57 protein-coding genes and 1 pseudogene (1 of these 58 cut by a window edge) are annotated in these 55,873 nt (G+C 59.3%); 27 read left to right on the top strand and 31 right to left on the bottom strand.

Features of this window, described 5'->3' with window-relative positions:
• The 9 genes from HFK74_RS10025 to HFK74_RS09985 form a co-directional block, all read right to left on the bottom strand.
• Nucleotides 1–1,471, bottom strand: partial view of an aldehyde dehydrogenase gene (locus tag HFK74_RS10025; RefSeq protein WP_180203373.1) — the 5' portion only. Its footprint begins 35 nt before the window's first position; only the first 1,471 of its 1,506 coding nucleotides appear in the window; it begins with the start codon at nucleotides 1,469–1,471; its stop codon lies beyond the left edge, outside the window.
• A 76-nt stretch (nucleotides 1,472–1,547) separates the two neighbouring features.
• Nucleotides 1,548–2,351 (bottom strand): ABC transporter permease, encoded by an 804-nt coding sequence (locus HFK74_RS10020; RefSeq protein WP_180203372.1) that lies wholly within the window; start codon nucleotides 2,349–2,351, stop codon nucleotides 1,548–1,550.
• Nucleotides 2,348–3,529, bottom strand: a complete 1,182-nt coding sequence (locus HFK74_RS10015; protein WP_180203371.1) for an ABC transporter permease — start codon at nucleotides 3,527–3,529, stop codon at nucleotides 2,348–2,350. The genes HFK74_RS10020 and HFK74_RS10015 overlap by 4 nt, the downstream gene beginning before the upstream one ends.
• Nucleotides 3,526–4,590, bottom strand: coding sequence for an ABC transporter ATP-binding protein (locus HFK74_RS10010; protein WP_180203370.1), 1,065 nt, complete (start codon nucleotides 4,588–4,590; stop codon nucleotides 3,526–3,528). The genes HFK74_RS10015 and HFK74_RS10010 overlap by 4 nt, the downstream gene beginning before the upstream one ends.
• 117 nt (nucleotides 4,591–4,707) lie before the next feature.
• Nucleotides 4,708–5,763, bottom strand: a complete 1,056-nt coding sequence (locus HFK74_RS10005) for an ABC transporter substrate-binding protein (protein WP_180203369.1) — start codon at nucleotides 5,761–5,763, stop codon at nucleotides 4,708–4,710.
• A gap of 101 nt (nucleotides 5,764–5,864) precedes the next feature.
• Nucleotides 5,865–7,157 (bottom strand): FAD-binding oxidoreductase, encoded by a 1,293-nt coding sequence (locus HFK74_RS10000; RefSeq protein WP_180203368.1) that lies wholly within the window; start codon nucleotides 7,155–7,157, stop codon nucleotides 5,865–5,867.
• 36 nt (nucleotides 7,158–7,193) lie between these two features.
• Nucleotides 7,194–7,589: a RidA family protein gene (locus HFK74_RS09995; protein WP_180203367.1), complete on the bottom strand. Its 396-nt coding sequence runs from the start codon at nucleotides 7,587–7,589 to the stop codon at nucleotides 7,194–7,196.
• 41 nt (nucleotides 7,590–7,630) lie between these two features.
• Nucleotides 7,631–8,329 (bottom strand): haloacid dehalogenase type II, encoded by a 699-nt coding sequence (locus HFK74_RS09990; protein WP_180203366.1) that lies wholly within the window; start codon nucleotides 8,327–8,329, stop codon nucleotides 7,631–7,633.
• 41 nt (nucleotides 8,330–8,370) lie between these two features.
• Nucleotides 8,371–9,741, bottom strand: a complete 1,371-nt coding sequence (locus HFK74_RS09985) for a glycerate kinase (protein WP_180203365.1) — start codon at nucleotides 9,739–9,741, stop codon at nucleotides 8,371–8,373.
• 412 nt (nucleotides 9,742–10,153) lie between these two features.
• On the opposite strand from HFK74_RS09985, the gene HFK74_RS09980 reads away from it, so the two are divergent.
• From HFK74_RS09980 to HFK74_RS09970, 3 genes are all read left to right on the top strand, one after another.
• A complete protein-coding gene (locus tag HFK74_RS09980) occupies nucleotides 10,154–11,677 on the top strand; it encodes a CoA-acylating methylmalonate-semialdehyde dehydrogenase (protein WP_180203364.1) in 1,524 nt (507 codons plus the stop codon).
• Between the two features lie 113 nt (nucleotides 11,678–11,790).
• On the top strand, nucleotides 11,791–13,146 hold the full coding sequence (locus HFK74_RS09975) for an aspartate aminotransferase family protein (protein WP_180203363.1): 1,356 nt from the start codon (nucleotides 11,791–11,793) through the stop codon (nucleotides 13,144–13,146).
• A 58-nt stretch (nucleotides 13,147–13,204) separates the two neighbouring features.
• Nucleotides 13,205–14,251, top strand: a complete 1,047-nt coding sequence (locus tag HFK74_RS09970) for a D-alanine--D-alanine ligase (RefSeq protein ID WP_180203362.1) — start codon at nucleotides 13,205–13,207, stop codon at nucleotides 14,249–14,251.
• Here the strand turns inward: HFK74_RS09970 and HFK74_RS09965 are convergent.
• Nucleotides 14,248–14,988: a GntR family transcriptional regulator gene (locus HFK74_RS09965; RefSeq protein ID WP_180203361.1), complete on the bottom strand. Its 741-nt coding sequence runs from the start codon at nucleotides 14,986–14,988 to the stop codon at nucleotides 14,248–14,250. The two genes, HFK74_RS09970 and HFK74_RS09965, sit on opposite strands and share 4 nt — an antisense overlap.
• Nucleotides 14,989–15,104: 116 nt before the next feature.
• Between HFK74_RS09965 and HFK74_RS09960 the strand changes: the two genes are divergently transcribed.
• From HFK74_RS09960 to HFK74_RS09950, 3 genes are all read left to right on the top strand, one after another.
• Complete coding sequence (locus HFK74_RS09960) at nucleotides 15,105–16,460, top strand: adenylosuccinate lyase family protein (protein ID WP_180203360.1); 1,356 nt, start codon at nucleotides 15,105–15,107, stop codon at nucleotides 16,458–16,460.
• A 72-nt stretch (nucleotides 16,461–16,532) separates the two neighbouring features.
• Nucleotides 16,533–17,834 (top strand): C4-dicarboxylate transporter DctA, encoded by a 1,302-nt coding sequence (dctA, locus tag HFK74_RS09955; protein WP_180203359.1) that lies wholly within the window; start codon nucleotides 16,533–16,535, stop codon nucleotides 17,832–17,834.
• A gap of 166 nt (nucleotides 17,835–18,000) precedes the next feature.
• On the top strand, nucleotides 18,001–18,555 hold the full coding sequence (locus HFK74_RS09950) for a YdeI/OmpD-associated family protein (RefSeq protein WP_180203358.1): 555 nt from the start codon (nucleotides 18,001–18,003) through the stop codon (nucleotides 18,553–18,555).
• A gap of 107 nt (nucleotides 18,556–18,662) precedes the next feature.
• Here the strand turns inward: HFK74_RS09950 and HFK74_RS09945 are convergent, their stop codons facing one another.
• Nucleotides 18,663–20,309: a phosphoethanolamine transferase gene (locus tag HFK74_RS09945; protein WP_180203357.1), complete on the bottom strand. Its 1,647-nt coding sequence runs from the start codon at nucleotides 20,307–20,309 to the stop codon at nucleotides 18,663–18,665.
• A gap of 283 nt (nucleotides 20,310–20,592) precedes the next feature.
• Here HFK74_RS09945 and HFK74_RS33135 point away from each other — a divergent pair.
• A pseudogene (locus HFK74_RS33135) lies at nucleotides 20,593–20,815 on the top strand (phenylacetate--CoA ligase); the annotation flags it as partial.
• A 274-nt stretch (nucleotides 20,816–21,089) separates the two neighbouring features.
• Here HFK74_RS33135 and dapF read toward each other — a convergent pair.
• Both dapF and HFK74_RS09930 read right to left on the bottom strand, forming a co-directional pair.
• The gene (dapF, locus tag HFK74_RS09935) at nucleotides 21,090–21,905 is read right to left on the bottom strand and encodes a diaminopimelate epimerase (RefSeq protein WP_180203356.1); all 816 of its coding nucleotides are present in this window, start codon (nucleotides 21,903–21,905) and stop codon (nucleotides 21,090–21,092) included.
• Nucleotides 21,906–22,203: 298 nt separating this feature from the next.
• Nucleotides 22,204–22,662: a metallophosphoesterase family protein gene (locus tag HFK74_RS09930; protein WP_180203355.1), complete on the bottom strand. Its 459-nt coding sequence runs from the start codon at nucleotides 22,660–22,662 to the stop codon at nucleotides 22,204–22,206.
• A 206-nt stretch (nucleotides 22,663–22,868) separates the two neighbouring features.
• On the opposite strand from HFK74_RS09930, the gene gltS reads away from it, so the two are divergent.
• On the top strand, nucleotides 22,869–24,083 hold the full coding sequence (gltS, locus tag HFK74_RS09925; RefSeq protein ID WP_180203354.1) for a sodium/glutamate symporter: 1,215 nt from the start codon (nucleotides 22,869–22,871) through the stop codon (nucleotides 24,081–24,083).
• Between the two features lie 20 nt (nucleotides 24,084–24,103).
• Here the strand turns inward: gltS and HFK74_RS09920 are convergent, their stop codons facing one another.
• A complete protein-coding gene (locus HFK74_RS09920; protein WP_180203353.1) occupies nucleotides 24,104–24,787 on the bottom strand; it encodes a helix-turn-helix domain-containing protein in 684 nt (227 codons plus the stop codon).
• A 105-nt stretch (nucleotides 24,788–24,892) separates the two neighbouring features.
• Between HFK74_RS09920 and HFK74_RS09915 the strand changes: the two genes are divergently transcribed.
• From HFK74_RS09915 to HFK74_RS09895, 5 genes are all read left to right on the top strand, one after another.
• Entirely contained in the window at nucleotides 24,893–25,834 is a 942-nt protein-coding gene (locus tag HFK74_RS09915; RefSeq protein ID WP_180203352.1) for a carbon-nitrogen hydrolase family protein, read from the top strand.
• Nucleotides 25,835–25,889: 55 nt separating this feature from the next.
• Nucleotides 25,890–26,324 (top strand): GFA family protein, encoded by a 435-nt coding sequence (locus HFK74_RS09910; RefSeq protein WP_180203351.1) that lies wholly within the window; start codon nucleotides 25,890–25,892, stop codon nucleotides 26,322–26,324.
• 268 nt (nucleotides 26,325–26,592) lie between these two features.
• Nucleotides 26,593–27,786, top strand: coding sequence for a Fic family protein (locus HFK74_RS09905; protein ID WP_180203350.1), 1,194 nt, complete (start codon nucleotides 26,593–26,595; stop codon nucleotides 27,784–27,786).
• Between the two features lie 193 nt (nucleotides 27,787–27,979).
• Entirely contained in the window at nucleotides 27,980–28,300 is a 321-nt protein-coding gene (locus HFK74_RS09900) for an isochorismate lyase (RefSeq protein ID WP_180203349.1), read from the top strand.
• A 264-nt stretch (nucleotides 28,301–28,564) separates the two neighbouring features.
• Nucleotides 28,565–28,927: a hypothetical protein gene (locus HFK74_RS09895; protein ID WP_151141247.1), complete on the top strand. Its 363-nt coding sequence runs from the start codon at nucleotides 28,565–28,567 to the stop codon at nucleotides 28,925–28,927.
• A 97-nt stretch (nucleotides 28,928–29,024) separates the two neighbouring features.
• Here HFK74_RS09895 and HFK74_RS09890 read toward each other — a convergent pair whose 3' ends face one another.
• Nucleotides 29,025–29,657, bottom strand: coding sequence for a DUF502 domain-containing protein (locus HFK74_RS09890; RefSeq protein WP_180203348.1), 633 nt, complete (start codon nucleotides 29,655–29,657; stop codon nucleotides 29,025–29,027).
• Nucleotides 29,658–29,986: 329 nt separating this feature from the next.
• Here HFK74_RS09890 and HFK74_RS09885 point away from each other — a divergent pair, with 329 nt between their 5' ends.
• The gene (locus HFK74_RS09885) at nucleotides 29,987–31,501 is read left to right on the top strand and encodes a DUF3300 domain-containing protein (RefSeq protein WP_180203347.1); all 1,515 of its coding nucleotides are present in this window, start codon (nucleotides 29,987–29,989) and stop codon (nucleotides 31,499–31,501) included.
• 80 nt (nucleotides 31,502–31,581) lie between these two features.
• Complete coding sequence (locus HFK74_RS09880; protein WP_180203377.1) at nucleotides 31,582–32,424, top strand: DUF2950 domain-containing protein; 843 nt, start codon at nucleotides 31,582–31,584, stop codon at nucleotides 32,422–32,424.
• Nucleotides 32,425–32,592: 168 nt separating this feature from the next.
• Here the strand turns inward: HFK74_RS09880 and HFK74_RS09875 are convergent, their stop codons facing one another.
• Nucleotides 32,593–33,255, bottom strand: coding sequence for a TetR/AcrR family transcriptional regulator (locus HFK74_RS09875; RefSeq protein ID WP_180203346.1), 663 nt, complete (start codon nucleotides 33,253–33,255; stop codon nucleotides 32,593–32,595).
• A gap of 158 nt (nucleotides 33,256–33,413) precedes the next feature.
• Here HFK74_RS09875 and HFK74_RS09870 point away from each other — a divergent pair, with 158 nt between their 5' ends.
• Nucleotides 33,414–33,839, top strand: coding sequence for a hypothetical protein (locus HFK74_RS09870; RefSeq protein WP_180203345.1), 426 nt, complete (start codon nucleotides 33,414–33,416; stop codon nucleotides 33,837–33,839).
• A 62-nt stretch (nucleotides 33,840–33,901) separates the two neighbouring features.
• Here the strand turns inward: HFK74_RS09870 and HFK74_RS09865 are convergent, their stop codons facing one another.
• The 6 genes from HFK74_RS09865 to HFK74_RS09840 form a co-directional block, all read right to left on the bottom strand.
• Nucleotides 33,902–35,224, bottom strand: coding sequence for a cytosine permease (locus tag HFK74_RS09865; RefSeq protein ID WP_180203344.1), 1,323 nt, complete (start codon nucleotides 35,222–35,224; stop codon nucleotides 33,902–33,904).
• Between the two features lie 111 nt (nucleotides 35,225–35,335).
• The gene (locus HFK74_RS09860) at nucleotides 35,336–36,310 is read right to left on the bottom strand and encodes a biotin-dependent carboxyltransferase family protein (RefSeq protein WP_180203343.1); all 975 of its coding nucleotides are present in this window, start codon (nucleotides 36,308–36,310) and stop codon (nucleotides 35,336–35,338) included.
• Nucleotides 36,307–37,179 (bottom strand): allophanate hydrolase subunit 1, encoded by an 873-nt coding sequence (locus tag HFK74_RS09855; protein WP_180203342.1) that lies wholly within the window; start codon nucleotides 37,177–37,179, stop codon nucleotides 36,307–36,309. The genes HFK74_RS09860 and HFK74_RS09855 overlap by 4 nt, the downstream gene beginning before the upstream one ends.
• A complete protein-coding gene (locus HFK74_RS09850) occupies nucleotides 37,176–38,549 on the bottom strand; it encodes an acetyl-CoA carboxylase biotin carboxylase subunit (protein ID WP_180203341.1) in 1,374 nt (457 codons plus the stop codon). Before HFK74_RS09850 ends, HFK74_RS09855 begins: the two co-directional genes overlap by 4 nt.
• Before the next feature lie 10 nt (nucleotides 38,550–38,559).
• Nucleotides 38,560–38,805, bottom strand: a complete 246-nt coding sequence (locus HFK74_RS09845) for an acetyl-CoA carboxylase (protein WP_008059700.1) — start codon at nucleotides 38,803–38,805, stop codon at nucleotides 38,560–38,562.
• Nucleotides 38,806–38,907: 102 nt separating this feature from the next.
• Nucleotides 38,908–39,666, bottom strand: a complete 759-nt coding sequence (locus HFK74_RS09840; protein ID WP_180203340.1) for a 5-oxoprolinase subunit PxpA — start codon at nucleotides 39,664–39,666, stop codon at nucleotides 38,908–38,910.
• 142 nt (nucleotides 39,667–39,808) lie between these two features.
• Here HFK74_RS09840 and HFK74_RS09835 point away from each other — a divergent pair, with 142 nt between their 5' ends.
• A complete protein-coding gene (locus HFK74_RS09835; RefSeq protein ID WP_008059697.1) occupies nucleotides 39,809–40,726 on the top strand; it encodes a LysR family transcriptional regulator in 918 nt (305 codons plus the stop codon).
• 1 nt (nucleotide 40,727) lies between these two features.
• Here the strand turns inward: HFK74_RS09835 and HFK74_RS09830 are convergent, their stop codons facing one another.
• Complete coding sequence (locus HFK74_RS09830; protein WP_180203339.1) at nucleotides 40,728–41,591, bottom strand: sensor domain-containing diguanylate cyclase; 864 nt, start codon at nucleotides 41,589–41,591, stop codon at nucleotides 40,728–40,730.
• Between the two features lie 70 nt (nucleotides 41,592–41,661).
• Nucleotides 41,662–42,618, bottom strand: coding sequence for an AraC family transcriptional regulator (locus tag HFK74_RS09825; protein WP_180203338.1), 957 nt, complete (start codon nucleotides 42,616–42,618; stop codon nucleotides 41,662–41,664).
• Nucleotides 42,619–42,801: 183 nt separating this feature from the next.
• Here HFK74_RS09825 and HFK74_RS09820 point away from each other — a divergent pair, with 183 nt between their 5' ends.
• Together HFK74_RS09820 and HFK74_RS09815 are read left to right on the top strand one after the other, a co-directional pair.
• Complete coding sequence (locus tag HFK74_RS09820; protein WP_180203337.1) at nucleotides 42,802–43,755, top strand: diiron oxygenase; 954 nt, start codon at nucleotides 42,802–42,804, stop codon at nucleotides 43,753–43,755.
• 15 nt (nucleotides 43,756–43,770) lie between these two features.
• Nucleotides 43,771–44,193 (top strand): MAPEG family protein, encoded by a 423-nt coding sequence (locus HFK74_RS09815; RefSeq protein WP_180203336.1) that lies wholly within the window; start codon nucleotides 43,771–43,773, stop codon nucleotides 44,191–44,193.
• A 76-nt stretch (nucleotides 44,194–44,269) separates the two neighbouring features.
• Here HFK74_RS09815 and HFK74_RS09810 read toward each other — a convergent pair whose 3' ends face one another.
• On the bottom strand, nucleotides 44,270–44,713 hold the full coding sequence (locus tag HFK74_RS09810) for a hypothetical protein (RefSeq protein WP_180203335.1): 444 nt from the start codon (nucleotides 44,711–44,713) through the stop codon (nucleotides 44,270–44,272).
• A gap of 283 nt (nucleotides 44,714–44,996) precedes the next feature.
• Between HFK74_RS09810 and HFK74_RS33130 the strand changes: the two genes are divergently transcribed.
• Nucleotides 44,997–45,119, top strand: coding sequence for a hypothetical protein (locus HFK74_RS33130; protein ID WP_257230288.1), 123 nt, complete (start codon nucleotides 44,997–44,999; stop codon nucleotides 45,117–45,119).
• A gap of 6 nt (nucleotides 45,120–45,125) precedes the next feature.
• On the opposite strand, the gene HFK74_RS09805 is transcribed toward HFK74_RS33130, so the two are convergent.
• Nucleotides 45,126–45,539, bottom strand: a complete 414-nt coding sequence (locus HFK74_RS09805) for an arsenate reductase ArsC (RefSeq protein ID WP_180203334.1) — start codon at nucleotides 45,537–45,539, stop codon at nucleotides 45,126–45,128.
• A gap of 40 nt (nucleotides 45,540–45,579) precedes the next feature.
• Nucleotides 45,580–46,515, bottom strand: coding sequence for a Ppx/GppA family phosphatase (locus HFK74_RS09800; RefSeq protein WP_180203333.1), 936 nt, complete (start codon nucleotides 46,513–46,515; stop codon nucleotides 45,580–45,582).
• 191 nt (nucleotides 46,516–46,706) lie between these two features.
• Here HFK74_RS09800 and ppk2 point away from each other — a divergent pair, with 191 nt between their 5' ends.
• Nucleotides 46,707–47,624, top strand: coding sequence for a polyphosphate kinase 2 (ppk2, locus tag HFK74_RS09795; protein WP_180203332.1), 918 nt, complete (start codon nucleotides 46,707–46,709; stop codon nucleotides 47,622–47,624).
• 61 nt (nucleotides 47,625–47,685) lie between these two features.
• On the opposite strand, the gene HFK74_RS09790 is transcribed toward ppk2, so the two are convergent.
• Nucleotides 47,686–49,359 carry a tetratricopeptide repeat protein gene (locus HFK74_RS09790; RefSeq protein ID WP_180203331.1) on the bottom strand — a complete coding sequence of 558 codons (1,674 nt, stop codon included), beginning with the start codon at nucleotides 49,357–49,359 and terminating at the stop codon, nucleotides 47,686–47,688.
• A 236-nt stretch (nucleotides 49,360–49,595) separates the two neighbouring features.
• On the opposite strand from HFK74_RS09790, the gene HFK74_RS09785 reads away from it, so the two are divergent.
• From HFK74_RS09785 to HFK74_RS09760, 6 genes are all read left to right on the top strand, one after another.
• Nucleotides 49,596–50,036, top strand: a complete 441-nt coding sequence (locus HFK74_RS09785) for a hypothetical protein (RefSeq protein ID WP_180203330.1) — start codon at nucleotides 49,596–49,598, stop codon at nucleotides 50,034–50,036.
• Nucleotides 50,037–50,173: 137 nt separating this feature from the next.
• Nucleotides 50,174–50,473 carry a hypothetical protein gene (locus tag HFK74_RS09780; protein ID WP_180203329.1) on the top strand — a complete coding sequence of 100 codons (300 nt, stop codon included), beginning with the start codon at nucleotides 50,174–50,176 and terminating at the stop codon, nucleotides 50,471–50,473.
• A 69-nt stretch (nucleotides 50,474–50,542) separates the two neighbouring features.
• A complete protein-coding gene (locus tag HFK74_RS09775; RefSeq protein ID WP_180203328.1) occupies nucleotides 50,543–51,112 on the top strand; it encodes a chorismate mutase in 570 nt (189 codons plus the stop codon).
• A gap of 176 nt (nucleotides 51,113–51,288) precedes the next feature.
• Complete coding sequence (locus HFK74_RS09770; protein WP_180203327.1) at nucleotides 51,289–51,663, top strand: hypothetical protein; 375 nt, start codon at nucleotides 51,289–51,291, stop codon at nucleotides 51,661–51,663.
• A complete protein-coding gene (locus HFK74_RS09765; protein ID WP_180203326.1) occupies nucleotides 51,660–51,860 on the top strand; it encodes a helix-turn-helix transcriptional regulator in 201 nt (66 codons plus the stop codon). The genes HFK74_RS09770 and HFK74_RS09765 overlap by 4 nt, the downstream gene beginning before the upstream one ends.
• Nucleotides 51,861–51,914: 54 nt before the next feature.
• Nucleotides 51,915–52,343, top strand: a complete 429-nt coding sequence (locus HFK74_RS09760) for a nuclear transport factor 2 family protein (RefSeq protein ID WP_180203325.1) — start codon at nucleotides 51,915–51,917, stop codon at nucleotides 52,341–52,343.
• A 67-nt stretch (nucleotides 52,344–52,410) separates the two neighbouring features.
• Here the strand turns inward: HFK74_RS09760 and gabP are convergent, their stop codons facing one another.
• The 3 genes from gabP to HFK74_RS09745 form a co-directional block, all read right to left on the bottom strand.
• Nucleotides 52,411–53,820: a GABA permease gene (gabP, locus tag HFK74_RS09755; protein WP_180203324.1), complete on the bottom strand. Its 1,410-nt coding sequence runs from the start codon at nucleotides 53,818–53,820 to the stop codon at nucleotides 52,411–52,413.
• A gap of 370 nt (nucleotides 53,821–54,190) precedes the next feature.
• Nucleotides 54,191–55,069 carry a DMT family transporter gene (locus HFK74_RS09750; RefSeq protein ID WP_180203323.1) on the bottom strand — a complete coding sequence of 293 codons (879 nt, stop codon included), beginning with the start codon at nucleotides 55,067–55,069 and terminating at the stop codon, nucleotides 54,191–54,193.
• A 333-nt stretch (nucleotides 55,070–55,402) separates the two neighbouring features.
• Nucleotides 55,403–55,873 (bottom strand): aldehyde dehydrogenase family protein (locus HFK74_RS09745; protein ID WP_180203322.1); only part of this gene is annotated, 471 nt, incomplete at its 5' end.

Here is a 55,873-nt window from a genome sequence, read left to right as displayed (position 1 = left end):
TCTTGGTCTGCACGTATTGCTGCATGGCTTCGACACCCTTGTCCCGGGAGAGCGACCCCGAACGTCGATAACCACCGAAAGGCGTTTTTACATCACCCTCGGTAAACCCGTTGATGCCGACAACGCCACAGGGGAGTTGGCGAGCGAAGTGCAGTGCGCGATCGATATCCCGGGTAAAGACCGTGGCATGCAAACCGTATTCGGTATCGCGCGCAAGCTGCAGTGCCTCGTCATCGTCTTGCACCCCGATGACGCCCAGGACGGGGCCGAAGATTTCTTCGCGGGCGATGACCATATCGGCCTTCACGTTATCGAACACCACAGGGTCCAGGTAAAAGCCTTGCCGGTCGAGGTTGCGATTGCCGGTGACCAGGCGCGCACCCTCCTCCATGCCCTTGTCGATGAAACCTTGCACCCGATCTCGCTGCTTCCACGAAACCAGCGGCCCGATCTCGGTTTCAGGGTCCAGGGGATCTCCGGTTTTCAGCGCAGCCACTTTCGCCTCGACCTTATGCAAAAACTCTTCCTTGCGGCTGGCATGGACGATTTGCCGCATATTGGCCGTGCAATTTTGTCCGGCGTTCCAGAAGGCCGCATTGACCGCATTGGCGATCAAGTCGTCGGTCAATGGCGCGTCTTCAAGAACAATGAACGGACTCTTTCCACCCAGTTCCAGGCCGACCGGTTTCAGGTTGCTTTGCGCCGCATAGCCCAGTATCTGGGCGCCGACAACGCCGGACCCGGTGAAGGTCATGGCGTCGATCCCCTGGTGTCGGCCCATGGCCTGGCCAATATCGTGACCGTAGCCGGGAAGCACGTTGAACACCCCGTCAGGGACACCGGCCAACGAAGCCAATTCGGCCAGGCGCAGCGCCGTCAGGGAGGTCAACTCCGCCGGCTTGAGGATCACGCTGCACCCGGCGGCCAATGCCGGGGCCACTTTCCATGCGGTCATCAACAACGGGAAGTTCCATGGAACGATCGCCCCGACCACGCCAATGGCTTCCTGAACGACAAACGCTGTCACGTCGTCACCGGTGGGGGCGACTTTGCCGAAGGTCTTGTCGATGAGTTCTGCGTACCATTGGAAAAAGTTCGGCACCTCGGTTCCGATCTCGTGCAGGCAGTCCTTGATCGGCTTGCCACTGTCCAGTGACTCCATCACTGCCAGCTCAGTGGCGTTCTCGCGAATCAAGCGAGCAAGCGTCAGCAGGACATCCTTGCGATGCTCCGGCCGGGATCGGGACCAGACGCCGGAATCAAACACAGCGCGTGCCGCGTCGACCGCCTGGTCCACATGCCTGGCACTGCAGAACGAGATCGTCGAGAAGGTTCGGCCTGTCGCCGGATTTACATTCTCGTAGACCACATCGCATCCCTCGACAAACCGTCCGTTGATGTACGGCCGATCAGGCAGCACCAAGGACGTTGCGATTTGATGGTAATACGAGGTGTCAAAGTGTCTATCCATTTCAAGAGTCCAGAAAGTTGAGGATTAACCTGCCAGCCGCCGCCCGTGTCATCCATGGGCAACCGCCAGGCCGCCTTTACGCCAGCTTCACAACCCGCCCCCGCACGGCGTAAAGCCGCTTGCGGGCAACGATCAAAACCACGCCAATGGACAGGGTGCCCATGATGAAGAGGAACGCCGCCGCGGCAATTTCGGGGCTGATGTTTTCGCGGATGCTGGAAAACATCTGCAAGGCCAGCGTGCGCTGGCCAGGCCCGGCGACAAACAGCGTCAGCACCACCTCATCGAGCGACGTGGCAAATGCCAGGACCGCCCCCGTGAGGATGCCGGGCAACGCCAGCGGCAGCGTCGTCGTACCCAGGACCCTGAAGGGATTGGCGCCTAGGCTGGCAGCAGCCAATTCAATCCTCGGATCGATGCCGGCCAGTGCGCCGGACACGCTGATGACCACGAACGGCACGGCGAGCACGGTGTGCGCGACAATCACCCCGATGTAGCTGTTCGTCAGGCCCAGGCGCTCCAGGAACATCTGCATCCCGACCCCCAGCACCACCGCCGGTACCACCATCGGCAGCATGAACAGGGAGTTGGCCAAGCCACGCAGGGGCGTGGTCTTTCTGCGCAGCCCCAGGGCAGCCAGCGTCCCCAGGCAAGTGGCCAATGCCGTGGACCCCACCGCCATGATCAGGCTGTTGACGATCGACATCTGCCAGGCTTGAGCCGTAAACAATCGCTCGAACCAACGCAGCGACATCGACGGTATCGGGTACACCAGGAAGGAGCTGGACGTGAACGCCAGAGGCAGTACGGCGAGTAGAGGCGCGAGCAAAAACACCACCATGCACGCGCCGAAAATAATCAGAAGAGGATTGGCTTTCATTGGGTCGCCCCCTGCTCACGGGTGGAAAGTCGCTGATAGACCGCGTACAGCACAATGGTGATGACCAGCAGCACGAGGCCCAGGGCACTGGCCATGCCCCAGTTGGCGGCACCCGTCGCATAGAAGGCGATGACCGAGCTGATCATCTGGTCCTTCGGGCCGCCGATCAACGCCGGCGTGATGTAGTAGCCCACGGCCGACATGAACACCAGGAGGACGCCCGAGGTAACGCCGCGCATGCTCAACGGCAATAGCACTTCGAAAAAGGCTCGCAGCGGACGAGCACCCAACGACCCTGCTGCGGGCATCAGGTTGCGTGGTATTCCCAGGATCACGCTGTAGATCGGCAAGACCATCAGAGGCAGCAGCACATGGGTCATGGCGATGATGACCCCCGTCCTGTTGAAGATCAGCGCAACGGGCGTGTCGGTCAGGTGCAGCATCATCAGCAAGCGGTTTACCAGGCCGTTGTCCTGCAGGACGATGAACCACGCGGTGGTTCGCACCAGCAACGATGTCCAGAGCGGCAGCAGCACCGCGCCGAGCAGTATGTTGCGCCACAGGCCACTGGCACTCGCCATCAACACCGCATACGGATAACCGATCAGCAGACAGATCACGGTAATCGTCGCCGTCATGGAAAACGTGCGAAGCATGATGACGCGGTTGGCCGACGCATCACTCGACATCTCGCCAATGGCGCCCTGCCCGTCGCGCTGCAGATCCACGGAAGCCAGCAGGAAACGATCCGTCACCGGGGACAGCGCACCCTTGATGGTTTGCCAGTAACGGACATCCGCCCAGCGGGCATCCACGGCCTGGAGGTCGACCGGGCCATCGCTGGCCTGCACGGCCGCCTGGGTCCGGCTGATCAGCGTACGAAAGCCTGGGTAGGCGCTGTTGAGGCGACGCACCATTTCCCCAATGGCTTGCTGGTCGGACACATTGCGAATGTCATCCACCAACGCCTGTTCCACCTCCCTTCCGGGAAGCGATTGCCCATCCCAGTCCGCCGCCGCCTGCCGGGTCAGTGGCAGGACATTGAGCACTGAATTGTCCGAAACCGCCTGCTGCATCACCGTTCCCAGTGGCCACAGGAAAAACACCAGCATGAACAGGAACAACGGGACTACCAGCAGCGCCGCAGACCGACGGTTTGCGCTTGAAAGAGTTTTCATGATGCGATCATCCAGCAATCCCGGGGATCGAAATAAGCCACTACCTGGGTCCCCGTGGAACGCTCGGGAGCGGACCGGCACAGGCGCGCCGTCAGCGTCAGGTTTTCCCCCGCCAGCTCAGCCCGCAGGTGATCGCCCTGGTACACCGCATCCACCATTCTTACCGGCAGGGAATTGACCTTGTTCACGCTGTCGATGAGCGTGAGCCTTTCGGGTCTGACCGAGACCAGCACGTTCTGCCCCACACTCAGCCCCGAGGACGACACACTGATCTTGACGCCGCCCTCCAGCACCACATCCGCCCGCTCTCCATCGATGCTCACCAGTCGCCCTTCGAGCAGGTTGGTCTCGCCGATGAACTCCGCGACAAAGCGGGTCTGGGGGCGGTCATAGATCTCTCTTGGAGAACCGATCTGCTCGATCTTGCCTTTGTTGAACACGGCAATCCGATCAGACATCGTCAGCGCTTCAGACTGGTCGTGCGTGACGAAGACAATGGTCAGCCCCAGGCGATTGTGCAGCGCACGGATGTCCAGTTGCATTTGTTCGCGCAACTGCTTGTCCAGCGCCCCCAGCGGTTCGTCCATCAGCACCACACGCGGTTCGAACACCAGCGCCCGCGCCAGGGCGACCCGCTGCTGCTGCCCACCTGACAGTTGGGTCGGGCGGCGATCGCATTGCGCGGAGAGCTGCACCATGTCCAGTGCCCGCGCCACTCGCTTCTTGATCTCTGTTCGATTGATACCGCGCATGCGCAGCGGGAAACCGACGTTCTCGCCCACGGTCATGTGGGGGAACAACGCATAGTTCTGGAAGACGACGCCCATGTCGCGCTTGTGGGGAGGCAGGTCGTTGACGATGACACCATTGACGATGATGTCGCCGCCGGTGACTGTTTCGAATCCAGCGAGCATCATGAGCAGCGTCGTCTTGCCGGAACCCGACGGCCCAAGAAGACTGACAAACTCACCCTCCTTGATATCCAGGGAAAGATTGTCGATCACACTGATCGATCCATAGTCCTTTGTGACGCCTGCGAAACGTATTCTGAAGTCATTCACGATGGGCACCCTCTGAGCCTATTGTTGTTATCGTGCGGCAGCCGTAGCAGCTGCCGGCGCCTCGGTGTCGGGATGGGCTGCAGCGATCGCCGGCAGCCTCATCCCAATGGCATGCCCTTACTTCGCCAACCAGGCGTTGTAGCGTGCCGTCAGGTCTTCCAGATGGTCGTTCCAGAACGTGGTGTTCAGCGCGATCGCGTTCTTCATGTTCTGCGGGTTGGTTGGCAGATCGACAAAATCGGCTTTTGCAATCAACGGCGCGGCATCACGGTTGGGTACGCCGTAAGACACGATGCTCGGCAACTTCGCCTGATTTTCAGCACGGCTGGCGAAGGCGATGAAGTCCTGGGCCTGGGCCTTGTTCTCGGCGCCCTTGAGGATCACCCAGCTGTCGAGCGCGTAGATGCTGCCATCCCAGACCAGCTTGTAGTTCTTGTGCTCGGTCTTGCTGATGTTGGTCAGCCGGCCGTTGTACACCGCCGCCATCACCACCTCGCCGGAAGCCAGGTATTGCAATGGCTGCCCGCCCGCTTCCCACCAGACGATGTTCGGACGCAGCTCGTCGAGCTTGTGGAATGCGCGGTCTACGCCCTCGGGTGTAGCGAGCACTGCGTAGAGGTCCTTGGGTGCGACCCCGTCGGCGAGCAACGCAAATTCCAGGTTGTATTTGGCACCCTTGCGCAGCGAGCGTTTGCCGGGAAATTTCTTTACGTCCCAGAAATCCGCCCAACCGGTGGGCCCCGCCGCAAGCTTGTCGGCGTCATAGCCGATCGCAACCGACCAGTAATACACGCCGGCACCGCAGGGGCTGATGGCATCGGGCAGGAACTTGTCCTTGGCAATGATCCTGCTCCAGTCGAGCTTTTCGAAGATGCCGTCGGCGCAACCGAGATCAAGTACATCCGACTCGACCTGAACAACATCCCAGTTCGGTTTTCCCGCCTTGACCTTGGCCTGCAGAACACCGTAGCCACCATTCCATGAGTCTTCGATGACGGGCTTGCCGACCGATTTGGCGAAGGGCTCAAAATAGATCTGCCGATGCGCATCCTGGGTTACGCCCCCCCACGCGACAACGGTGAGATCCCTGGCCCATGCCTGACCTGCGGTGACTGCGCAGGTCAAGACTGCGACGGTGCCGATACAACGAGCGAACCTGAATTTGTGCAACATGATATTCCCCTGATCGTTATTTCATGCGAAGCCCTGCGCCACGGAGCGTGGGCAGGGACCTGATAACTACCACCGGACAACAATCACAAAAATCCCCGCCATCAGTTCACGTCCATCATCCGGAAGTAACTCGACGCCACGGATGCATAGAGCTGGTTCAAACCATGGAACGGAATACGCTTGAGCCGGGTCACCGGCAGGCCCAGTTGCGAAGTGCGATCAAGCAGATGAGCCGCGATGGACTGCCCCATCGCCGTCATCATGGCGATCCCTCGCCCCTGGCAGCCAAGCACCGCACTGATGCCCGGCGCGGGCTCATGCACGTGCGGCAGGTAATCCGGTGTGACGGCCAGGCGACCCGACCAGGCGTACTCGATCGGCACACCCTGAAGCTGTGGGTATGTCGCCAGCATCGAGCGGTACAAATGCGAAAAATCCTCGGGCGTCCTGGGACCGCCGGACTTGCCCTCGCCGCCGAGGAAAAACCGTCCCGCCGGATCCTTTCGGAAATACTGAATAAGGTGGCGTGTATCGGCCGCATGGTGCCCTTCGGGCAGGATCGATGCGGCCAGGGATGCATCCAGAGGAACCGTTGCGATCTGGAATGAATGAATCGGAATGATCGTCTGTTTGAGGCCAGGCCAAAGACCGTCGGTGTACCCATTGGTGGCCAGAATGACCTGGGGCGCGCGAACCTTCCCCCAAGGGGTCGTCAGGACCCAGTTGCCATTTTCCCTTCGCAGGTCCTGGACCGGAGTATTGTCAAACAGCTGGGCACCCTCACTGAGCGCTGCCCGCGCCAGGCCACGCACGTAACTCAATGGCTGCAGGTTCCCGCCCCGAGGGTCGATGATCGCCCCGGTGTAGGCTCGGCTACCGGTGATCCGGCAGGTTTGGGCACGATCGAGGGTGCGCACCTTGACGCCTCGACGTATCCAGCCTTCGGCGCGACGCGCCAGGTCTGCCTCGGCACTTTCGCGATGCGCCGGCATCAGCCAGCCGGTGCGCTTGATATGGCACTGGATGTCATACCGGGCGACGATATCGAATACCTTGTCCGGAGCCTTGCCGGCGAAATCCAGCGCATGCTCGGCAATGTCGCCGTGTTTGGCGAGAACGACATGTGGATCAAGCTTGAGTCCAGGGTTGATTTGTCCGCCGTTGCGACCCGATGCACCGCCGCCGACCAGGCCGGCCTCCAGTACCGCGACCGTCACGCCACTGGATGCCAGCTCGATCGCAGCGGACAAACCCGTGAACCCCGCGCCGACAATGGCGACATCCACTGTGAGATCTTCGCGCAACGACTGCAGCTGCGGCGCACTCTCCGCCGTTGCTGTCCAGGCCGTCACGTCCAGTGGTTGAAGTACCGTATGGAGCTTTTTCTTGTTCATTTTTCTACACCATGTCTGCGCGAGGGATGGCCCTTGTCATGCGTGATCGGGAACCGCCACGATCAGTTCCACTTCGACCTTGTAGCCCGGGTCCGCGAGCGCTGGCACGATGACCAGGGTGGAACAGGCACGCACGTCGGGGATGTATTTGTTGCGAATCGTGCGATAGAGACCGATGTCATCGGTACTGGTCAGGTAGGTGGTCGCCTTGACGATATGCTCAGTTGAAGTGCCCGCTTCCTTGAGCAATTGCAGGATGTTCTGCCAGGTGATTTCGATCTGTTCCTGCGCGGTTTCGGCAAGACGGCCGTCAGGACCGACACCGATCTGACCCGAGGTGATCAGCAGCCGGGTGCCACGGTCGACCAGGGCCGCTTCGGAAAACTGCGTAGCCGGCGCCGGACGATCGGAATAGTTCAAGCGAGTAAACATGTTGCCTCCAGTAGGGTTTTCATCGAGCGTTTGTAATGTCTTTACCAGCCCAGCGACTTGAACAACCGGGGTACCTGCGAAAGGTCGGGAAGTACCGCGTTAGGCGTGTAGTCGTGTGGCGCCTTGCGCCCGGTCCCGCGGTCGATCCAGACACAGCGAAAGCCCATATCCCGGGCAGCCGTGAGGTCGAGCAACGGCGAGGCGCAGATGTGCACCACATCACTCTTGTCGATGCCCAGTTCGCGGTATGCATGATTGAAAAGCTGTGGATTGGGCTTGTACGCCTGGGCCTGTTCGGCGGTGATCACCCGGTCGATCGCGCCACCCAGCTGCGCAACGTTGCCGGCGATCACGGCGTCTTCCGTGTTGGAGACAATGCACAGCTTGAAGCCCATCGACTTGAGTTCCGTCAAGGCCGCCACGACCTCGGGAAACGGCGGCATGGCCGAAATTCTCGATAGCAGGAGCTCGAAGTCGGACGAGTCGGTCGTCACACCAAAATGTGCCATCGCCTCGATAAAACTCATGGAGACTATCTGGCGAAACTTCATGAATGGCACTGATTGCTCGAGCTCATGTTCGCGGCCGTCGTGCCAGGCAATGATGTCCTTGATGGCGATGTCGGTACGACCGCGCTTTTCAAGAATTTCCGTGAGTGCTGCGCGAACACCTTCGTCCCACTGGATCAGGGTTCCGTAGCAATCAAACGTCAGCCAGGTTGGCTTTTCACCATTAAGCATTTCTTCTTCTCCTCAAAAAATACCGCACTGTTTTCGCTGTCTCAGACCGGATTCATCACCAACACGAGTTTCAGATCGTTGACGTTGGTGCCTGTCGCGCCCGTTTTAACCACATGAAATATGCGCTCCAACGCCGGCGTTACATCGTGATGGGTCAAGGCCTGGTGCAGGTCGACGCCCAGTTCAATGGCAAGGCCTGCTGTAGAGCCATCGGCAACGCCGCCGGCATATTGCGTCGGTCCGTCCGTGCCATCGGTGTCCAGTCCTACCACCGCGATGCCAGTGGTGCCGGCCAGTTCCAGCGCCGCGCTAACGGCGAACTCCTGGTTCGGCCCGCCCGTGCCACGCTTCTCACTGGTGGTCACGGTGGTTTCACCGCCGCCGATCAAAATGCAGGGGGGCGAGAGCGGACGTCCGTCAAGGGCAATCTGCTTGGCGATGGCCACCAGGTTGCGTCCCAGGGCACTGCTTTCACCCTCGAAGAAAGTCGAGAGAAGCAACGGGGTGATACCGGCCCGACGCGCCTCATCGGCCGCGCCAATGCATGCCGCATCGGCGCTGACGAGAATCACGTCGTGCCGCGACAGATGCTCCAGCTCCTGCTCCCGGACAGTTTCATGCTCAGGCGGCGCCATGCGCAGAAACGAGGCAATGGCGACCGGCATGCGATCCCACAGGCGGTACTTGTCGAGTACGGCCTGTGCATCGGCGAAGGTGGATTGATCAGGAAAGGAGGGATCGGTGATGTAATCCAGCGCATCGCCGATCACGTCCGATACCGTCAGGTTGATGACCGTTACACCTGGCGCAAGATCGCGAATCAGGCGAGCGCCCTTGACGGTGGAGAGGTGTTTGCGGACATCGTTGATTTCGATGATGTTGGCGCCGCAAGTGAGCAGGATGTCATTGGCAATAGCCTTGTCCTGCAGCGTGATGCCCGGTACCAGCGAGACAAACAGCGATGAAGAGCCACCGGTGAAACAGCACAACACAATGTCACCGCTGCGAACTTCACGCAGCAGCTCAACCGTTGCCGCCGCGGCTTCAAGTGAAGCCTGATCCGGAATGGGGTGGCTGGCCAGGCGCAACTCAATGTGATCGAGGGTGCCCTCCTGCCCGTACTTGCAGGTGACGATGCCCTTGTGGATACGCTCGCCGAGTAATTCATCGAGCGCCTTGGCAATCGGAAAACTTGCCTTGCCGGCGCCGACCACAAAGATCCTGCTGCCCGCTTCTCCCCCGTACAAGCGCCCTTCGATGAGCAGGGCATCGCCCTCCATCGAGATTTGTCGGCGCAATGCGTTACCGGGATCGGCATAGGCAATGCCTGCTTCGGCAATGTCGAGTGCAAGGCGACGCAATGCCGTCTCGCCTCTGGCCAGCAATTGCTCTCTGTTCTTTATGTAACCCATCGCCTCGCACCCATTCTTGTTGTTGTCATTGCTGGTTGTTTATCGCGGCCGGCGTACCGCATCCGTTTTCGCGACCTGGTCCAGCCTGGCCTTGAGCACCGTCGGCGCTCAACCACCGAGCCAGCTGTGCGAATTATTGTTTATTGTCGACAATTATGCAAGACCGGATACCAGACCCTTTTTTCTTGCTAAAAACACAGTCAACTACCTGTTTTTATTGACTTAAATACCATAAATCAACCCTTTTCAAAGCCACGACCACTGGTCAAAAAAGAAAAAATTATCCTGTTTTTATATAATTGATTATTGTCGACAATCATCAGTCTCCGTATGCTGAAACCGTTCCGGCACGTTCTGCGAAGGCAGGAGCCGGCCACGTTCACCCCATACCAAAACAAGAGGGATACATTTCATGAGTGGCTCCAGCCGCGTTCCAACGATCGATCATTTCATCCTGGGCGCCCGTACTTGCGGGACCTCTGAACGCTTTCAAGAGGTCACCAACCCAGCCACCGGGATCGTGACCGGCCGGGTGGCCCTGGCCAATCGCAGCGACGTCGACATGGCCGTGGCCGCCGCTCAGCAGGCTTTCGAGAAATGGGCGGATGTCCCGCCGATTCGCCGCGCACGCGTGTTGTTCAAGTTCCTTGAACTGTTGAACCAACAGAAAGATGAACTCGCGCGCCTGATCACCCTTGAACATGGCAAGGTGTTTACCGACGCCCAGGGAGAGGTCGCACGAGGCATCGATATTCTCGAGTTCGCCTGCGGCATTCCCCAACTGCTCAAGGGTGACTTTACCGATCAGGTCAGCACCGGCATCGACAACTGGACCCTGCGCCAGCCACTGGGCGTGGTGGCCGGCATCACCCCCTTCAACTTTCCGGTCATGGTGCCGATGTGGATGTTCCCGGTGGCCATCGCGGCCGGTAACAGCTTCATTCTCAAGCCTAGTCCGACCGACCCTACCCCTTCGCTTTTCATCGCCGAGTTGCTCAGGCAGGCCGGTCTGCCGGACGGCGTATTCAGTGTGATCCAGGGCGACAAGGAAGCGGTCGACGCCCTGATCGAACACCCTGGCGTCAAGGCCATCAGCTTTGTTGGATCCACGCCCATCGCCAACTACATCTATGAGCGCGGCGCGCATTTCGGCAAGCGTGTGCAAGCCCTCGGCGGCGCAAAAAACCACCTGGTGGTCATGCCCGATGCCGATATCGAGAAAACCGTCGACGCGCTGATTGGCGCGGCCTACGGCTCGGCGGGTGAGCGGTGCATGGCCATCAGCGTGGCCGTACTGGTGGGCGAGGTCGCCGACGCGATCATGCCATTGCTCGTCGAGCGAACCCGAACTCTGAAGGTCCTCGATGGCATGAACCTGGCGGCGGAAATGGGGCCGATCGTCACGGCCGCGGCGCGCGATCGCATCGAGGGCTACATCGAACAAGGCGTTGAGGAAGGCGCAACCCTGCTGGTCGACGGGCGTGGTTTCAATGGCGACGCCGCAGGCCCGGACTGCGCCGGTGGTTACTGGCTTGGCGGTACTCTTTTCGATCATGTCACGCCAAACATGCGCATCTATCAGGAAGAAATTTTTGGTCCGGTACTCGGCTGCCTGCGGGTCAAGGATTTCGCTGAAGCGGTAAAACTCATCAATGCCCATGAGTTCGGTAACGGTGTGTCCTGCTTCACCCGTGACGGCAATGTCGCCCGTGAGTTTTCCCGTCGGATCGAGGTCGGGATGGTCGGCATCAACGTACCGATTCCGGTGCCCATGGCCTGGCATGGTTTTGGCGGCTGGAAACGTAGCCTGTTCGGGGACACACATGCCTATGGCGAAGAAGGCGTGCGCTTCTACACCAAACAGAAGAGCGTCATGCAACGGTGGCCGGAAAGCATCGCCAAGGGTGCGGAGTTCGTGATGCCTACGGCGAAATAAGCCGAACCCGACCTGACACCACGCGACCGGATCTTCCAGTACCGCATGGAAAAGACTTCTCTAACATTAACTCATCAGCACCGGCTCACCGCGCTGAAAACCTGGAGTAAATCATGTCTGACTCCCCGAACCCTCGCCCAACCATGGTCAACGCCTTCAACCCCGATAGCCTGAAGAATCTGGACAACGAAACACGGCTCTCGATCGAAAAGCGCACCCGACTGCTCGGCCCCGCCTACCGCCTGTTCTACCAGAACCCGGTACAGGTAAGCCGTGGTGAAGGCGTCCTGCTGTACGACAAGCATGGCAATGAATACCTGGACGCCTACAACAACGTCGTCTCCGTAGGTCATGCACATCCGCGAGTGGCAGACGCCATCAGCCGCCAGGTGCATACCCTGTGTACGCACACCCGCTACATTCAGGACGGCATCATCAACTATGCCGAACAACTGCTGGGCACCTTCGGCGGTCGCGTGGGCGAGTCCGGGCACATGATGTTCACCTGCACCGGCTCGGAGGCCAACGACCTGGCGATGCGCATCGCCCAGCACCATACAGGGCGCAAAGGCATCATCATCACGTCTGAGGCCTATCACGGTAACTCGCACCTCACCGCTGGTTTCTCGCCGTCGCTGGGCGAGAGTTCACCCTTGGGCACCTGGGTGCGCCGAGTACCGAGCCCGGACTCGTATCGCATTCCAAAGGAAACCATGGGCCAATGGTTCGCCGATCAGGTGAGCGCACAGATTCGCGACCTGGAGCGCAGGGGCGAAGGCCTGGCCGCGTTCATTGTCGACTCGGTGTTTTCATCGGACGGCATCTACAGCGACCCGGTCGACCTGCTGGGCCCGGTTGCCGAAGTCGTGCGCAAGGCCGGCGGCCTGTTCGTGGCCGACGAAGTGCAATCCGGATTTGCCCGCACCGGCGACAAGCTCTGGGGTTACCAGCGCCACGGAATCGATCCGGACATCGTGACCATGGGTAAGCCCATGGGCAACGGCTTCCCGGTGGCGGCCATCGCGGTGTCGCCTGAAGTCGTCGCGCGTTTTGGCCAGGACATGCGCTATTTCAATACCTTTGGTGGCAACACCGTGGCCATTGCCGCCGCCCAGGCCACCTTCGATGTCATCCGTGAGGAAAACCTGCTGGAAAACGCCCAGCGTGTGGGGCGTTTCATCCGCGATGGCTTCAATGATATCGCCAGCCGGTATGAGCAGATTGGCGATGTCCGTGGCGCCGGTCTGTACATTGGTGTGGAGATGGTCAGCGACCGTGAAGCCAAGACACCCGATACCGCCCTCACCACGGCGATCGTCAATGGCTTGCGTGAACGCCGCGTGCTGATTTCTGCCACCGGCTTTGCCGCCAACACCCTGAAGATCCGTCCACCGCTGGTCTTTTCCGAGAAGGACGCAACCCGCCTGCTGACCGAAACCGAAGCGGTGCTTGCGAAGCTGTTGAAGTAAAAACAGAAGCCCGGGGATACCCGGGCTTTTCTTTTCCAGCAACGCTCGGGAACAGTTCATGAAAGTTGCAATTGTGTTTGGTGGCGCAGGTTCTGAACGAATGGTCTCGGTGGCAAGCGCCCAGCATATGTCCACGTATTTGCCGGAAGCGGAACTCTGGCATTGGTTGCCTGATCGCCGTGTTCAATGGGTGGACAGGGCACGGCTGCTCACCCACCCCAACCCTTTCATCAACCCGCTGGAACCCGACGAGCACCGCCAGCCGCTTGCCGTCGATATCGACGACGCTCTCGAGCAAGCCCGGCAGCGTCATTTGACCCTGGTGCTGGCGCTGCACGGCGTAGACGGTGAGGATGGCACACTTGCGTTGCTGTGCGAGGAAGCAGGCGTCGCATTCACCGGTTCGGGAAGCCGGGCCTCGCGCCTGGCCTTCAACAAGCTCGCGACAAAAACGGCCGTCCAAGCCTGTGGTGTTCCGACACTGCCTCACCTTGTCCTGTCCGATGATGGCGCCAGGCTCGACGCCTGGGGCCGCCATTGGTTGAGTGAATGCGCAGGCGTCGTAGCGAAGCCCGTCAGCGATGGCTCCAGCTATGGACTGTTTATGATCCGCTCTGCAGATCAGTGGGAACGCTTCCTCAGACAGCCACCCGAGGTGCCCTACATGATCGAACCCCTGCTCAACGGAATCGAAGCCACCGTAGGCGTGATCGAGCACGATGGCCTTGTCGCCCTTGAACCGGTGGAAATTCGCTTGCCCGACGCTACCGACTTCGACTACATCTCCAAATACCTCAACCAGGTTGAAGAACGCTGTCCCTCCACCCTGCCCTCGCAGATCGTCAAGGCACTGAAGTCTTACGCTATCGCAGCCCATCAAGCAGTCGCCGCCGAAGGCTATTCACGCAGCGACTTCATCGTTCGCGATGCCGAGATCATCTTCCTGGAGATCAATACGCTTCCGGGAATGACCCAGGCATCACTGCTCCCCAAAGAACTCGCGGTTGCCAATATCGACATTCGAACATTTCTGCTGCGACAGATCCTGTTGGGTCAGATCCGCATGGCGAGGGGCCGTTTTGCGGAACTCGCTACTACGCCTTAGGAGGTCAGGTTTTTTTCCCTGCGCATCTGGCTAACCAGCGTAAACCTGTCCTGAGGGTGGGTGGTTTCCGACACCACCATCACAGCCCCCTCCTCGTCACGGTACTGGCGAACAATGTTCAAACCCGGGGAGCCAGCTTCAGCATTGAGGCTCTTAGAAATTTCCGGTGACAGCAACACCGCACGTACCTGCTGATCCACCACATCGATGTGTCGACCAAAGTGCTGCTCGATCAACGCGGCAATCAGCTCGTCAGGATGCTGTTCGGCCAATTCGATGACCTCTGAGTAAATGTCCTGGGCATAAACATCAGTCCAGCATATCGGTGCCCGCAGGTTCTCCTGATCGACCCGGATGCTGGACACGCAAAAGTAATGCTCGCCGGGTTCCAGGCCCAATCGCTTGGCCAGCGCGATGTCGGCCACGAAGTGCTGCACGCTCTGGATACTGCGCACCTGGGTTTCAGCCAGGTGCACAAGGTCCGATACCGACGCCAGCGACTGCGAATAGCCGCCCCTGGGGGTGGCGGATTCAACCCGGGTGCCCACCCTTTTGCGTCGTGAAACCAGCCCCTGGTTCTGCAATTGGGTGATGGCGGCACGCACGGTGTGGCGGCTCACGTCATACAGCTCGCACAGCTCGAACTCCGTGGGCAGCAAGGTCCCGACCGGAAATCTCCCGCTGGAAATCCCTTCCATCAAGTCTTTTGCAACGACCGCATAGCGCGTCTGGTTCATACCTTTCATCAGTCCCAAGCGTTACCTGAGTTGACAGTGTACCAGTGAGGGCGTAATTATTATGTACGGACATATTGAATATGTCCGATCAATAACAAACATATCAGGATTACCCCATGTCCAGCACCGTCTTCGATTCCGCCCTCTTTCGCGACATGTTCGGCACCGCCGAGATGCGCGGTGTGTTTTCCGACAAAGCCCTGATCGAACGCTACATCGAGGTGGAAGTGGCATTGGCCCGCGCCGAAGCGCGCTGTGGCGTAATCCCGAGCCAGGCCGCCGAACAGATCGCTGAACTTGCAACCTATGCCTCCCTCGACCTGGCACTGATGCAGCACGAAACCGAAATCGTCGGTTACCCGATCCTGCCGTTGGTTGAACAACTGTCGAAAACCTGTGGCGAAGCCGGGCGCTATGTCCATTGGGGGGCCACCACCCAGGACATCATGGACACCGCCGTCGTCCTGCAAGTGCGCGCGGCACTGCAACTGGTGGAGCGCGACATCCAGGCCGTACGCGGCTTGCTGGCCGATCTCGCCAAGCGCTATCGCGACACGCCGATGGCTGGCCGTACCCACCTGCAACATGCCCTGCCCATCACCTTCGGCTACAAATGTGCGGTGTGGTTGAGCATGTTCGACCGTCACGCCGAACGCCTGGTGGAGCTGCGTCCACGGGTGGAAATCGGTCAGTTCGCCGGCGCCGCAGGCACACTGGCGTCACTGGGTGACAAAGGCCTGGAAGTCCAGGAAGCGTTGATGGCCGAACTGGGCCTGGGCGTGCCGCAAGCCACGTGGCATGTCGCCCGTGACGGCCTGGCGGAAACCCTGAACTTCCTCGGACTGGTCACCGGCTCCCTGGGCAAAGTCGCCCTGGACGTCATGATGATGATGACCAGCGAGCTGGGCGAAGTGTACGAACCGTTCGTCAAGGGACGGGGTGCCAGCAGTACCATGCCGCAGAAACGCAACCCGATTTCCTGTGAGTTGATGTACGCCGCGGCCAAAGGCGTGCGTCAGCACGCGGGCCTGATGCTCGATGCAATGATTCAGGACTTCGAACGCTCCACTGGCCCTTGGCAGGCGGAATGGATCGCCATTCCCGAAGCGTTCGCCTTGAGCGCCGCCTCTCTCGGCCAGGCGAAATTCATGCTCGCAGGCCTGGAAGTACGCACCGAGCGCATGCGCAAGAACCTTGATATGACCCAGGGCCTGATCGTGGCCGAAGCGGTGATGATGGGCCTGGCGCCGGCCCTGGGCCGTCAGGTGGCGCATGACGTGGTGTATGCCGCCTGCCGCATGGCGAACGATGAAGGCACCAGCCTGCTCGATGCTCTGCTCGCTCAGGGCGAAGCCACGGCGCAACTGGATATCGAGGAACTCAAGCGCCTTACCGACCCGTCCAACTATCTGGGTCTGGCCCCGCAAATGGTGGATATCGCCCTGTCTCGCGAGGGCTCCGTCAAGCGCTAATCTCACGGGGCTCGGCCATGGGTCGAGCCCTTCTGCACTTTGCTCGCCAATAAAAACAACGAGATCGCAGACATGACCACTGTCAACAAAAAGCCGTTCTACAAAGACCTGACTTTTCAAGTCATCGCCGCCATGGTGCTGGGCATTGCCTTCGGCTTCCTGGCCCCGGAGTTGGCCGCCAAATTCAAGATTCTCGGCGATATCTTTCTCAAGCTGATCAAGACAGCCGTCGCGCCCCTGGTGTTTTTCACCGTGGTCCATGGCATCGCCTCGGCGGGTGACATCAAGCGGGTCGGCAAGGTCGGCTTGCGCGCGCTGATCTATTTCGAGATCGTCTCGACCATTGCCCTGGCCATCGGCCTGCTGTGGGGCAACCTGCTGAACATCGGCTCGGGCATGCATGACGCACACCCGAGCTCCGCCACCGCCGCAGCCGCCAGTGCAGCCGTCGCCAAGGGCCACGCGCCAGCGTCGACCATGGATTTCATCTACGGGATTTTCCCGGACAACTTCGTCGGCGCCTTCGCCGGTGGCCAGTTGCTGCAAGTGCTGGTGATCTCGGTACTGTTCGGTTTTGCCTTGCTGGCCCTCAAGCCCGAGCGCCGCAGCGTGATCGAGGACGGCTTGAGCCGGGTCTCCGAATGCTTCTTCGAGTTCATCAACCTGATCATGAAGTTCGCCCCGCTTGGCGCCTTCGGCTCGGTGGCCTACGCCGTCGGCAGCAATGGCAGCGCCGTGCTGATGTCATTGGCCAACCTGGTGCTGATGTTCTACGTCTGCGTCGCCTTCTTCATCTTCGTGGTGCTGGGCGCGGTCTGCCGTATTTCTGGCTTCAGCCTGTGGCGCTTCCTCAAGTACATCAAGGATGAGATTTTCATCGTGCTCGGCACCGCCTCCTCGGAAAGCGCCCTGCCACGCCTGCTGCAAAAACTGGAGAAATTCGGCTGCTCCAAGCAGAGCGTCGGCCTGGTCCTGCCGACCGGTTATGCCTTCAACCTCGACGGCACCTCCATCTACATGTCGCTTTGCGTGCTGTTCATCGCCAATGCCTACGGCGTACCGATGAGCTGGGAGCAACAGTTGGGCACCATCGCCATCATGCTGGTGACGTCCAAAGGCGCGGCAGCCGTCTCCGGTGGCAGTTTCGTGGTGTTCGCCGCCACGGTGACCGCCATTGGCGTATTGCCGGTGGAAGGCCTCGCCCTGCTGTTTGGCGTGTACCGTTTCATGTCCATGGCCATCGCCACTTGCAACACCATCGGCAACAGCGTGGCGACGGTGGTGGTGTCGAAATGGTCGGGGGAATTTACCGAGCAGACTGCCAAGGCTGAATACAACCGGGTGTTCGGGCGGAATCTGGAGGCTGCGCTTTAATCGAACGATGGTCTGTCGATGGGAAGTGAAATCTTCCTGGAATGGTTGAAACACGCTGACTGTAAAGGGCCCTCGAAGGGCCCTTTATTTGCTAAAAAACGAAGCTAAGACTAAATAAATCTTTCCCCCGTTCCTGTAGTCAGGCGAATCAGCTGGAGGCGTTGCAATGACAACAATCGATGTGAAATCCCGATTCGAAGCAAAGCTCCTTCGTCCGGCGAAACCTGGCAGTGATACGTCGTGGGCGTTCGTAGTACTGCCAAAAGACGCGAGTGGGAAGCTTCCGAGGCGAGGAAGGACGACCGTTGACGGCACAATCAATGGGCACCCTTTCCAGGCGACCCTTGAGCCGGATGGCAAGCTGAGCCATTGGCTGCAGGTCGGTCGCGAGTTACTCGAGGCCGCAAGTGCGGCCGTTGGGGATGTCGTGACACTGGAGCTGACCCCTGTGAAGAAGGAACCCGAGCCTGACATCCCAGCCGATTTTCAGGAGGCACTGGCAGCCAATCCTGAGGCTCATGAAGTCTGGAAGAATACGACGACCCTTGCACGGGTAGACTGGATACACTGGATTACGTCAGCCAAGCAACTCAAGACGCGCGCAAAACGAATAGGTGATGCCTGCGAGATGCTGGCATCCGGCAAGAAGCAGGTTTGCTGTTTCGACCAGTCCGGATTCTACAGTAAGGCCTTTCGTGCGCCCGAGACCGAAGATTTTTAATGGAGCATTGCGTTGGCGGTAACCGCCCTCCCTATGCACGCCAGTCCTGAAATCAGTAAGTCAACCTGATGGATCAACGCCTTGCGGCGTTGTTCAGCGAGGGCTATTTAATGGGTGTCAAAATCAAACGATGGAACATAGCCTGCGCCGAGCAGATGTGGACATGTCGACGCTACAAAATCATCACTTAATAAATCATCCGAACTTTTATACTTACTCGTGAAAACCCCAGTGATATTTAAAAGAGTATGTGGCAAGGATGAGATGCTGATTTTCTGACTTTCTCTTTCCCTCAGCTTTGAAAGCTTGAGCGATTGCTGGCTTGAAACATTATCGGACGCCCAGATAAATGCCGAAACCGGGAGGTCATATTCATTGCCTATTCCATGACCCAAGAGCCCTCGACTGTCATCCAGCATGTTTTCACCATGATCCGAGGAATAAATCAAGACAGAGGGCTTTTTGCTTGACTTCAATTGATCAATAATTGTGCTTAATAGCCAGTCCGTATATAAAATACTATTATCATATTCCGCGGTAATTTTGTCTTTGAAGCTGCTTGTTGAAGGCTGGAACTTAGCAAAATGTTCTGGGTATCGGCGTGAATACTCGAAATGACTACCCTTGACATGAATAAATATAGCTCTCTTTTGTGCATCGCTTTTATTGAGTATTTTTTCATGCTCTGAAATTAATGCTCCATCATAGCTTCTCTCAAGATATTGACGGTACTGTGCCTCTGCAGCGATGTGTGGAATTATTCCGCCAAAACTATCAACTTCCTGCACAGACAACCAATAGGTCATGTAGCCGGCTTCGCGATATATACTCACCAATGATTTTGTTGACACAATGGATTCCCAATCCGATATAGGCTCAAGGCTCAGCATTGAAGGAACCGCGAACGAGGTATATGGGGCGGTCGTGCAAATATTATTAAACTTGAAAATCCCCGCCTGCTTACCGAGATTTGGGGTTGTATCCTTGTGATAACCATAGAGCGACCAGTTGTGCGGCCGTGATGACTCACCGATCACAAAAACAATGGTTTCTATATTTGATTGATTCGACATATTGGTTATTTTTACATCAGATTCTCGACGGCGCTTGATAAGTTTCTCCGTCCCCAAATACAAGTCTGCGGAAAGGGCAATTTGCGATAAATAACCTACTGGCGTGCTTTGATCTTTTGCAAGGAGATCCATGACCGCAGATTTCCCGAAAGAATTAAGCTTGACGGTTTTATAAAAATACGCCCCATACCCCACTATCAAGGCGCTAACAAGCAGAACAAAAATACCTTTGTTTTTATATAATTCGCGCTTATGCAGACCTATTAATCCAGCCCCATAGCAAAATATGAAGATCAGCAAAACGGTACTGATGGACTGCCAATAGGTCGGTAAAAATTCGCTGGCCTCCTTATGGTTTGTCAAGCCAATAAATATATAGGCCGCCGTTAATCTCGAGTTGAAATTTAAAACCAAAAATAGATCAACAGCTGCTGCCAAATAAAATGGCAGCAGAATGATGTGAACCTTGAACTGATTGGATGAAATAAATCTAATTGCCAAAAGCCACAACACCGACATACCAAGGGTGTAAAAGACCAATAAATCAATTTTAGAGTATTGAAAGTTTGTTAGCATTCTAACAATCAACGGTGAAAGCAGAAATGACCACAATACTAAATTTGGCCATTCGGCTTTTAATATTTTAAATGAGTCATCGATAATTTTGGCGGAGTTTTTCATTTGATATTATTCTCGCAGGAACCCACATGCCTCCTCAGAGGGTAGCTCCAATTGGCGCGCTCGCCGTATCTTGTTAAAAATATTCTCTCCCTTGGCGTCCAAACGTAGCGAGTCTCGGCAGTTGCCAGCAAGCTTGTAGCGAAAAATCCAACTTGCAGAGCCCCTCGAGGGCACGCTAACCATCCAGGCGCCGCAAGGCTTGACACTGTTCACCCTAGGCAATCTGTGCTTGCACAGCAATAGTGCCCAAGAAATCGGAGACAGCCCCTTATAAAAATAATCAATGAGGCTTCTTATGAATTCGCTAGTTGCGCTTGATTACATGGAAACGGCCACGTCAACACCAACTAAGTCGTTTGCGCTGGAGCCTCCGTCATGCCTTCGAAATCTTTGCGCTTTATCGCAAGCGTTACGCCGAAGCCGGCGTGCACCCCGACGACCTGGAATCCCTCGATGACCTGGCGAAATTTCCCTTCACGTGCAAAAGCGATCTACGCGACAACTATACTGGAGCAACGTCTGGTCCCGCGCCGCGCGCAACCGCACAGCCAACTGATCGGCAGTCAGTTGCCCGTCCAGACCCTCGATGTACGCCTCTGCCGCCATCTCTCTGCCGCGATCCCACGTCAGCGATTGGTAGAGTTCCTCGGGGAGTTGGCGCGCGTTTTCGATCAGGGCGCTGATGACCGTCTCAGGCTCGCGGGGCGCTGAAGAAGGAGTTGCTTTCAAAGCAGACGCTTGCGACAGCTGGAAGCCGGCCAATAGCGGCCTGCCTGAAAATCAAGCTTTCAACAAAGCATCCGCGATTATTCCTGAAAAAGTCGTCTCTACCGGCCCGGTGAGAAAGACTGATCCCACGCCGTCCCATTGAACCGTTACAGCTCCGCCGTCACATTCAACCTCAACGCAATTGTCTAACAAGCCACGACGAATGCCGTTAACCGCGGCGCCACAAGAGCAGGAGCCTGAACCCAGCGGGATACCTCCCCCGCGCTCCCAAATTCGCAACCGGATGTGCTTTCGGTCAATGATCTGGACGTAATGCACGTTCGTCCTGAGGGGAAACAAGGACGTGGTTTCAAGTGTCGGTCCAATCGTCGCAATATCAACGGCCGTCAGATCATCGACAAAATAGGTGCAGTGCGGATTTCCCATGCTACAGGCTGTTGGGTTACCGGCCAGTGGCAGCAGCAAAGTATCCATTTCCAAAGCCAGAGGAACATCCAGCCAGCCCAAAAGCGGCTTTCCCATGTCTACAGAAATGGCGCCGGTTGAAGTTCGCTTGCAAGTTAGCAAGCCACGGTTGGTTCGCAGCGTTACTGAAGTCATGTTGGAGCCACGCATCAACATATCCGCGGCCCCGCGCGTTGCGCTGCCACAAGCGTCCAGCGGTGAGCCATCGGCATTCCAGAACATCAAACGCGCATCTGCATCATCGCAGTCAAACACCACCGCGAGTTGATTGAAGCCGACTCCCCGGTTCCGATCCCCCATTCGCCGAGCCATATTGCTGGTAATTGGATTGGGTGAATTTCGCGAGTCGACGATAACGAAATCATCACCATTGGCATGCATTTTATGAAAGCTCAGCGGCATAAATTGACCTGGCGGCGAGACGTGTGATGAATTAACGCATTGAAGCGATCTACCCCTATTTGCATAACCATTGCAAGACTCATCAGGCGGATACGCCAAGCAGACTGGATAGATCGTTGGATTTGATTCGTCACCGTCTGCTTCTGGCCGATTGCTACCTTCCAAAAAATTCCCTTTCGGTCTGATTCAGCCAATGGCTGAAACATACAAGTTCTCCCAGTCCCTTTTACCCCTCGGTTCAGCCTTGCTTGTCGCCCCCTTTGTCAAAGGCGTGCAACACCCGCCCCTAAATAAACGCTCACTCCAGCAACGAAACCAGACGTGGTTCAATCGCCCCCTCTTGCACCTCAAGCAACGCCAACGTCACCGGCAACTTGAACCGTCGCGGCCCTGCGCTGCCTGGATTGAGAAATAGCCGTTCACCGCGCCATTCAATGCAGGGCTTGTGGGAATGCCCGGTAATCACCAGCCTCGTGCCTGGTTCCAGCGCTGCCGGGACATCGGCAATGTCGTGCACCAGCAAAACCTGCCATCCCTCAAGCTCGAAACTCAGGTGATCGGCGAGATGCTCCGCCCATGGAGCCGCCAGGTCATTGTTCCCGCGCACGACATGCAGCGGCGCGATCAACGCCAGTTGTTCGAGAATGTCCGGTTTGCCGATGTCGCCGGCGTGAATGATCCGTTCACAGCCCTGCAATGCCGCGAGCGCTTCTTGGCGGAGCAGGCCATGGGTATCAGAGATCACGCCAACTTTCATACAAGGCTCCTGGCCAGTCTCAAGGATGTACGCTCCCCTGCCCCGGCGATTGCGTGTTCCGGGATCAGGTGCTTGACTCACTTCGGCGAACCGGACCTTGAGCGCATCCGGATTCGTCGGCGATCTGTACTTTCATTGATCCAGGTCGTAAAGCCGTGCGATCGACTCTGGATAATATTTTTTTCAGGTTTTTCAATAGGCTATAGATGACCGCCCAACTCTTCGCTGTTCATGGCCTGGTGAGTTTCACCCTCGCCATCCTGTTGCTCTTCCTGGGCAAGACGCTGGTCCAGCACAGCACCTTGCTGCGTCAATACTGTATTCCAGAATCGGTGGTCGGTGGCTTTGTCTGTGCGGCAGTCACGAGCCTGTTGTACTTCGGTCTGAATATCCAGGTCGAGTTCGACCTGCAAGTTCGCGACACCATGCTGCTGTATTTCTTCGCCGGCATCGGCTTGAGGTCGGACATGCGCCAGCTGGTCAAGGGTGGGCGACCGCTGTTGATCCTGCTGGTGCTCGCCGCAGTGTTCATCTTTCTGCAGAACGCGCTGGGCATGGGCATGGCCGAGGTATTCGGGCTGGATCCCAAGGCTGGCCTGATGGTGGGTTCGATCTCCCTCACCGGTGGGGTTGGAACGACCCTGGCCTGGGCACCGCTGTTCGTCGAACGGCTGGGCATCGAGAACGCGCATGAATTGGGGATCGCCAGCAACACTGTCGGCCTGATTGCCGCTTGTGTGATCGGCGGCCCCATCGCCAACCGTCTGATCCGTCGCCATCAACTGACGCCATCCGGGGATGCGGCGCTGGAGGTAGGCATTCTCGAGCAACAGCAGAGCAAGCCACTGGACTACTACGACGTGCTCTGGGCGTGGATGTGGCTCAATCTGACCTTGATGCTCGGCTATGGACTCAACCTGCTGCTGGTCGACAGCGGGATCACCCTGCCCAAGTTCGTCAGTTGCCTGTTTGCCGGTATCGTCATTCACCACCTCGTCCGGGGGCTGATCGGCGAGCAGCGCCTGAAATCCTGGAGCGGCGCCAGCCAGGGCCTGTCGCTGATTTCCGACGTATGCCTGGGCATGTTCCTGACCATGGCGTTGATGGGCTTGCAGTTGTGGCAGCTCAGCGGCGCGCTGCTGTTCATTGCTTGCGCATTGACCCTGCAGATCCTCTTGACCGTCCTCTATACGTATTTTCTGGTGTTCCGCTTCATGGGCCGCAATTATGAAGCCAGCGTGATCGCTTCAGGTTTCGGCGGTATTGCGCTGGGTTCCACCGCGACAGCCATCGTCAACATGACGACCGTGACACAGAAGTACGGTGCGGCTCACCAGGCCTTTCTCATCGTGCCGCTGGTGTGCGGGTTTTTCATTGACCTGGTCAATGCCGTGATCATCGGGATGTTCAGTGGGCTGTAGCGGCCCGTTTGTTTGAATGGCTAACGCGCTGCGCTCCGGGTACCGGCAAACGCGCTCGTGCCCAGCCAGCGCCAAAGGTTTTGCGCGTCCTGCGCTGAGCCATCTACACGCAGCTCTCGCGATTGAAGGACCTCCTGCGGTGTGCGGTCGCCCGCCCATACCTCGGTCAAGGCACGCACGCTTGAATCCACGACGAGGGTCAAGTCACGCCCGGGGTCGTCGCGGCACAGGTCTGCCACACCCTCCTCGACCACCAGCCACCATGCTTGCTCGCCGGACCGCGCATCGCGGAACTTGAACTGGATGACTACCGGCCGGGGCGGGAATGTCTCGAGGCGCACGAACCGGCGTACGTCCCACATGAGCAGGCCCGCGTCGAGCTGGTCGTCGCGCAGGCGACTGCCGATCCAGCGCGCGCCCCAATGCCCCAGCGCCATGATGATGGGGCGCAATTCCTCGCCCGCGTCGGTCAGGCTGTATTCCCAGACTTTGCCCACCGCCGTGCGATGCACCACGCCGATTTCTTCCAGGTGGCGCAGCCGCTGTGCCAGCAAGCCGGTGGACATCCGGGGTACGCCGCGGTGCAGTTCATTGAAGCGTTTGCTGCCGCACAGCAGTTCGCGCACGACCAGGGGCGTCCAGCGCTCGCACAGTGCTTCAGCACCGCGCGCGACTGTGCAGAACTGACCATAGCTTTCGTCCATCGCCTGCACTCCCACCGCTGCAACGCTTCAGATTCTGAACTAGCCCGGCGACTTCGCCACGCGCACGCTCAAGTCTCCGACAGCCAACCGCCCCTGGAGAACGTCATGACCAAGATCGCCATCATTCAGCGCCCGCCCGTGCTGCTCGATCGTAGCGCGACGATCGCGCGGGCCGTGCAATCAGTCTCTGAGGCCGCGACGGCGGGCGCCTCGCTGGTTGTTTTGCCCGAATCGTTCATTCCAGGTTACCCGTCATGGATCTGGCGACTGGCGGCGGGAAAGGACGGCGCTGTCATAGGCCAGTTGCATACGCGGTTGCTGGCCAACGCCGTTGATATTGTGAACGGTGACCTGAGCCCATTGTGCGAGGCCGCCAGGGTTCACGCAGTGACGATCGTGTGCGGCATCAATGAATGCGACCGGCGCAATGGTGGCGGCACGCTCTATAACAGCGTAGTCGTTATCGGCGCGAACGGAGCAGTGCTCAACCGACACCGCAAGTTGATGCCCACCAATCCCGAGCGCATGGTGCATGGCTTCGGTGATGCGTCCGGGTTGCGCGCGGTCGATACACCGGTCGGCCGCGTGGGGGCGCTCATCTGCTGGGAAAACTACATGCCGCTGGCGCGCTATTCACTGTATGCCCAAGGGGTGGAAATCTACGTCGCGCCCACCTACGACACCGGCGAGGGCTGGATCTGTACGATGCGTCACATTGCCCTCGAAGGCCGCTGCTGGGTGCTCGGCAGTGGCACCGCGCTGCGCGGCAGCGACATTCCCGACGACTTCCCATCCCGTGCGCAACTGTTTGCCGATCCGCATGAATGGATCAACGACGGCGACTCGGTGGTGATCAATCCGCAAGGTCGGATCGTGGCAGGTCCATTGCACCGAGAGGCAGGCATTCTATATGCGGACATCGACGTCTCACTCGTGGCCCCGGCTCGGCGGGCGCTCGACGTCACCGGGCACTATGCGCGCCCGGACATTTTCGATCTGCAGGTGCGACGCACGCCGACGACGGCGGTGCGCTATGTCGACGAGTGAAGGCAAGTACCTTTTGTGCGAGCAATGCCCTGACCATTGATCAAGGAGTCATGCCATGAACATTGAACAGTCTTACAAAGGCCGTTGTTTTTGCGGTGCCGTCGAGTTCACCGTCAGCGGTGAGCCGGCCGCGATGGGTTATTGCCATTGCGAGTCGTGCAGGCACTGGTCAGCGGGGCCGGTCAATGCCTTCACCCTGTGGAAACCCGAGGCGCTGCAAGTGACTCGGGGCGCCGACAACATCGGCACCTACAACAAGACACCACAAAGTTACCGCAAGTGGTGCAAGACGTGCGGCGGGCATCTGTTCACCGAGCACCCGGGGATGGGACTCATCGATGTGTATGCCGCGGTCATCCCGGATCTTGAGTACACGCCTGGGGTTCATGTGCATTATCAGGAGTCGGTGCTGCGTATTAAGGATGGGTTGCCGAAGTTCAAGGATGTGCCGAAAGAATTGGGAGGGTCGGGTGTTGGCGTGGAGGAATAGTTGTCAGGAACTTTAAATTCTTTTCACTTCGACGCATTGCCAGATTCATCATGACCTCCTCACAGCAAACGGCTGAGTTCGCACCTTGAATTTTGCGCCACCTCCGTCAGCTGGGGAGGTCGGCGAGTCGAAATATTGCGAAATAAAATGTGAAGATAATCCTGCTGAAAACACCTAACAACTGCCGGAAACCCAATAAATCAGTGCTTGTTAAGAGATCAGGTATGTGAAATAAAATGTGAAGCCTTTTCACACAGTGCAAAACACTATGTCCCTGATCACATCAAAATCCTGGCTCGATCCGATACTTCCCGATGCGTTACCCCCATCGATCATCGCCCTTGCGGATGCATTACCCAGAAAGACGCAATTTCTAGCTGGACGCTTACCACCTGAAACCGCCGCACGCCTTGGGCGGCTCCTGCAAATCACGAATACCTACTACTCGAATCTGATCGAGGGGCAGTACACCGAGCCTGCCGATATGCAGAAAGCGCAGACAGCCCCGGTCAAGGATCGCAAGCGACTTAAAAACCTGGCGGTTGAACAAATGGCGGTGCAAGCATTGTTCGAGCGAACGCTAAGCCAGCGTGGACCATTTCCCTGGAACGCCATGTTCGCCCCAGAGCTCGTAAGCACTGCACATAACCGGCTTTTTCGCGGTGCAAGCGATGCGGAACGTACGTTGTCCGATGGCTCGATAATGCAGCCAGGCACACTCCGATCGATCACAGGCCAGAACGTTGTAGTCGGTAATCATGATGCACCGCACGCTTGTGCAGTTGACAGTATGCTGCGACACCTCCAGACCGGCTTCGGCCGGCAGACAGACCCGCGTCGTCAGCTTATTTCTTCGCTTGCCTACCATCATCGCCTCGCATGGGTTCACCCCTTTGCCGACGGTAATGGTCGAGTTGTTCGACTGATCACTCATTTACAGTTGGTGCATCTGGGGCTGGAGCCAACCCTCTGGTCGCTATCTCGCGGTCTCGCACGAAGGCATCAGGATTACTACAGTGCACTGACCATGGCCGACCGTCCACGAGAAGGTGATTTGGACGGACGAGGCCAGTTATCCCAGCGTCGCTACTTCGAGTTTATCGAGTTCATGCTGCAGGTTTGTCACGATCAGGTGGATTACATGACCGCAGCGGTCGACCCGTCCCAGCTGCGAGAGCGAGTGATACGCGCGTTTCGCTACAACGAGAAACTTCTACAACAAGGCATTCGTCCGGAAAGTGCGCCTGCGATTATTGCGCTGATCACCCAAGGTAGTCTGCCGCGCAACGAAATAAAGACTTTCACCGGACTGACACCACGCCCGGCAATCGATGAGCTGTCGCGGTTGATCAAAGTCGGCCTGGTGGAAAGCCGAACGCCCAAATCCCGCATCGTCACACCCGGCCTGCCCGCCTGGTTTGCCCAGGATATTTTTCCGGATTTGCATCGCCGGTTTCAGTAGTTGCACTGGGGAATCGTACTCTGCGTACAAACGGGACGGATAAATGTGAAGGTAATCAAGATAGAAGGTGCCAGACAACGCGCGCGCCCCCAATGAAATAGGGATCATGCAACGAGTTCTAATGTGAAATTAAATGCGAAGCATGCTTCGGCGGCGCTTCGACAATGGTCTGAAACATAATGGAGTTACCTACATGGAAGTTTTCACCCAATTGCAACCCGCGCAATGCACAGGAATGGAGGACATCAGACGCGAGATCGATGCCCTCGACCAAGCCGTTATCAAGCTGTTAGGTCGGCGATTCCAGTACGTGCTTGCTGCTTCGAAATTCAAGACCTCTGCGGCCTCGGTGCGTGCCCGGGAGCGGTTCAATACCATGCTTGCGACACGTCGTGAATGGGCCGAAGCCGAAGGCCTGAACCCGGACGCAATCGAAAAAATGTATAGCGATTTGGTTGAGCATTTTATTGCCGAGGAGATGAAACACTGGTCGGCGCAATTGCCCCAGACCTGATCCCGGTGCATTCACCGAAGGCGCCCTTTTTTAATCGACAATCTCAAGGGGTCGTTGGCCTTGATGATAACGGCGTAATCGCGCATTACCGTTGATACGCACTGTAATCAAGGCCTCGCGCCACATCATCACGCTCACAAGGGGTCTCGCGCCAGCCCTATCAATCGCATCGATGTTCACCATCACGTCAATGAAGTTCTCTTAAAAACTGCACGGCGTAACATCAGCTCCATACCAAGCAACTACACCCCGGAGCACACGATCATGAAACGCCAAACCCTCCTCAGCATCGCTTTCTCGGTTTTTGCAGTTAACGCTTTTGCCGCTACCTCTGTTCAGCCTGTCGTGGCTGAAGGTGGCTCGGATCGTCTGATTGAAAGCCGGGTGGCCGAGGGTGGTTCGGATCGTTTGATCGAGAATCGTGTGGCTGCCGATGGTTCGGATCGTCTGCAAGGCAACACCGTTGCCGCCGATGGCTCCGACCGCCTGCAAGGCAACACCGTCGCCGCCGATGGCTCTGACCGCCTGCAAGGCAACACCGTTGCCGCCGATGGCTCTGACCGCCTGCAAGGCAACACCGTTGCCGCCGATGGTTCTGACCGCCTGCAAGGCAACACCGTCGCCTGATACCATCGCTTTACCGCACAAGCAAAAAGCCCGGCCTGATCAGCCGGGCTTTTTCGTATTCGCTGCATTTCACCCTGCATGATGTGACAGCCGTTCATCAAGGCCCGGCATCCACCTTGCCCACCGGCAATCCAGGCTCAGGGTTCCCACCCTTCTCCATGGCCGCCACCAGTTCCCTGGCGCCCGCGCCCCATTTGGAGATGACCTTGAACGTATCGGTGAACGACACGTCCAGGGGATGCACGCGGCTTGCCTCCAGTATGTAGACCGCGCCGGCCAGTGGCGTGGGTACCGAGGGGACGAAAATGGTGTAGCGGCCGTCGTCGAACACTTCGATGATGAACGCCGGGACGAGAGCCTCTTCGATCTCGACCAGGGCGGGCTTCCAGACGGTTTGGTTACTGTCCCCCGCTATCTGCTGGGTCAGGCTTCGGAACAACCCGTATCCGGGAATGCGTTCGAACAGGCCCTTCTCCGCCCTCTGACGGGCTATTTCGCCCAATTTCGTGCGCAGCGCCACGCCGATCAAAAAGCAGATCAACAACACCAGTATCAGGGACAGGAGTTGCTCGGCAGGCAGCCACTGCGGAAGCAGTCGCGTGAACGGTCGAACCAGTTGTTCGAGGGACTTCATGCCCTTGAACAACACCAGGATGGCGAGGTAGATGGGGATGATCACCAGCAAGCCGGCAATCACCCGTTTGGTACAGTACGCAAGGGCCTGCTTCATGTGCGCTACCTTTTCTGGATGGGCGCAATGGCCCTGGTATCAACAACGGGTATGTGACATCTCGCGCGCGAGACAGAAGTGCCTGCCAATGTGAAATTTGACGATAGTACGCACCTGAGGGTCCCACAACGCCAGGCCGGTAAAGTTAGGCTGGGCAGACGCATCGACTGCTATTGGTCCGGGAACCGAACGTATTTCGGGCAGAATTTTTATGTTTGCTACTATCAATGGACGGCGTCGAAGTTGAGGCCAGGGGTTTGCACAATCGGCTTGCATTTACCTGGCATTGATCCACTCATTTCAAATCTGCCTGACCACAGGGAGCGGTGATGCGTACCCCATTTTTCTACGTGTTGTCAGCGATGTTTTTTCTCAGCGGTGCTCCCTGCGTGGCGCAGGCCGCGGATCCGGCCCCCGCCCCGACAGCCAGCCCTGCCAATACGGCAGCGGCCACGGTGCCTGCCAAAGACCCGGTGTTCACCCAGGAACAACTGGATCAAATGCTGGCGCCCATCGCGCTCTACCCGGACCCATTGCTGGCACAGCTACTGATGGCGTCCACCTACCCAGGGGAAGTCGCCGAGGCGGTCACCTGGTCGAAGGCTCACCCGGACGCCAAGGGCGATGACGCGGTCAAGCAGGTGGCAAACCAGCCTTGGGATCCGAGTGTGCAGGCGCTGGTTGCCTTCCCGCAGCTCCTGGCAACGCTGGGGCAGGATCCGGTCTGGGTTCAACGCCTGGGGGATGCCTTCCTGGCGCAGCCCGACGATCTCATGAATGCCGTGCAACGCTTGCGTCGTCAGGCCCAGGCCGCCGGCAACCTGCAGAGCAACCAGTATCAGAACGTGACGATCCAGAACGCGGCACCGGCCCCCGCACCGGCCACCACGACCACGACGGAGGCTCCGGCCCCTGCGAGCAGCAGCTCGACCATCATCATTCAGCCGGCCGATCCGCAGGTGGTGTACGTCCCCACCTATAACCCGACAACCACCTACGGCACCTGGGCCTATCCCGCGTCACCGCCTGCCTACTATCCACCACCGCCCGCCTATTACCCTGGCCAGGCGCTGATGGCCGGGCTGGCGTTTGGCACCGGGGTGGCCATCGTCGGTGCGTTGTGGGGTGAATGTGACTGGGGCAATAACGACGTCGACATCGACGTCAATCGCTACAACAACATCAATGCCAACAACCGGATCACCAACAACCAGAACAAGTGGCAGCACAACGCCGCCCATCGCAATGGCGTGCCCTATCGAGACAACAGGAGCCGCGAACAGTTTGGCCGGCAGCTGGACGGCGCCAGTCAGCGTCAGGCCTATCGTGGGGACAATGCCCAGCGCGCCCAGGCGCGTGATAGAGCCCGTAGTTCAATGGACCGGCACGGCATCGAACGACCTGCCACCAGCAACCTGGAGGCCCGTGATCGGGCGCGCGACGCCCAGTCCCGGGCCGCGGCCGGCAATCGGCTGCAGGCCGGTGCAGACAGGCCGAAAGCGGCCGATAGACCGAGGGCGGCTGACCGAAGCCAGGGTACTGCCAGAAATACCCGGGAGAATCAGCAATCGAGGGTTCAGCAACCCAGGAACCAGAACCAGGCCAATCAACGCGCCCAAACGCGCCAGGCGGCGCAAAACCGCCAGGCCGCACCGGCCGTCAATAGAGGCAGTGCCCGCAACAATGCCTTCGCCGGCGCGCGTTCGCCGTCCCAGGCCAACCTGCAAGCCAATCGTGGCCGGGCCAGCCAGGCTTCCTTCCAGCGCCCGAATGCCTCGCGGGCAGCCGGGCATCAGATCAGTCGGCCGTCCGGCGCAGCGCGTTCAAGGGGGGGCCGCCGTTGAATAACCATCCTCGAGTAAAGGCACGCAAGAGCGTGTTTGTGCATGCCTTGGCGATCACGGTCGCCCTGGCCTGGTCGTGCATGGCCACGGCGCAGCAGGAATTTGCAACGCCGGAAAAGGCCGCCCAGGCGTTCGTCGAAGCATTGGGTACGAAAAACGCCGATCAGAAGCGCCTGGCCGAGTTGCTGGGTGAAGACTGGCGCAGCTTCATCCCTCGCGACGGCGCGGAACGTGAAGACGTGGAGGCGTTCTTGAAGCAATACCACGAGCAACACCAGATTGAAAAAACCGGCGACAACAAGGCGATCCTGTCGGTGGGCAAGGAGCACTGGACACTGCCGATCCCCATCGTCAAAGTCGCGAAGGGTTGGCGCTTCGACATCAAGGCCGGCAGTGCCGAACTTCGTACACGGCAGATTGGCCGCAACGAGCTGGCCGCGGTGCAATCGGCGCTGGCCTATCACGATGCCCAGATGGACTACGCCTCGGTGGATCGTGACGGTGACGGCGCACTCGAATACGCGCAGAAAATCTTCAGTACCCCCGGCAAGCACGACGGACTCTATTGGGCGGACGACGATAGCGGGCAGATCAGTCCGTTAGGCCCCGAGTTCGGCAAAACCATTGCCGGCGAGCCCTGGCATGGTTACCGCTTCCGCATCCTGCTGGGCCAGGGGCCTTCCGCACCGGGCGGGGCCTACAGCTACCTCATCGGGGACAAGATGAGCCGCGGCTTTGCACTGATCGCCTGGCCGGCGAAATACGGTGAAACCGGGGTGATGAGTTTCATGATCAGCCATGAAGGACAGGTCTTCGAAAAAGACCTGGGACCCGGGAGTGAAAAGCTGGCGCAGGCGATGAAGCGCTTTGATCCGGATGACAGCTGGACTGAAGTGTCGGCCGATGACGAGAAGGCGGACTGACAGGCGCTCCCTCCCGTTGATCGTTCCCACGCTCTGCGTGGGAATGCATCCCGTGACGCTCTGCGTCACCATTGCGCGGACCCCAGTCTTGCGTTGCTAGCGGAACGCGGAGCGTCCCTGGCGGCATTCCCACGCGGAGCGTGGGAACGATCAAATCCACAACGCTCTTTAGCCACGCTTTCGACGTTTTTTCTCCTCCTCATCCAACGCCTGGCGAACCAGGGCCCGCGCTGCCCAGGCGGTAGTGGCGAGTGATTCTTCGATACTCGCGCCACCGATATCGCGCACGGCGATCAATGCCTCGGTGCCCATGACGATCGACAGCGCCTGCTTCAGGCGTTTACGCGCCTTGGCTGACAGCACGTCCCTCATCGAGTCGACTATCGGCTCGATGTAGCTCAGCCGTCGGCCCGGTCGTAGGGGCTCGTGGGACTCGTTTTCGAGCCACACGGTCATGAACGAACGCTCCATCACGTGCAGGCCGATCTCGTCGTCGATCAAGAGTTTGTTCAACGCGTTCGCCGCCAGGCCCATACCCTTTACCGGATCATCACCCGGCAGCCAGATGCGTTCCAGTGGCGGCATGTCACGGTCGGCCGCCGTCTCGCTGAGCAGCGCCTCGACCGTGGGAAAGTAGCGATAGGCCGTGGCACGCGACACCCTGGCGCGCTCGGCCGCTTGCGCCACCGTGGGCTGCAGGCCCTCGTCACGCAAGGCGATGGCGGCCTCGATCAGCGCCTGGCGGGTGCGCAGCTTCTGGTTGACACGGCCTGTTGCATCGCCCTCGCCGATAAACGGGCCTGGCTTGGGTCTTGACTGGGGGCTCGACATGGAATAAATGATACCTTGTCTTGTAATGAGACATGTGTCTCATATTAGACGCACGGCACGGGATCTGCCACCGCCCCTGTGCGCGGCACTTGCGGGCATCACGATTTCAGGGATTTTCCAGCAACTGAGCGCGCCTCAGGGCGCTTGAGGTAAATGCCATGAATCACACTCCCCGTTCGCGGACCTGGTTTCGGCTCGCTGCCCTCTACTTTGCCATTGGCGTGATGCTGGGGGTGACGATGGGCGCATCCGGCGACCACTCGCTCTTCGCCGTACATGCCCACATCAATCTGTTGGGATGGGTGTCGATGGCGCTATTCGGCGTCATCGGCACAGTGCACCCGGGCATGACCGAAGGTCGCGCGGCTGCCGTGCAGTTCTGGACGTATAACCTGGGGGTGCCGGTGATGCTCGGCGCGCTGACCCTGCGCCTGAAGGGCTTTGCGTCGATCGAGCCACTGATTGGCGTCGCATCGATCCTGATTGGCGTGAGCGTGCTGCTGTTTGCGTGGCTGGTGTTCTCGCGCATCGGCGTTGCTGCCGGGTATTTGAGCCGTACGACAGGCGAATCACGCCTGTCATGACCCGGTAGCTGCTGCGGGTGCCGTATGGACAAGGCACCCGCAGCGAGATGTACGACTGCTCCCTACTGCGCCACCTGCAGGCGCAACCGGCTACGACGTGACAAGCCGGCCTGCAGGGCAAACGCCAGGACCACGGTCGAGGGCGCCGAAAAGCTGCCCAGGCCACCACCGCTGTACATCAGGGCGAGGCCCGTTGCCGTGGCGCCAAACCAGGCCGTCAGGCCCACCGGGTTGAAGGCCGCCACGCGTTCCAGCGCCGCCACGTCACTGCGTCCGTAAAGAATCTGCGCCAGCGCCACGCCGACCCAGGCCACCACGAAAATGCCCTGGTAGGCCAACGCCTTGAGCAAATAGGCAAATACATCGGCGAGCATCAGGCCGTACACGATCACCCCAACCGCCAGGGCCCATGCCCAGTACGAACCACGCACACCGAAACGGGCGAAGAACGCCTGCATGTTGAGCGTCGCCAGGTAGTAGTTGGCAGTATTGATGCGGGTTTGCGTGGCCCAGACAAACAACAAGCCCCACAGGCCCATCAACTGCAGGATCGCCATGACCACCGACACTTCGTTCAACGCGCCTTCATGGGGAATGCTGCTGACCAGATAGATGCCCGCGGCACCGTTGAGCAGAAAGGTCACCGCGTAGAACGGCATGCCGAAGTTCCAGCGACCGTGGTACTCAGCGTCCTCAGGCTTGCCGAAACGTGCGTAATCGAAGGTGAACAGCATCAGCACCCAAACGCCCATGTAGGCGACGAAGCAATCCCACCAGCCAGACGCACTGGGGGTTGCCGGGCCGAAATCCAGCCATTGCGGCTGGTAGCCATAGCGGCTGATCGACAGCCCTACCGCCACCAGCAAACCACCCAGGTAGACCGGCAGCAGCACGCCATTGAGTTTGTCCAGCCAGTGCTGCACGCTGCCCAGGATCATCGGCACGCTGTACATCACCACCAGCAACGCGGCCAGTGGATAGACCAGTTCCGGGTACAGGTGATTGAGCGCCACGGCGATCACCGAACCTTCGAACACCGCGTAATAGATGGCCGTGGAAAAGAAGATCAAGGTGGCCAGGCAGGCCCCGGTGCTGCCGAACAACAGCCGCGAGAACAACGCCACTGACAGGCCGCTGCGGATCGCGAAGCGGCTGAGCACACTGTTGACCAGCCCGTAGCTGATCACCGACAACACCATGCCGATCAGCGCATTGCGCGCGCCATAGGACAGCGCCAGGGAAGCGCCCACCACGATGTAGAACATCGCACTGCACACCGCCCACCAGGCCATGGTCAGGGACAGTCGGCCCATGCGCGCTTGCGGTGGAACGGGGTGATTGGCCGGGTCCTGCCCGGTTTGACTCGATTGCGATAAAGCAGCCATATGCGTGAACTCCAGAACCAGTCAAAGGTTGAAGCGCGGGCAGCCGCCACCGCACCGTAGTGCGGCGTTGGCTTGCCGTTTGGCTTTACCCGCGCAGTGCGACGGGCAGCGTCAGGAAGGGAACAGCTTGCTGAGGCAGCTGAGTTTTTTCTTATAGGAACGTCGCGCTTCCAGCGCTTCTTCGAGGGTCACCGCCACGAAACGGGCTTTCTGGTTGGGTTGCATCTGGCCGATCAGGTCGAGGTCGGCGCTGATCACCGTGCCGATCATCGCGTAGCCGCCACCGGACACCGCATCGCGGTGCAACACGATGGGTTCGAGGCCGGCGGGCACCTGGATCGAGCCGATCGGGTAGCAACTGTCGACGATGTTCGACGGATCGGAACCGGCGCCGAAGGGTTGTTCACGCGGCTGGAACGTCAGCGCGCTGCCGCCCTTGAAGCGATAGCCGATGCGATCCGCCTCGGAACCGACGGTCCAGGCTTCGGCGAAAAAGCTGTCCGCCGCCGCTGGGGTCAAGCGATCGTAGTACAGCCCTGGCACTACGCGCAGGGTGATTTCGCCCCCCAGGGATTGGCGCAGGGCCATCGGTAAACTGGCGCCGGCGCGGCCTTTGCCACTGGCGATGCCCACGGGCAGTTCATCGCCGGCGATCAGGCGACGCCCTTGGAAACCGCCGAGCGCACCCAGTGCATAGGTCGAACGGCTGCCGAGCACCACCGGCACATCGATCCCACCGGCGACCGCCAGATAGGCACGTGCGCCGGCCTTCGGAAAGTCAAAGCGCAGCACTTGCCCGGCCTTGACCGTGAAGGCGGTGTCGAGGTGCATGTCTACGCCGTCGACCTTTGGCGTCATGTGCGCACCGCACACGGCCACCAACGCGTCTTGGGCAAATTCCAGTTCCGGGCCGAGCAACGTGCATTCAAGCACCGCCGCCCCCGCCGGATTGCCGACCAACTGGTTGGCTGCGCTCAACGCGTATTGGTCGAGCGCACCGGAGGGCGGGATGCCCAAGTGGTAGTAACCCTCGCGGCCGAGGTCCTGAACCGAGGTGGCGAGACCGGGTTTGAGTACCTTCATCATGCCAGCACCTCCTGCAGCGACTTGGGATAGCCGACGGGATCGGCCAGGAACGCATCCAGTGAAAACTCCACCGAGCGGATCCGCAGATCGAAGCGCCCGGCTTCGACTTCGGCCACAGCAAAGTCGTATTCCTCACGGTCCATCGGCTTGAACTGCACGATGTCACCGGGGCGGAAGAACACCATGTGCTCTTTGAGATAGGCCAGGTTCTGCTGCGGGTCGTAGATCGGTGCCGGCGTGACACCGAACATCTGATAGCCACCGGCCCCGCGCACCGAGTAGATGCAGCCGAAGCAACCGCCATGACCCAGGGTCAATTTCGGCGTATCGGTGCGCGGCCGCAGGTATTTGGGCACCTGCAACTGACGCTCGCGCTCGACCATCTGGAACATGAACGGCAGGCCCGCGACGAAGCCCACCATCGAGACGAACCATGGTGCGCCACTGTGGGCGGCAATGAACGCCTCGACGTCGGCCAGGCCGTTGATCCGTGCGGCGTACTCCAGGTCCGTCGCGCTCGGGTCCTGGTGGCGGTCGCGAAAGCGCATCAGGGTTTCGTGGGTCCAGGGATCGTTATAGAGCACCGGAATCTCGATGATCCGGGTCTGCAACGTGCGCTCGGCCACAGCCTCGGCTTCTGCGCCTTTTACCGCTTCGAGCAAGGTCTGAGGCGCGATGCGGTCCGGGTCGAAACGGATCTGGAACGAGGCATTGGCCAGGCACACATCGAGTACGCCATCCAGTGCCAGCCGCTCTACCGCACGGGTCACGGCCATGCCCTTGAAGAACGCTTCAAGTGACATGCTGTCGCTGACTTCGGCGAACAAATGCTCGTCGGCGCCAAAGCTGTAGCGGATTGGACTGCTCATGCTTCACCTCCGCTGCGGCGCGCGGCCAGCCAGGTTTCCAGGGTGCCGGTGTGGAAGTCGGCGCTGTGCAGCCACGGTTGTTCCAGCAGCTCACCGTGCAGCGACAGGGTGCTGGCCATACCGGTGAGCGTGGTCTGCTCGACCGCGACTCGGGCACGGGCCAACGCTTCGTTGCGGTCGCGGCCATGCACGATCAGCTTGGCCAGCAGAGAGTCATAGTACGGCGGCACGCGATAGCCTTGATAGAGATGACTGTCGACCCGCACACCCTCCCCCTGCGGCCAGACCAGCGACTCGACCAGGCCTGGGCTCGGGAAGAAATCCCGTGCCGGGTCTTCGGCGTTCAAGCGCATTTGCAGCGCGGCGCCGTTGAGCTGGATATCGCTTTGCTGGAAGCCCAGTGGCTCGCCACCGGCAATGCGCAGCATGGCCTGGACCAGGTCGATACCGGTGATGAGTTCGCTGACCGGGTGTTCCACCTGAATCCGCGTATTCATCTCGATAAAGAAAAACTCGCCGGTGGCGTCGTCGTACAGATACTCCAGGGTGCCGGCACCCTTGTAGCCAAGGGCCTCGGTCAGGCGCACGGCGCTAGAGCAAAGCGTCTCGCGCTGTTGCGGGTTGAGAACCGGCGACGGCGCTTCTTCAAAGATCTTCTGACGCCGACGTTGCAGCGAGCACTCACGCTCGAACAGGTGCACCGCGTGCTGGCCATCGCCCAACACCTGCACTTCGATGTGCCGGGCCTTGGCGATGAACCGCTCCAGGTACACCGCACCATTGCCGAATGCGGCCTGGGCTTCGCGCTGGGAACGGGGAAACTCTTCGCTCAGTTGCTGGGCGTTTTCCGCCAGGCGAATGCCACGTCCACCACCGCCGGCGGAGGCCTTGATCAGCAATGGGAAGCCGACGGATTCGGCCGCCTTGAGCGCCGACTCGACGTCGAACAGCTCACCCGGCGAACCCGGCACCACCGGCACGCCCGCTTCTTGAGCGGTGCGCCGCGCCTCGGCCTTGTCGCCCATGCGCCGGATCGTCTCGGCGCTGGGCCCGACGAAAATCGCTCCGGCGGCGACAACCGCTTCAGCAAAATCAGCGTTCTCCGAGAGAAAGCCGTAACCGGGATGGACCGCATTGGCGCCGGTGGCTTTCAACGCACCGAGCAATGCCTCGACGTTCAGATAGCTTTTATCGGCGCGGGCCGGGCCGAGGATGTGCACCTCGTCGGCCATGCGCGCGGCCTGGGAGTCGACGTCCGCTTCGCTGCAGGCGGCAACGGTGGGAATCCCCAGTTCTTTGGCGGCGCGGATAATCCGCACAGCGATTTCGCCACGGTTGGCGATGAGTAATTTACGAATACCTTGAGTCATGGTGTCGCCCTCACGCGTCGTCGAGTGTGGCGATGACCTGACCCGGCTCCACCGGATCACCGTCTTCAACCAGAAACGCGCTGAGGCGACCGGCCGTCCCGGCGGTCAGTTCGGAAAACTGCTTCATGACCTCGATCAGGCCAATCACGGTGTCGGCGCTGACCTCTGCGCCCGGCTCGACGTAGTTCGGCGAGTCCGGTGTGGCTTTACGGTAGAAAGTGCCCGGCAACGGGGTAATAACGGTTTGTTCGGCCATGTCTGTTCCTCTTGGAATAGTTGTAGAAAGGCAGGCATAAAAATTGATCGGTGTTTGAACCCTGGCGTCTCTGTGCCTGGTGTTTCGTTGTGATTTGCGGGCTCAGCGCGGTGCGCGAACCTTGATCCCGGCGTCATCCAGCGCTTGGCGTGTGGCCTGGACCAACGCCAGGGCGCCCGGTGTATCGCTGTGCAAACAGATGGAATCAAATTCGATGGCCAGGTCTTCGCCTTCGACGGTGCGCACCACGCCTTCCTGGCAGGCACGCAGCACCCGCGCTGCCACCTGGGCCGGATCGTAGGCACGTACGTTGCGGGTAAAGACGATGGAGCCGCTGAGGTCGTACTCGCGGTCGGCGTAGAACTCGCGGATCACCGGTTGGCCGAGTTCCTGGGCGACACGCCAGATCACTGAGTTGGGCATGCAATACAGCAGCAATTCAGGCTCCAGGCGCTGCAGGTTTTCCACCAGCAAACGCGCGGCTTCTTCGTCCCGGGCCAGGTGCATGTACAGGGCGCCGTGGGGCTTGATGTGTTGCAGCGCCACGCCTTGAACCCGGGCGAGTTCACGCAGGGCGCCCAACTGGTAAAGCATGTCGTCGACCAGTTCCTGGGCCGGGGCATTGATATGGCGGCGGCCAAAGCCGACCAGGTCACGAAACCCCGGATGCGCACCGATGGCCACGCCCAGGCACTTGGCCTGCTCGACGGTGCGGCGCATGGTGCCTGGGTCGCCGGCATGGAAACCGGTGGCGATGTTGGCGGTGCTGATGAAACCCATCAGTTCGTTGTCGACGCCATCGCCGATGGTCCACGGGCCAAAGCCTTCACCCATGTCCGAGTTGAAATCTACTGCCTGCATGACGCTTGCTCCTGACGCTTGTGACTTCATGCAGGCCACGTTAAATTCCCGCCAACCCCTTGGGAAGATCTATTATCAGAGGGGCCTTCTTCTGAAAAACAGATAGCTCTGAAAAACAGATACCGCATAAGCCGGAGTTTTCATGTCACTGACCCTGCGCCAGGTCCGCTATTTCGTCGCCACCGCGGAGATCGGGCAAATCTCCCAAGCGGCCATTCATCTGAACATTTCCCAGTCGGCGGTGACCACTGCGATCAAGGAACTGGAAGCCATGCTCGGCACGCTGTTGTTCCAGCGCTCGGCCCAGGGCATGAGCCTGACCGACGCCGGGCGGCATTTTCTCAACCGCGCCTACGTGATTTTGCGCAGCGTCGACGATGCGCTGAACAGCCCGCTGCCGGACGTGCGGGCCAGTGGCCTGTTACGTCTGGCCGCGAGCTACACGGTGATTGGCTACTTTCTGCCGCACCATCTGCAACGGCTGGAACACTGGCACCCGGACGTGGCCATCGAGGTCCACGAGCAAGAACGCACGGCCATCGAACAAGGCCTGCTGGAAGGGAAATTCGACATGGCGGTGGTGCTGACCGCGAACCTCACGCACCCGGACATCGTCTCGGAAACCCTCTTCAACTCCGAACGCCGGTTATGGCTGCCCAGCCACCATCCCCTGCTCGAACGCTCCGCCGTCAGCCTGGCTGACGTTGCGCAGGAGCCCTACATCCTGTTGACCGTCGACGAAGCCGAACAGAGCGCCATGCGTTACTGGGAACACGCGCACCAGCAGCCCAACGTGCGGGTGCGCACCAGTTCAGTCGAAGCGGTGCGCAGCATGGTCGCCAATGGCAGCGGCGTGGCGATTCTCTCGGACCTGGTGCACCGCCCTTGGTCGCTGGAAGGCAAACGCATCGAAACCCTGACCGTCACCGACAAGGTCACCCCCATGAGCGTCGGCCTGGCCTGGCATCGCGAGCGCGATTTCAGCCCGGCCATGCAAGCGTTTCGTAATTATTTCCACGATGCCTTCCTGGCGCCGCAACAACTGTCGGCACGGCGTTAGTTCATCCGGCTGCGGAGCGTTGCCTTTTTATCCGGTACATGTCGTCGTCCGCATGGCTGAGCAACGCATCGGCGTCCTCCCCGTCCGCGGGATAACAGGCGATGCCGATACTGCAGGACGGCATTGTGAGTGCGCCAGAGCCATCGTCCGGTGGCTCGGCCATGACGGCGAGAATCTGCGCGACTTTCTCGCACACATCGCCCTGGGACTGGATATCGGTCAACAGCACAGTGAATTCATCACCACCCATGCGGGCCACCGTGTCCGTCTCGCGTACGCAGCCTTGAAGCCGCCGGGCAATCATGCAGAGCACCTGGTCGCCCACGGCATGGCCATGGACATCGTTGATGCCCTTGAAGTCATTGATATCCAGAAACAGCAAGGCCAGGCTGCTGTCATGGCGGTTGGCCGTGCGCAGGGCCGTATCCAGGCGATCATTGAACAACGCGCGGTTGGCCAACCCCGTCAGCGGGTCATGATGGGCGAGGAAGCGCAATTCCTCCTCCGCCTGCCAGAGGGCCGTGACGTTACGCGCCACACCGATCCGCGCGCCCACCTCCTCGGACCAGAAGGCCGCCCACAGGATGTGCACGACACCGCCATCCTTGCGGATATAGCGGTTGCGGAAATCGAAGTGCGGCTGGCCATTCATGACCCGGACAATGGAGGCTCGTGTTTTCGCCAGGTCGTCAGGATGCATGTAGTCGGTGATCGGCGTGCCGGTCAGCTCTTCGGCACGGTAACCGAGCAGCGCCTGACAGGCATCACTGACAAATACGATCTGGTTATCCCTGTCGACCACGAAGACCGTGTCCAGCATCAGATGGATCAATTTGGGGTAGAGCGCTTGCAAGTCGACGGGCATAGGTCAGGAAAGTCCCGGTTCATGTAACGCTGATCATGCCTGATCGCGAAGGGAGGGGGCTAGGACCTTCTCATGCCGATTGTCTGCGCCAGGTGCCGGGAGATGCACCAAACTGGCGCTTGAAGGCGCGACTGAACGCCGCTTCGGATTCGTAGCCGACTGAAAAGCCGATTTGCGCCACGTTCCCACGACCTTCACGCAGCTGTTGAGCTGCCACGTGCATGCGCCAGAGTGTCAGGTATTGCATCGGTGGCTGCCCGACCAATGCGGTGAAGCGCTGGGCGAACACCGAGCGCGACATGCCCACCTCAAGCGCCAGGGTTTCCGCAGTCCAGCCCTCGGTGGGACGCGCATGGAGCAGCGCCAGTGCGCGCCCGATCTGCGGATCGCGCAAACCGGCCAACCACCCGCGCCGCTCAGCCGGAAGGCTCGCGACGTACTGGCTGACGGCTTCGACGAAGAGCAATTCCGAGAGTTTGGCGATGACCGCCGTCGAGCCGACGCGACCGGCCGCGGTCTCGCTCACGGCGAAACGGAACGAGCTTTCAATCCAGGCCCCCGACGCCGTCGCGCGCATGTCCAGTTTCAATACCGAGGGCAGCGACGACAGCAACGGGCTGAAGGGGGTTTCAGAGCCAAGGAAGCCGCACAGCAACTGTGTGGCCTCGCCACCCCCGCCGCACTTGATGCGTGAAATGCCGCCGGCTTGCGGCGGCGTAATGACGTCGCGCGCCGACAGAGGCGCGATGCCCAGGTCGCTGCCAAAGGTATGAACGTCATTGCGAGCCAGCAGAATCAGTTCGCCGGCCCGCACGTCGAGGGGGGCGTCATCGCCGATGCGCAATTGCATGTGCCCCGCCGCGACAAAATGCGAGGCAATGATATGTCGAGGCGCCGCCAGGAACGGTTGGCAATCGTCGGCAGAAATTCTCCCGCTCATGCACCAGGGCGCAGTGAACTCCGCCTCGAGGAACACCCCTCCAGACAGCCGGATCACCCGCAAGACATCAGAAAGCGCATCGAGCAATTGCCACCCCTCCTCTACGGAGCCTGGAGCAAGTAATCAGGCGCAGCGGTCATTCTTCACCCGGACGGCGAGGCCTAGATTAGCACCAACGCGGACTCAGCGATCAGCACTCTCCCCAGAGGCTTCTTCAGGGTCATTGGCTCCGACGGCAACCGCCCTCAACCTGGAAAGCTGGAGATCGACATGAACACCTTCACGACCCTCCCCGCCCCTGATTCGCGCAACGCCGCCCGATACGCTCAGTTGGTCAGATCATCGAAGAAGGCCGAATGGCAGATCGATCGCGATTTGCTGCAGGATCGGCGTTTCGACTTCTCGCGCAAATTTTTGCCCGACTCACTGTCGCTGGTCGACCGCCTGAGCTTTCTCAGCGCGCATGAGTCGCGCCTGCTCAGCCAGATCCAGGGCCGAACCTATGCGTACATCTTCGGCCTGGTCGAGCGCTTTATCAGTGCCAAAATGCTCGATCAGGGTCGCGCCCATGTCTTTGACGATCAGCTCGCACTCGAAGCGCTGGTGCGATTTTCCAACGACGAGATCAAGCATCAGGAGCTGTTCCGGCGCATGGAGACGATGATTGGCTCGAAGCTGCCGACGGGCTATCGGCAAGTGGCCGATCCAAACGATGTGGCGCGGGCGGTACTGGCGTCCAGCACCTGGTCGGTGCTCGCGCTGACCTGCCATATCGAGCTGTTCGTGCAAAGCCACTACGCCCAGAGCATCGCCCCGCGCGAGGAGTTGTGCCCGCTGTTCAAGGACGTCTTCAAGTTTCACTGGATGGATGAGAGCCGGCACGTCGTGCTCGATGAACTGGAGTGGAAGGCCGAGCACGCAAAGCTTTCGCCCGCCGAGTGCGACCGGGCAGTGGACGACCTGATAGCGCTGGTGGCGGCCGTCGACGCCATCCTGCAGGCACAATCGGCAGCCGATGCCGAGTACTTCATGCGCCATGCTTCACGTTCATTCAGTGTCGACCAGACCGCACGCATCAAAGCCTGTGTGCTGGGCGCCTACCGCTGGCAATACATTATCTCGGGCGTGCAGCATCCACACTTTGGCCGGCTGCTGACGCGCATGACAACGCCAGCCCAGATGTCGAGGATCCAGGCCGCACTGGCCCCCATCATGAGTCACTGACCGAGGCTGGCCGCCATGACGATACCGATGTGGATGTTGCTTGGATTCGCGACCTGGACGTTGCTGCTGTTGATGGCCACCGTCGGGGTCTATCGCTGGGCCAGGATACTGTTCTCGAATGTGCCGATTGCTTCTTTCCGAAGCGATCGGCTCGAAGGCGAGGATTGGTATCGGCGCGCAACCAGGGCACACGCGAACTGTGTGGAGAATCTGCCGGTCTTCGGCGCGATCGTGGTCGTGATTTCAGCCCTCGGTCTCGACGGCCCCGCCGTAGACGACCTGTCCATACTCATCCTGGTTGCCCGGGTGTGCCAGTCTCTGGTGCATGTCTGCCATGTGCAAACCAACCGCTTCGTGGCCGTTCGATTCAGTTTCTTTTCCGTTCAACTGGCCTGTTTTCTCACGCTCATGGTCATGGCCGCCTGGTACGGCGCATGAAGCCTCTTCCGGACCCGGGCCATGGCCTGCGCACGTTGCGCAGGCCACAGTACCGAACGACTTGCCTGATGCGCCCCTAGCCAGCGCTGATGTTGCCGCAGAAAAGTGCGCGGCTACCGTCTGCCGGGCTGCTGCGAACCAGCAAGGCATAGCTGCCCTTGGTCAGTTCGCTCAACGCCACCGGTGCCTGGGCCCAATACTGAGTGCGCGGGGCCAGCGACGGGTAGTCGACGCTGTTGGCCTGACGGGTCTTGTACGCCGGTTGTGCGCCCAACTGCTGGCACGAGCCTGCGTAGATAGCGGTGTCGAGACGGCTGGAGACCGCCATGTCGTGGGGGACTCCACCGACGGTGAGCCAGATGCTGGTTTGATTGCCCACCGGGCTGAGGGTGGCTCGAGCGATATGCTCTGCGTTTTGCGGGGTAGCGTCGAGGGGGACATCGACAATTTCGGTTCTGCTCGCGCAGCCTGAAATCGCCCCTGCCGCCACTACCAACGCCAGCCAAGATGCACTGTTCATCACAGGTCTCCTGAGTTGAGTTGCGTAGACTTCATCCCCCTTGTGAAGTCTAGTGGTCCGCTACAGGCGCGGGATCTGGCTGATGGGTGGTCATCTGTAGGAGCGAGCGATGCGGCGACCCGACTTGCCCGCGAAGAACGATAACGCGGTGCAGCAGATACACTGCGGCGTCTGGTTCGCCGGCAAGCCTGGCTCCTACAAGCGAAGAACAATGACGCGGTGCAGCAGGTACACCGCGGCGCCTGGTTCGCCGGCAAGCCTGGCTCCTACAAAGCGAAGAACGATGACGCGGTGCAACAGATACACCGCGGCGCCTGGGTTCGCCGGCAAGCCTGGCTCCTACAAAGCGAAGAACGATAACGCGGTGCAGCAGATCACCAGCGTCAACCAGATCAGCGAGGCTTGAGGAAACTCACGCCCGGGTCTTCACCGTGGTGAACATCTTGATGCGGTCGTGGATTTCCTGGACGGTGTGGCGGAAAGGGTCATGCCTTTCGCTGGTCGTCGGGTCTTCGAAATTCCATACGATGACTTCTTCGGACGCCGGCATGGGCAAGCCGGCTTCCGAAGACTTGTCACACAGCGTGATGACGTAGTGGAAGGTTTGATCTTCAAGCTCGTCGATGGCCTTGCTGCGCAGCCCGGTGCTATCGATACCGATATGGTCCAGGGTTTCCAGGGTGCGCGGGTCAACTTCCGTGGCTTCAAGCCCGGCGCTGAAGGATTCGAAATGCTCGGAATCGGTGTGGCGCAGCAGTGCTTCGGCCATCAGTGAGCGCACATCATTGTGCGCGCAAACGAACAGCACTCGAGTCTTGTCTGTCATGAACTTCCCCCTGATTCCATTTTGCGTCTGCAGCGCAGGTTCAGTGCTTGGACATCAATCCATGCAGCACCCCCAGCCTCAATCCCGGTTCGGAAGGCGTCATGTGCAACACACCGAACACCTTGAACGCCGCCAGCATTGCCACCAGGCCACCCGGCAGGATGCTCAGGCGATGGGCTTGCAAGCCCGCCAGCTTGAGTTGCCGGACATGCCCGACTTCCAGCATTCGCAATGACAGGCGCAGCAGGCCACTGTAGGTGATACCGCTTTGGCCGTCGTCGTTCAGCCCGTTGGCCTTGAGCACTTTGGCCAGCATGCGTGCGGTGCCGGAAGAGCCGATCGCCTGCTGCCAACCCAACGCGCGATAACGCCGCGCGACCTTTTCGAACTGCAGGGTGGCGACGCGCTCGGCTTCGAGCAGCGCCTTGGCGGTAATCACCCCCCCGGCAAAATATCGCGCCCCCAGCGTGCCGCTGCCAATGGCGATACTTTCGGTGACGAGGGGCTGTGCGCCCTTGCCCAGGATCAATTCGGTGGAGCCGCCGCCAATGTCCACCACCAATCGCATGCGTTCGGGATCAGGAATCGTATGGGCAACACCGGCGTACACCAGCCGGGCCTCTTCATGCCCGGAGATGACATCGATCCGAAACCCCAGGTGGCGCTCGGCGCTGGCGAGGAACAGTTGCGCATTCTCGGCTTCGCGCACGGCACTGGTGGCCACCGCCCGCACGCGACCGGCTTCGAAGCCGCGCAGTTTTTTGCCGAAGCGCGCCAGGGCCTGCCAGCCACGGTCCAGCGCCAGTTCGTCGAGCGCGCCGCCCTGCAGACCCTCCGCCAGACGGACGGGCTCGCGCAGGGTTTTCACTTCCTGGATCAGGATCTGCTGGCTGCGCTTGACCTGCTGGCCAATCATCATGCGAAACGCGTTGGAGCCCAGGTCAATGGCCGCAAATAGCGAGGCGTCGCCTTTCATGGTGGGGTTCCCGGCAAATTCATCGGCCCGTGGACGAGTCTGATCGCCCATGGCGGTTGCGCGGATGTTGCCATGGGTTCAGTGACACCCAGATGACACTGCGATTAATTGTGCTGCCTTCTTTGCTTCACCGCTTCGTCACATCGCCGGGGCTAGCATGGCTACTTCCAACTTCGTCGGGAGCCCTGACCATGCTGTCCAGCAATGACAACCTGATGCACCGCATCCATCGCGAGCTGCTCGATCACGGCGACGAGGAGCTGGAACTGGAACTGCTGGAGGACGACCACGACCTCAACGCACTGTTTGACGACCACATCAGCGACAGCAGCGAAAAGCAGGAACGACGGCGCTATTTCAGCGAACTGTTCCGCCTGCAGGGCGAATTGGTGAAGTTGCAGAGCTGGGTGGTCAAGACCGGGCACAAGGTGGTGATTCTGTTCGAAGGCCGCGACGCGGCAGGCAAAGGAGGCGTGATCAAGCGCATTACCCAGCGCCTCAACCCGCGAGTGTGCCGCGTGGCCGCCCTGCCCGCGCCCAACGACCGCGAACGCACGCAATGGTACTTCCAGCGTTACGTTTCGCACCTGCCGGCGGCGGGTGAAATCGTCCTGTTCGATCGCAGTTGGTACAATCGCGCCGGGGTGGAACAGGTCATGGGGTTCTGCAACGCCGAGCAATATGAAGAGTTCTTCCGCACCGTGCCGGAGTTCGAACGGATGCTCGCACGCTCGGGTATCCAGTTGATCAAGTACTGGTTCTCGATTTCCGACCAGGAACAACACCTGCGCTTTCTCAGTCGCATTCACGACCCACTCAAGCAGTGGAAACTCAGCCCCATGGACCTGGAGTCCCGTCGACGCTGGGAAGCCTATACCAAGGCCAAGGAAATCATGCTCGAGCGCACCCATATCGCCGAAGCGCCCTGGTGGGTGGTGCAGGCCGACGACAAGAAAAAGGCGCGCCTGAACTGCATCCATCACCTGCTGGGGCAGATGCCTTATGAGGAAGTGGAGCTACCGGTGATCGAACTGCCGCAACGGGTGCGCCAGGAAGACTACTCGCGCAATCCGACACCTGCAGAAATCATCGTGCCGCAGGTTTACTGAGGTTTTTTTGACGAGAATGTGCGCCCGGGCCCGGTACTGGCTCGGGCGCACATTTAAACGCCTACGGGCAACAATGTTTGCCGATCCGGCAAAAACACGATGCCGAAATCTCCACATCCGCCCGCGCCATGGCCAGGTTGAGGCGAACCTGCGCAGCGGCCGCTTCGCCATCGCGCCCCAGGCGCTTCAAGCATTCCACGTAGCCGTGCAGGCTCCACACATTGTCCAGGTGCCATGAGGCGCGACTGAGGGTGTTGTCCAGGCCCAGATCGGCACGATAGGCCTGCAGGGCTTCCTCCACCCTGCCCTGTTCCAGCAACAGCGCGCCAAGGGCGTGGCGCACCGGTTGCATCCAGCCCCAGGGCTCGTCGTACGGCAGGTGATCGTCCAGCGATTGCGCCTCGCGCAGGTGAGCGAAGGCTTCGTCGACGTTACCTTTGCGGTACTCGATTTCACCGCGCAGCATGCCCGCGGCCACCGCCAGGATGTCGTTGCATTGGTTGTTGAAGAGGTAGCGTGTGTCCGGCACCCGGGCCCAGGCCTCGAGGAACAGGTGATGCTCGGTTTCGGCACTGGCGACTTGCCCGCAGGCAGCGTAGGCCACGCCTTTGGCGTAGTGCAGCATGGCCGTGGTCACGCAGTACAGCGCCTGGTCCTCGGGCAGCGGCGTGGCGAGGATGTCTTGCCATTTGCCGAAGCGGATCTGCACATGGAGCTTCATCGACACGAAGCTTTCCAGCCAGTCGGCCATGGGCGGTTTTTCCACCCGCAAAAGGTCTTCCTTGATGGTATCGGCCAGTTGCACGGCGGCTTCCAGGGCTGGCTGGTACTGGCCGAGGAACATCGCCGAGTAGAGTTTGAAATGGTAATTGTGGCTGCGGTACAGGGTGTAGAAGTTGATCGGCCCTTCCTCGGCCAGATAGCGGCTGTCGGCCTGGATGGCTCGGTGATTGGTGATCATGGCCCCGCGGTAATCGCCGCAGAGCACGTCGATGTGCGATGGCATATGACGCAGGTGTCCGGCGTCCGGCACCAGGTCGCGCAGGATGTCGCCCGCGCGCAGGGCCCGTTCCGGGTACGGCGACATTTCCAGGGTGTGGACATACATGTGCAGCACGCCGGGGTGCGGTGCCTCGCCCTGTTGCTCCATGCGTTGCAGGGCGCGCTCAAGCACGGCCACCGTCTCAAGGGTATCGGCGCCGGCTGCCGGCTGACCGGTTTTCAGGTCCCACAACTGCCAGGGCGTGCGGTCGATCAGCGCTTCGGCGAACAGCGCCACCACGTCGGGATCGTCGGTAAAGCTGTGGTAGACATCGCGCATGGACGCCGCATAGGCATCGTTCCAGGTGAAGAGCTCGTCAACGCTGTTCGCCTGTTCGGCCTGGTAGCGTTGCTGCAGCGCGTGGATCAGGGCCTGCTCCACCGGCGTCGCGCCGTCGAGGTGCACCAGCGCGATTTGCGTCGCCAGGCGCGCCTGGGCCACGGCTTCCTTGAGTTCTTGCTCGATGAAGGCGTCCCAGCGCTTGTTGTAGTTGGGCCCCGAGGCATAGGCGATGCCCCAGTAGGCCATCGCGCAGTTGCGGTCTTGCTCCAGGGCTTTCTGGAAACAACGGATGGCTTCGTCGTGGTTGTAGCCGTAGCACCACATCAGGCCCCGGTCGAACCAGAGTTGGGCCTGGGCTGAACCGGTTGTCACGGGGCGGCTGTAGGTGCCCAGATCGTAATAGTCGTGCATCGGTTTATCCTCTCGATCAGAGTGTGGACCCTGCAAAAAACCAGCATACCCCTGCGCACCTGGCCGGGCACCACAGCCGACGACAGGCTGAGTCCTGTCATCACGCTCACGAGGGGTATGCCACCGCCCCTATCAATCGCATCGATGTTCACCATCACGTCAATGAAGTTCTCTTAAAAAATCCGCGGCGTAACATCAGCTCCATACCAGACAACAACACCCCGGAGCACACGATCATGAAACGCCAAACCCTCCTCAGCATCGCTTTCTCGGTTTTCGCAGTTAACGCTTTTGCCGCTACCTCTGTTCAGCCTGTCGTGGCTGAAGGTGGCTCGGATCGTCTGATTGAAAGCCGGGTGGCTGAAGGTGGTTCGGATCGTTTGATCGAGAATCGTGTGGCTGCCGATGGTTCGGATCGCTTGCAAGGCAACACTGTCGCTGCCGATGGCTCCGACCGCCTGCAAGGCAACACCGTTGCCGCCGATGGCTCCGACCGCCTGCAAGGCAACACCGTCGCCGCCGATGGCTCGGACCGCCTGCAAGGCAACACCATTGCCGCCGATGGTTCTGACCGCCTGCAAGGCAACACCATTGCCGCCGATGGCTCGGACCGCCTGCAAGGCAACACCATTGCCGCCGATGGTTCTGACCGCCTGCAAGGCAACACCGTCGCCTGACCCCATCGCTGCACCGCACCCACAAAAAGCCCGGCCTGATCAGCCGGGCTTTTTGTCGCGGGGTTCTTTCCCTGGTTCGTGATCGTCTATCCTGTGTGCCCGATTCCAGCCATGCCGCCATCCCGCCGGAGCCACCTGTGCCGCCCCTCACCGCCCGAGAGATTTACCAGCAACTGCGCGACGCCGCCCTGGGCCTGCGCCCGCTCAAGCGCCTTGATGGGCAAGCGAGTCCGGTATTAGTCGACATCGAGGGTTGGCGCTTGAGCCTCGATGTCGACCACACTCACCTGCGCCACTGCCTGCATTGCCAGAGCCCGGATGGCCGCGCGTTCGACGGTGGACAGCGTTTCGGTACCGACCCGGTGAGTTTGCTCAGCACCTGGGAGCTGGCGCAGATCGAGCGGTTGCTGGCGGGCGATTGCCAAAGTGCTCCTTGAACTATCGTTCATCTGACTCAGCTGTGATACATAAGACTTCATGCGCATCCCGTGCCCAAGAGGTTGCTTATGTTCCACTGCCCACGCTTGCCGCAAGTCCTGACCTGCTCGCTGTTCGGCTTACTCGCCAGCGTCGCCAATGCCGCCACGCCCTCCCCGGCACCCGAAACGCTGCAGCCGCTGCTGGACACCATCAACGAGCGCCTGAACATTTCCGATCTGGTGGCGCTGACCAAGTGGGACAGTGGCAAACCGATCCAGGATACCGCCCGGGAAACCCTGCTCATCAATAACGCGAGGAAGCAGGCAACCGCCAGCAACGTGAACCCGGACGAAGCCGCCGAGTTGATCGCCGCACAGATCGAAGCCAACAAACTGGTGCAGTACGGACTGATCGCGCAATGGCAGGCGGCGCACAAGGCACCCGACTTGCCACGGCCGGACCTCACTCAACTGCGGGCAAAGCAGGACGAACTGCAAGCCCGCCTGTTGCAGCAATACGCGGCTTTCGTGCCCTATCGCGTCGACCCGGAATGCCCGCAATGGCTGGCGGAGCAACGCTCGAGCCTGATCAAGGATGTCCTGCATGGCCAGGCGCTGATCCGCGCTACGGGGGAATTGTGCATCACGGATTTGTAGGAGCTGGCTTGCCAGCGAAGGCGTCCGAAAGATCGGCGCAATATTCAAAGACGCCTTCGCAGGCAAGCCTGGCTCCTACAGGTGTAAGCATCCGGAAACCCCCGATGTAAAACACCCTTTACATTCACCGAAACCCCGGCGAATATGTAAAGGTACTTTTACATCAGGACGATGCAATGAAACGCTACTACATGGAAATGGGCGCCGCGCTGGCGCTGTACATGCTGTTCTTGATCCTGTCGCTGACCCTGCTCAAGAATCCGCAAGACCTGGGTACCGGTTTGCGTATCGTCATCACGTTGTTGCCGGTGATTCCCGCGGCGCTGATGTGCTGGGCGATCGTGCGGATGATGCGGACGCTGGATGAAATGCACCTGCGCATTCAATTCGAGGCACTCGGGTTTGCCTTTGCCGCTTCCGCGTTGCTGACTTTCAGCTACGGTTTTCTGGAGAATGTCGGCTTCCCCCACATCTCCTGGACCTGCGTGTGGCCGGTGATGGGCTTGATGTGGATCATCGGGCTCGCCCTCGCCCGACGTCGCTACCAATGAAAAATCGACTCAAGGAATTGCGTGCCGAACGCAAGTGGTCGCAGGTGGATCTGGCGGCGATGCTCAATGTCTCGCGACAGACCATCAACGCCATCGAAAATGGCCGCTATGATCCAAGCCTGCCACTGGCGTTCCAGATAGCCCGGACGTTTGCATTACCCATCGAAAGCATTTTCGACGATGAGTTCACCGGCTGATCCATGGCGCCCGTAAGGCAAAGTTTGAACAACAACAAAAAACAGGAGTTGACCATGTCTGAACTGCAACTGCACCCCAAAGCCGCAGAATCCTTGAGCCTGTGGCACGCAATGATCCGCACCGGTGATTTGAAGGACTTGCCTGCGCTGCTGGACCCGCAAGCGGTGTTTCGCTCGCCGATGGCACACACGCCGTATCCGGGTGCGCCGGTGGTTTCGATGATTCTCAATACCGTGTGCAAGGTGTTCGAAGACTTCACCTATCACCGCGAACTGGCGAGCGCCGACGGCTTGAATGTGATCCTCGAATTCAGCGCCAAGGTCGGCGAGAAGCAGCTCAAGGGCATCGACATGATCCGCTTCAACGAACAGGGAAAAATCGTCGACTTCGAAGTGATGGTCCGCCCCCTCAGTGGCTTGCAGGCGCTGGGCGAGGAAATGGGCCGGCGCCTGGGCGCCTACCTGGCCGCCAGCAAAGCCTGATAGAAAATAGAGCAGCGACTGCTGGCATCCAGTCGCTGCTCGATCAGCGGGATCAATCGTTAATCAATTAGAGCTTTGCCGGGGCGGGCGAATAGGCCGTCTTGTGGGAGTGACGACGGGTATTCAACAGTCCCAATGCCACGATCACGACAGTCAAGGCTCCCGTAGAAAGCACCTCGCTACGGTGCGCAGGCATCATGACCATTGTGCCCAGGGCGAAGACGATAAAAGCGATGACCAGCCAGGTCAGCCAAGGGAACAACCACATCTTGAATTCAATCCTGGCATTGGTCTTGTCCAGCTTCGCTCGCATGCGTAATTGCGAGAATGCAATCACCAGATACACCAGCAGGGCAATGGCGCCGGAACTGGCGAGCAAAAACGCGAACACCTGTGCCGGGGCAAAGAAGTTCAAGGCTGTCGTGGCGATACCGATCACCGTACTGGCGATCACAGCACCCCGAGGTACGCCTGCGGATGAGGTGCGCTGCAGAAAACCAGGGGCTTCGTTGCGCTTGCTCAGCGAGTAGACCATTCGCGAGGAAATGTAGATCGCGGAGTTCAAGCAGCTGGCAACGGCGAACAGCACCACGATATCGACGATGGTTTTCGCATAGGGTACGTTCATGATTTCCAGCGCTCGCTGATACGACCCTTGCACCGGCAGCAGCGGGTCATTCCATGGCACCACGGAAATGATCACGAAAATGGAAAGCAGGTAGAAAATACAGATTCGCCAGATCACCGACTTGGTCGCCCGGGCGATATTTTTAGCCGGATCCTTCGATTCTGCCGCGGCGATAGTGACAGCTTCCGTGCCGACAAAACTGAACATGGTGGTCAGCAGCGCGCCGATGATCGCTTCCCAACCGTTAGGCATGAAGCCACCGAATTCAGTCACCAGGCGACTGACGCCGCTGACCTCCCGGCCCGGCAGAACGCCAGCAATGGCACAGGCCCCCAAGGCAATGAAGGAAACGATTGCCACGACTTTGACCATGGCGAACCAGAATTCAAACTCACCGTATTTGGCGACGCTGAACAGGTTGGTAAGGGTCAGCAGAGCCGTGACGCCCACCGCGAACATCCAGGTCTCGACCTGAGGGAACCAGCTGTTGAGCACTACGCCGGCGGCAATGGCCTCGAGCGGAATCACCAGTACCCAGAACCACCAGTACAACCAACCAATGGTAAAGCCGGCCCAAGGCCCGATGGCGCGATCGGCGTAGGTGGAAAAGGAGCCCGTATCAGGACTTGCAACCGCCATCTCGCCCAGCATGCGCATGACCAGTACCACCAGCAATCCCGCCAGGGCGTAGGCCACGATAGCTGATGGCCCAGCCGCTGCAATGGCGTGGCCGGAACCGATGAAAAGACCGGCGCCGATGATGCCGGCAATTGAAAGCATCGTGACATGCCGCTGCTTGAATCCAGCAGCCAGATTGTCATCCGTCGAGAGTGTGCTGTTATTTGACATTAGTGAGCCCTTGTTATTTTTTTGAAGGCGAGCGGCCACAGTTCAGCGATTCGCAAACATGTTGCGAAGAACAAATCTGAACATTAATGACCACGTATTTCTAATGCGGCAGAGCGTCAGGAAGAGAGAGAAAACCGAGCGATTGAGGGGCGTGATATTTTATTGTCATGCATATTGCAGCTCCTGTTATTTCAAGTACATGAACCATCTAACTCCTTATGGCAAACAGGATGCTACGGCCTGACCTGTGCCGCCGAGATGACCCGGTACGTCGCTCGCTTATCCGTTTGCGACACGACCAGCCATCCGCCAAGCCGTTCAAAATGAACCCATCAAGGCGATTTCGGCAGCGAACAGGTTGAATAGGAGATTACTGAGTGACTGCCTTGTTTTGCCCTGAGTGCCCCTGGGGAGAAAACACGATCGCCAGGACAATAATTGTCGCACCCGCCAGCATGCGATAAGACGGCGCCTCATTGAACAACCACCATGCACAGGCAATCGCATAGATGGGTTCCAGCGAAATGATCATGCCTGCACTTCGAGCATTCAAACCCTCAAGGCTTTTCACGAAAAGATACTGTGAAAGCCCGGTGCAAAATATCCCTAACAACGCAAGATTGAGCCAGTCGAATGCACGAAGCTCGACAAGACTGAATGCGGAAAAAGGAATCATCACCAACGCCACTATGGCATTTTGCCAAAATGCAACTTGTACGGCGTCCACGCCTTTGGCTGCTCGCCGGTTAGCGATGGCCAACAAAGCGAAAGACAGCCCAGAGCCCAGGCCCCAGAGAAGTCCAACGGTTCCCTGGTTCCCCAAGCCGAACGAAGGCGTGACAAGGATCAGGCCCAAGCTAATAAGAATTAGTAAAATCGACTCTGATAGATGGATCCGGTCACGAAAGATTACAACATCCAACACTGCAATGAATGCTGGAAAACTGGCAAAGCCTAATGTCGCTACTGCAACACCGCCAATTTTTATCGCTATGAAAAATGTTATCCAATGCGCAGCCAGTAGCAGGCCGGAAAGGATGAAAAAGCCGAATTTGAATGCACTTAACTCGCGAAATATTGGCCGTCGTTGCACCAGGGCAAATACAAACAGAGCGAACATTGCAAACGCAGCCCTGCCAAATGTTATGACACTGGCATTGGCATGGATCAAGGCGCCAAAAATTCCGGTTAAGCCGAATAATATTGCGGTGACATGGGCAGATGTTAAGGCAGTACGATGAGTCGTCATTTATTTAGTGTCGAGAATATAGGTTATATCCGTAGCTATTCTCTTGGTTGGGAGCTTGTTATTTTACAGCCTTGTTTCAAAGTGCTGCTCTCCTCTCGCCATCAGGGATTAGCCGTATTTTCAGAATTCGCATCAAAGCGCTTTTCGCACGGAGTAATAGCATGCACCTGATCCCGTCAAGCTGTTGTATTTATGATTGCAACAGACAGAGTTGGTTTTTTATTCTTGCCATTTTTATGCGGCTTACGCTGCATATACTCTAAGTGCAGCACTCATCCCGACATTCGTGGTATTCGGGATGAGTGTGCGTATCGCGGTCATCCGGTTGGATGATTACTCAGACGCGTCGATCCAGATCGTCTTGATCTCGGTGTACTGATCGTGCGCCCAGATGGACTTGTCGCGCCCGCCAAACCCGGACTCCTTGTAGCCGCCAAACGGTGTCGAGGCATCGCCTTCACCGAAGCAGTTGACCGTGACGATGCCGGCGCGGATTTCACGCGACAGCTTGATGGCGTGGCGCAGGTTGTCAGTGTAGACCGAGGCCGCCAGGCCATACACCGAGTCATTGGCCAGGGCGATGGCTTCGTCGAGGGTGGTGAAGGTCGTGACGGCGAGTACCGGGCCGAAGATCTCTTCCTGGAACAGCTTGCTATCGGTGCCCACGCCGTCGACCACGGTAGGCTCGACGAAGATATCGCCCTGGGTGTTGCCGCCGAAAACCACCCGCAGTTTCTCGAGACCAGCCTGCTCCAGGTAGGAGCGGACTTTCTCGTAATGCGCCCGGCTGACCATGGCGCCCAG

Source organism: Pseudomonas sp. SbOxS1 (genome assembly GCF_013416725.1).
Taxonomy (GTDB): domain Bacteria; phylum Pseudomonadota; class Gammaproteobacteria; order Pseudomonadales; family Pseudomonadaceae; genus Aquipseudomonas.
This window is presented reverse-complemented; position numbering and strand designations above follow the sequence as displayed.

Bases quoted from the DNA above. Each gene is read 5' to 3' on its own strand.
- HFK74_RS10020 (WP_180203372.1), bottom strand. From the start codon at position 2,351: ATGAAAGCCAATCCTCTTCTGATTATTTTCGGCGCGTGCATGGTGGTG.
- HFK74_RS10015 (WP_180203371.1), bottom strand. From the start codon at position 3,529: ATGAAAACTCTTTCAAGCGCAAACCGTCGGTCTGCGGCGCTGCTGGTA.
- HFK74_RS10005 (WP_180203369.1), bottom strand. From the start codon at position 5,763: ATGTTGCACAAATTCAGGTTCGCTCGTTGTATCGGCACCGTCGCAGTC.
- HFK74_RS10000 (WP_180203368.1), bottom strand. From the start codon at position 7,157: ATGAACAAGAAAAAGCTCCATACGGTACTTCAACCACTGGACGTGACG.
- HFK74_RS09995 (WP_180203367.1), bottom strand. From the start codon at position 7,589: ATGTTTACTCGCTTGAACTATTCCGATCGTCCGGCGCCGGCTACGCAG.
- HFK74_RS09990 (WP_180203366.1), bottom strand. From the start codon at position 8,329: ATGCTTAATGGTGAAAAGCCAACCTGGCTGACGTTTGATTGCTACGGA.
- HFK74_RS09985 (WP_180203365.1), bottom strand. From the start codon at position 9,741: ATGGGTTACATAAAGAACAGAGAGCAATTGCTGGCCAGAGGCGAGACG.
- HFK74_RS09980 (WP_180203364.1), top strand. From the start codon at position 10,154: ATGAGTGGCTCCAGCCGCGTTCCAACGATCGATCATTTCATCCTGGGC.
- HFK74_RS09975 (WP_180203363.1), top strand. From the start codon at position 11,791: ATGTCTGACTCCCCGAACCCTCGCCCAACCATGGTCAACGCCTTCAAC.
- HFK74_RS09970 (WP_180203362.1), top strand. From the start codon at position 13,205: ATGAAAGTTGCAATTGTGTTTGGTGGCGCAGGTTCTGAACGAATGGTC.
- HFK74_RS09965 (WP_180203361.1), bottom strand. From the start codon at position 14,988: ATGAACCAGACGCGCTATGCGGTCGTTGCAAAAGACTTGATGGAAGGG.
- HFK74_RS09960 (WP_180203360.1), top strand. From the start codon at position 15,105: ATGTCCAGCACCGTCTTCGATTCCGCCCTCTTTCGCGACATGTTCGGC.
- dctA (WP_180203359.1), top strand. From the start codon at position 16,533: ATGACCACTGTCAACAAAAAGCCGTTCTACAAAGACCTGACTTTTCAA.
- HFK74_RS09950 (WP_180203358.1), top strand. From the start codon at position 18,001: ATGACAACAATCGATGTGAAATCCCGATTCGAAGCAAAGCTCCTTCGT.
- HFK74_RS09945 (WP_180203357.1), bottom strand. From the start codon at position 20,309: ATGAAAAACTCCGCCAAAATTATCGATGACTCATTTAAAATATTAAAA.
- dapF (WP_180203356.1), bottom strand. From the start codon at position 21,905: ATGCCGCTGAGCTTTCATAAAATGCATGCCAATGGTGATGATTTCGTT.
- HFK74_RS09930 (WP_180203355.1), bottom strand. From the start codon at position 22,662: ATGAAAGTTGGCGTGATCTCTGATACCCATGGCCTGCTCCGCCAAGAA.
- gltS (WP_180203354.1), top strand. From the start codon at position 22,869: ATGACCGCCCAACTCTTCGCTGTTCATGGCCTGGTGAGTTTCACCCTC.
- HFK74_RS09920 (WP_180203353.1), bottom strand. From the start codon at position 24,787: ATGGACGAAAGCTATGGTCAGTTCTGCACAGTCGCGCGCGGTGCTGAA.
- HFK74_RS09915 (WP_180203352.1), top strand. From the start codon at position 24,893: ATGACCAAGATCGCCATCATTCAGCGCCCGCCCGTGCTGCTCGATCGT.
- HFK74_RS09910 (WP_180203351.1), top strand. From the start codon at position 25,890: ATGAACATTGAACAGTCTTACAAAGGCCGTTGTTTTTGCGGTGCCGTC.
- HFK74_RS09905 (WP_180203350.1), top strand. From the start codon at position 26,593: ATGTCCCTGATCACATCAAAATCCTGGCTCGATCCGATACTTCCCGAT.
- HFK74_RS09900 (WP_180203349.1), top strand. From the start codon at position 27,980: ATGGAAGTTTTCACCCAATTGCAACCCGCGCAATGCACAGGAATGGAG.
- HFK74_RS09895 (WP_151141247.1), top strand. From the start codon at position 28,565: ATGAAACGCCAAACCCTCCTCAGCATCGCTTTCTCGGTTTTTGCAGTT.
- HFK74_RS09890 (WP_180203348.1), bottom strand. From the start codon at position 29,657: ATGAAGCAGGCCCTTGCGTACTGTACCAAACGGGTGATTGCCGGCTTG.
- HFK74_RS09885 (WP_180203347.1), top strand. From the start codon at position 29,987: ATGCGTACCCCATTTTTCTACGTGTTGTCAGCGATGTTTTTTCTCAGC.
- HFK74_RS09880 (WP_180203377.1), top strand. From the start codon at position 31,582: ATGGCCACGGCGCAGCAGGAATTTGCAACGCCGGAAAAGGCCGCCCAG.
- HFK74_RS09875 (WP_180203346.1), bottom strand. From the start codon at position 33,255: ATGTCGAGCCCCCAGTCAAGACCCAAGCCAGGCCCGTTTATCGGCGAG.
- HFK74_RS09870 (WP_180203345.1), top strand. From the start codon at position 33,414: ATGAATCACACTCCCCGTTCGCGGACCTGGTTTCGGCTCGCTGCCCTC.
- HFK74_RS09865 (WP_180203344.1), bottom strand. From the start codon at position 35,224: ATGGCTGCTTTATCGCAATCGAGTCAAACCGGGCAGGACCCGGCCAAT.
- HFK74_RS09860 (WP_180203343.1), bottom strand. From the start codon at position 36,310: ATGATGAAGGTACTCAAACCCGGTCTCGCCACCTCGGTTCAGGACCTC.
- HFK74_RS09855 (WP_180203342.1), bottom strand. From the start codon at position 37,179: ATGAGCAGTCCAATCCGCTACAGCTTTGGCGCCGACGAGCATTTGTTC.
- HFK74_RS09850 (WP_180203341.1), bottom strand. From the start codon at position 38,549: ATGACTCAAGGTATTCGTAAATTACTCATCGCCAACCGTGGCGAAATC.
- HFK74_RS09845 (WP_008059700.1), bottom strand. From the start codon at position 38,805: ATGGCCGAACAAACCGTTATTACCCCGTTGCCGGGCACTTTCTACCGT.
- HFK74_RS09840 (WP_180203340.1), bottom strand. From the start codon at position 39,666: ATGCAGGCAGTAGATTTCAACTCGGACATGGGTGAAGGCTTTGGCCCG.
- HFK74_RS09835 (WP_008059697.1), top strand. From the start codon at position 39,809: ATGTCACTGACCCTGCGCCAGGTCCGCTATTTCGTCGCCACCGCGGAG.
- HFK74_RS09830 (WP_180203339.1), bottom strand. From the start codon at position 41,591: ATGCCCGTCGACTTGCAAGCGCTCTACCCCAAATTGATCCATCTGATG.
- HFK74_RS09820 (WP_180203337.1), top strand. From the start codon at position 42,802: ATGAACACCTTCACGACCCTCCCCGCCCCTGATTCGCGCAACGCCGCC.
- HFK74_RS09815 (WP_180203336.1), top strand. From the start codon at position 43,771: ATGACGATACCGATGTGGATGTTGCTTGGATTCGCGACCTGGACGTTG.
- HFK74_RS09810 (WP_180203335.1), bottom strand. From the start codon at position 44,713: ATGAACAGTGCATCTTGGCTGGCGTTGGTAGTGGCGGCAGGGGCGATT.
- HFK74_RS33130 (WP_257230288.1), top strand. From the start codon at position 44,997: ATGACGCGGTGCAACAGATACACCGCGGCGCCTGGGTTCGCCGGCAAG.
- HFK74_RS09805 (WP_180203334.1), bottom strand. From the start codon at position 45,539: ATGACAGACAAGACTCGAGTGCTGTTCGTTTGCGCGCACAATGATGTG.
- HFK74_RS09800 (WP_180203333.1), bottom strand. From the start codon at position 46,515: ATGAAAGGCGACGCCTCGCTATTTGCGGCCATTGACCTGGGCTCCAAC.
- ppk2 (WP_180203332.1), top strand. From the start codon at position 46,707: ATGCTGTCCAGCAATGACAACCTGATGCACCGCATCCATCGCGAGCTG.
- HFK74_RS09790 (WP_180203331.1), bottom strand. From the start codon at position 49,359: ATGCACGACTATTACGATCTGGGCACCTACAGCCGCCCCGTGACAACC.
- HFK74_RS09785 (WP_180203330.1), top strand. From the start codon at position 49,596: ATGAAACGCCAAACCCTCCTCAGCATCGCTTTCTCGGTTTTCGCAGTT.
- HFK74_RS09775 (WP_180203328.1), top strand. From the start codon at position 50,543: ATGTTCCACTGCCCACGCTTGCCGCAAGTCCTGACCTGCTCGCTGTTC.
- HFK74_RS09770 (WP_180203327.1), top strand. From the start codon at position 51,289: ATGAAACGCTACTACATGGAAATGGGCGCCGCGCTGGCGCTGTACATG.
- HFK74_RS09765 (WP_180203326.1), top strand. From the start codon at position 51,660: ATGAAAAATCGACTCAAGGAATTGCGTGCCGAACGCAAGTGGTCGCAG.
- HFK74_RS09760 (WP_180203325.1), top strand. From the start codon at position 51,915: ATGTCTGAACTGCAACTGCACCCCAAAGCCGCAGAATCCTTGAGCCTG.
- gabP (WP_180203324.1), bottom strand. From the start codon at position 53,820: ATGTCAAATAACAGCACACTCTCGACGGATGACAATCTGGCTGCTGGA.
- HFK74_RS09750 (WP_180203323.1), bottom strand. From the start codon at position 55,069: ATGACGACTCATCGTACTGCCTTAACATCTGCCCATGTCACCGCAATA.